At 66.9% G+C, this 56,951-nt stretch carries 54 protein-coding genes and 1 pseudogene (1 of these 55 running past the window's edge); 22 read left to right on the forward strand and 33 right to left on the reverse strand.

All coding sequences use genetic code 11. From position 1 onward, the window contains the following. The 3 genes and pseudogenes from QO207_RS20285 to QO207_RS20295 form a co-directional block, all read left to right on the forward strand. Positions 1-307 (forward strand): type VI secretion system baseplate subunit TssG (locus QO207_RS20285; RefSeq protein WP_301534115.1); only part of this gene is annotated, 307 nt, incomplete at its 5' end. Next, positions 300-2,991, forward strand: a pseudogene (gene tssH / locus QO207_RS20290) (type VI secretion system ATPase TssH). The gene QO207_RS20285 and the pseudogene tssH, both read left to right, overlap by 8 nt. 65 nt (positions 2,992-3,056) lie before the next feature. Continuing rightward, positions 3,057-5,003 (forward strand): type VI secretion system Vgr family protein, encoded by a 1,947-nt coding sequence (locus QO207_RS20295; RefSeq protein ID WP_301534116.1) that lies wholly within the window; start codon positions 3,057-3,059, stop codon positions 5,001-5,003. A gap of 94 nt (positions 5,004-5,097) precedes the next feature. On the opposite strand, the gene QO207_RS20300 is transcribed toward QO207_RS20295, so the two are convergent. From QO207_RS20300 to QO207_RS20355, 12 genes are all read right to left on the reverse strand, one after another. Further along, positions 5,098-5,361 (reverse strand): hypothetical protein, encoded by a 264-nt coding sequence (locus QO207_RS20300; protein ID WP_301534117.1) that lies wholly within the window; start codon positions 5,359-5,361, stop codon positions 5,098-5,100. A 20-nt stretch (positions 5,362-5,381) separates the two neighbouring features. Then, positions 5,382-5,906, reverse strand: coding sequence for a hypothetical protein (locus tag QO207_RS20305; RefSeq protein WP_301534118.1), 525 nt, complete (start codon positions 5,904-5,906; stop codon positions 5,382-5,384). Then, on the reverse strand, positions 5,903-7,207 hold the full coding sequence (locus tag QO207_RS20310; RefSeq protein WP_301534119.1) for a PAAR domain-containing protein: 1,305 nt from the start codon (positions 7,205-7,207) through the stop codon (positions 5,903-5,905). Before QO207_RS20310 ends, QO207_RS20305 begins: the two co-directional genes overlap by 4 nt. A gap of 41 nt (positions 7,208-7,248) precedes the next feature. Then, positions 7,249-7,533, reverse strand: coding sequence for an immunity protein Tsi6 family protein (locus QO207_RS20315; RefSeq protein WP_301534120.1), 285 nt, complete (start codon positions 7,531-7,533; stop codon positions 7,249-7,251). Then, complete coding sequence (locus QO207_RS20320) at positions 7,530-8,849, reverse strand: polymorphic toxin type 46 domain-containing protein (RefSeq protein WP_301534121.1); 1,320 nt, start codon at positions 8,847-8,849, stop codon at positions 7,530-7,532. The genes QO207_RS20315 and QO207_RS20320 overlap by 4 nt, the downstream gene beginning before the upstream one ends. A gap of 17 nt (positions 8,850-8,866) precedes the next feature. Then, entirely contained in the window at positions 8,867-9,301 is a 435-nt protein-coding gene (locus tag QO207_RS20325) for a DUF1795 domain-containing protein (protein WP_301534122.1), read from the reverse strand. A gap of 154 nt (positions 9,302-9,455) precedes the next feature. Continuing rightward, positions 9,456-10,544 (reverse strand): LacI family DNA-binding transcriptional regulator, encoded by a 1,089-nt coding sequence (locus QO207_RS20330; protein ID WP_301534123.1) that lies wholly within the window; start codon positions 10,542-10,544, stop codon positions 9,456-9,458. 164 nt (positions 10,545-10,708) lie between these two features. Further along, positions 10,709-11,809 carry an ABC transporter ATP-binding protein gene (locus QO207_RS20335; RefSeq protein ID WP_301534124.1) on the reverse strand — a complete coding sequence of 367 codons (1,101 nt, stop codon included), beginning with the start codon at positions 11,807-11,809 and terminating at the stop codon, positions 10,709-10,711. 6 nt (positions 11,810-11,815) lie between these two features. Next, positions 11,816-12,691 (reverse strand): carbohydrate ABC transporter permease, encoded by an 876-nt coding sequence (locus QO207_RS20340; RefSeq protein ID WP_301534125.1) that lies wholly within the window; start codon positions 12,689-12,691, stop codon positions 11,816-11,818. Further along, complete coding sequence (locus QO207_RS20345; RefSeq protein ID WP_301534126.1) at positions 12,681-13,643, reverse strand: carbohydrate ABC transporter permease; 963 nt, start codon at positions 13,641-13,643, stop codon at positions 12,681-12,683. Before QO207_RS20345 ends, QO207_RS20340 begins: the two co-directional genes overlap by 11 nt. Positions 13,644-13,648: 5 nt before the next feature. Next, a complete protein-coding gene (locus QO207_RS20350; RefSeq protein WP_301534127.1) occupies positions 13,649-14,941 on the reverse strand; it encodes an ABC transporter substrate-binding protein in 1,293 nt (430 codons plus the stop codon). A 136-nt stretch (positions 14,942-15,077) separates the two neighbouring features. After that, positions 15,078-15,230 carry a hypothetical protein gene (locus QO207_RS20355; RefSeq protein WP_253446422.1) on the reverse strand — a complete coding sequence of 51 codons (153 nt, stop codon included), beginning with the start codon at positions 15,228-15,230 and terminating at the stop codon, positions 15,078-15,080. A gap of 805 nt (positions 15,231-16,035) precedes the next feature. Here QO207_RS20355 and QO207_RS20360 point away from each other — a divergent pair. The 5 genes from QO207_RS20360 to QO207_RS20380 are packed head-to-tail and all read left to right on the forward strand — an operon-like array spanning position 16,036 to position 22,754. After that, a complete protein-coding gene (locus tag QO207_RS20360) occupies positions 16,036-16,701 on the forward strand; it encodes a ThuA domain-containing protein (RefSeq protein ID WP_253446425.1) in 666 nt (221 codons plus the stop codon). A 31-nt stretch (positions 16,702-16,732) separates the two neighbouring features. After that, on the forward strand, positions 16,733-18,520 hold the full coding sequence (locus QO207_RS20365) for a thiamine pyrophosphate-binding protein (protein WP_301534128.1): 1,788 nt from the start codon (positions 16,733-16,735) through the stop codon (positions 18,518-18,520). An 18-nt stretch (positions 18,521-18,538) separates the two neighbouring features. Continuing rightward, on the forward strand, positions 18,539-20,161 hold the full coding sequence (locus tag QO207_RS20370) for an FAD-dependent oxidoreductase (RefSeq protein ID WP_301534129.1): 1,623 nt from the start codon (positions 18,539-18,541) through the stop codon (positions 20,159-20,161). 29 nt (positions 20,162-20,190) lie between these two features. Beyond that, entirely contained in the window at positions 20,191-21,075 is an 885-nt protein-coding gene (locus QO207_RS20375; protein ID WP_301534130.1) for a sugar phosphate isomerase/epimerase, read from the forward strand. Positions 21,076-21,113: 38 nt separating this feature from the next. Beyond that, complete coding sequence (locus QO207_RS20380; RefSeq protein WP_301534131.1) at positions 21,114-22,754, forward strand: GMC family oxidoreductase; 1,641 nt, start codon at positions 21,114-21,116, stop codon at positions 22,752-22,754. Between the two features lie 58 nt (positions 22,755-22,812). On the opposite strand, the gene QO207_RS20385 is transcribed toward QO207_RS20380, so the two are convergent. Beyond that, complete coding sequence (locus QO207_RS20385) at positions 22,813-23,832, reverse strand: glycoside hydrolase family 3 N-terminal domain-containing protein (RefSeq protein ID WP_301534132.1); 1,020 nt, start codon at positions 23,830-23,832, stop codon at positions 22,813-22,815. Between the two features lie 184 nt (positions 23,833-24,016). Between QO207_RS20385 and QO207_RS20390 the strand changes: the two genes are divergently transcribed. Then, positions 24,017-25,099, forward strand: a complete 1,083-nt coding sequence (locus tag QO207_RS20390; RefSeq protein WP_301534133.1) for a LacI family DNA-binding transcriptional regulator — start codon at positions 24,017-24,019, stop codon at positions 25,097-25,099. Positions 25,100-25,105: 6 nt separating this feature from the next. Here QO207_RS20390 and QO207_RS20395 read toward each other — a convergent pair whose 3' ends face one another. From QO207_RS20395 to QO207_RS20435, 9 genes are all read right to left on the reverse strand, one after another. Next, entirely contained in the window at positions 25,106-26,371 is a 1,266-nt protein-coding gene (locus QO207_RS20395) for an MFS transporter (RefSeq protein WP_301534134.1), read from the reverse strand. Between the two features lie 129 nt (positions 26,372-26,500). Next, positions 26,501-27,679: a Gfo/Idh/MocA family protein gene (locus QO207_RS20400; protein ID WP_301534135.1), complete on the reverse strand. Its 1,179-nt coding sequence runs from the start codon at positions 27,677-27,679 to the stop codon at positions 26,501-26,503. A gap of 186 nt (positions 27,680-27,865) precedes the next feature. Then, positions 27,866-29,173: a histidinol dehydrogenase gene (gene hisD / locus QO207_RS20405; RefSeq protein WP_301534136.1), complete on the reverse strand. Its 1,308-nt coding sequence runs from the start codon at positions 29,171-29,173 to the stop codon at positions 27,866-27,868. Positions 29,174-29,503: 330 nt separating this feature from the next. Next, on the reverse strand, positions 29,504-30,310 hold the full coding sequence (locus QO207_RS20410) for a helix-turn-helix transcriptional regulator (RefSeq protein WP_301534137.1): 807 nt from the start codon (positions 30,308-30,310) through the stop codon (positions 29,504-29,506). An 89-nt stretch (positions 30,311-30,399) separates the two neighbouring features. Continuing rightward, a complete protein-coding gene (locus QO207_RS20415) occupies positions 30,400-31,554 on the reverse strand; it encodes an MFS transporter (protein ID WP_301534138.1) in 1,155 nt (384 codons plus the stop codon). Between the two features lie 216 nt (positions 31,555-31,770). Further along, entirely contained in the window at positions 31,771-32,697 is a 927-nt protein-coding gene (locus QO207_RS20420) for a cation diffusion facilitator family transporter (RefSeq protein WP_301534139.1), read from the reverse strand. 246 nt (positions 32,698-32,943) lie between these two features. Beyond that, a complete protein-coding gene (locus QO207_RS20425) occupies positions 32,944-34,038 on the reverse strand; it encodes an NAD(P)-dependent alcohol dehydrogenase (protein ID WP_301534140.1) in 1,095 nt (364 codons plus the stop codon). Between the two features lie 174 nt (positions 34,039-34,212). Continuing rightward, positions 34,213-35,739, reverse strand: a complete 1,527-nt coding sequence (locus tag QO207_RS20430) for an MDR family MFS transporter (protein ID WP_301534141.1) — start codon at positions 35,737-35,739, stop codon at positions 34,213-34,215. A gap of 44 nt (positions 35,740-35,783) precedes the next feature. Then, entirely contained in the window at positions 35,784-36,443 is a 660-nt protein-coding gene (locus QO207_RS20435) for a TetR/AcrR family transcriptional regulator (RefSeq protein ID WP_301534142.1), read from the reverse strand. A gap of 227 nt (positions 36,444-36,670) precedes the next feature. On the opposite strand from QO207_RS20435, the gene QO207_RS20440 reads away from it, so the two are divergent. Genes QO207_RS20440 through QO207_RS20465 form a run of 6 tightly spaced genes read left to right on the forward strand, consistent with a single transcriptional unit; the run spans position 36,671 to position 41,660 of the window. Continuing rightward, entirely contained in the window at positions 36,671-37,093 is a 423-nt protein-coding gene (locus tag QO207_RS20440; RefSeq protein WP_301534143.1) for a nuclear transport factor 2 family protein, read from the forward strand. Further along, entirely contained in the window at positions 37,090-37,845 is a 756-nt protein-coding gene (locus tag QO207_RS20445; RefSeq protein WP_301534144.1) for an SDR family oxidoreductase, read from the forward strand. The genes QO207_RS20440 and QO207_RS20445 overlap by 4 nt, the downstream gene beginning before the upstream one ends. A gap of 3 nt (positions 37,846-37,848) precedes the next feature. Beyond that, a complete protein-coding gene (locus tag QO207_RS20450; RefSeq protein WP_301534145.1) occupies positions 37,849-39,096 on the forward strand; it encodes an NAD(P)/FAD-dependent oxidoreductase in 1,248 nt (415 codons plus the stop codon). Beyond that, positions 39,093-39,908: a DUF1365 domain-containing protein gene (locus tag QO207_RS20455; RefSeq protein ID WP_301534146.1), complete on the forward strand. Its 816-nt coding sequence runs from the start codon at positions 39,093-39,095 to the stop codon at positions 39,906-39,908. Before QO207_RS20450 ends, QO207_RS20455 begins: the two co-directional genes overlap by 4 nt. Continuing rightward, positions 39,880-41,154 (forward strand): cyclopropane-fatty-acyl-phospholipid synthase family protein, encoded by a 1,275-nt coding sequence (locus QO207_RS20460; protein WP_301534147.1) that lies wholly within the window; start codon positions 39,880-39,882, stop codon positions 41,152-41,154. The genes QO207_RS20455 and QO207_RS20460 overlap by 29 nt, the downstream gene beginning before the upstream one ends. Next, complete coding sequence (locus tag QO207_RS20465; protein ID WP_301534148.1) at positions 41,151-41,660, forward strand: DUF2878 domain-containing protein; 510 nt, start codon at positions 41,151-41,153, stop codon at positions 41,658-41,660. The genes QO207_RS20460 and QO207_RS20465 overlap by 4 nt, the downstream gene beginning before the upstream one ends. 2 nt (positions 41,661-41,662) lie before the next feature. Here QO207_RS20465 and QO207_RS20470 read toward each other — a convergent pair whose 3' ends face one another. From QO207_RS20470 to QO207_RS20480, 3 genes are all read right to left on the reverse strand, one after another. Beyond that, positions 41,663-42,193, reverse strand: coding sequence for a DUF3833 domain-containing protein (locus QO207_RS20470; protein ID WP_301534149.1), 531 nt, complete (start codon positions 42,191-42,193; stop codon positions 41,663-41,665). A gap of 3 nt (positions 42,194-42,196) precedes the next feature. Beyond that, complete coding sequence (locus tag QO207_RS20475; protein ID WP_301534150.1) at positions 42,197-42,736, reverse strand: chalcone isomerase family protein; 540 nt, start codon at positions 42,734-42,736, stop codon at positions 42,197-42,199. Positions 42,737-42,867: 131 nt separating this feature from the next. Next, positions 42,868-43,308: a GNAT family N-acetyltransferase gene (locus tag QO207_RS20480; RefSeq protein ID WP_301534151.1), complete on the reverse strand. Its 441-nt coding sequence runs from the start codon at positions 43,306-43,308 to the stop codon at positions 42,868-42,870. 405 nt (positions 43,309-43,713) lie between these two features. Here QO207_RS20480 and mug point away from each other — a divergent pair, with 405 nt between their 5' ends. Further along, a complete protein-coding gene (gene mug, locus QO207_RS20485; RefSeq protein WP_301534152.1) occupies positions 43,714-44,241 on the forward strand; it encodes a G/U mismatch-specific DNA glycosylase in 528 nt (175 codons plus the stop codon). A 17-nt stretch (positions 44,242-44,258) separates the two neighbouring features. On the opposite strand, the gene QO207_RS20490 is transcribed toward mug, so the two are convergent. Continuing rightward, positions 44,259-44,528 carry a hypothetical protein gene (locus QO207_RS20490; protein WP_301534153.1) on the reverse strand — a complete coding sequence of 90 codons (270 nt, stop codon included), beginning with the start codon at positions 44,526-44,528 and terminating at the stop codon, positions 44,259-44,261. A 488-nt stretch (positions 44,529-45,016) separates the two neighbouring features. Between QO207_RS20490 and QO207_RS20495 the strand changes: the two genes are divergently transcribed. Continuing rightward, positions 45,017-46,462, forward strand: coding sequence for an NAD-dependent succinate-semialdehyde dehydrogenase (locus QO207_RS20495; protein ID WP_301534154.1), 1,446 nt, complete (start codon positions 45,017-45,019; stop codon positions 46,460-46,462). Positions 46,463-46,677: 215 nt separating this feature from the next. Then, positions 46,678-46,875: a hypothetical protein gene (locus tag QO207_RS20500; protein WP_301534155.1), complete on the forward strand. Its 198-nt coding sequence runs from the start codon at positions 46,678-46,680 to the stop codon at positions 46,873-46,875. A 4-nt stretch (positions 46,876-46,879) separates the two neighbouring features. Here QO207_RS20500 and QO207_RS20505 read toward each other — a convergent pair whose 3' ends face one another. Together QO207_RS20505 and QO207_RS20510 are read right to left on the reverse strand one after the other, a co-directional pair. After that, the gene (locus tag QO207_RS20505; RefSeq protein ID WP_301534156.1) at positions 46,880-48,202 is read right to left on the reverse strand and encodes an ATP-binding protein; all 1,323 of its coding nucleotides are present in this window, start codon (positions 48,200-48,202) and stop codon (positions 46,880-46,882) included. Then, positions 48,199-48,882 (reverse strand): response regulator, encoded by a 684-nt coding sequence (locus tag QO207_RS20510; protein WP_301534157.1) that lies wholly within the window; start codon positions 48,880-48,882, stop codon positions 48,199-48,201. Before QO207_RS20510 ends, QO207_RS20505 begins: the two co-directional genes overlap by 4 nt. 158 nt (positions 48,883-49,040) lie before the next feature. On the opposite strand from QO207_RS20510, the gene dsbD reads away from it, so the two are divergent. Together dsbD and dsbG are read left to right on the forward strand one after the other, a co-directional pair. Continuing rightward, positions 49,041-50,789 carry a protein-disulfide reductase DsbD gene (dsbD, locus tag QO207_RS20515; protein WP_301534158.1) on the forward strand — a complete coding sequence of 583 codons (1,749 nt, stop codon included), beginning with the start codon at positions 49,041-49,043 and terminating at the stop codon, positions 50,787-50,789. A gap of 104 nt (positions 50,790-50,893) precedes the next feature. Beyond that, positions 50,894-51,658, forward strand: a complete 765-nt coding sequence (gene dsbG / locus QO207_RS20520) for a thiol:disulfide interchange protein DsbG (protein WP_301534159.1) — start codon at positions 50,894-50,896, stop codon at positions 51,656-51,658. Here dsbG and QO207_RS20525 read toward each other — a convergent pair whose 3' ends face one another. The 5 genes from QO207_RS20525 to QO207_RS20545 form a co-directional block, all read right to left on the reverse strand. Then, positions 51,659-52,294: a DUF998 domain-containing protein gene (locus QO207_RS20525; RefSeq protein WP_301534160.1), complete on the reverse strand. Its 636-nt coding sequence runs from the start codon at positions 52,292-52,294 to the stop codon at positions 51,659-51,661. Positions 52,295-52,371: 77 nt separating this feature from the next. Beyond that, on the reverse strand, positions 52,372-53,319 hold the full coding sequence (locus QO207_RS20530) for a Dyp-type peroxidase (protein WP_301534161.1): 948 nt from the start codon (positions 53,317-53,319) through the stop codon (positions 52,372-52,374). Between the two features lie 96 nt (positions 53,320-53,415). Then, entirely contained in the window at positions 53,416-54,801 is a 1,386-nt protein-coding gene (locus QO207_RS20535; protein WP_301534162.1) for an APC family permease, read from the reverse strand. Between the two features lie 362 nt (positions 54,802-55,163). Then, on the reverse strand, positions 55,164-55,583 hold the full coding sequence (locus QO207_RS20540; RefSeq protein ID WP_301534163.1) for a type II toxin-antitoxin system HicB family antitoxin: 420 nt from the start codon (positions 55,581-55,583) through the stop codon (positions 55,164-55,166). A 26-nt stretch (positions 55,584-55,609) separates the two neighbouring features. Then, positions 55,610-55,789 carry a type II toxin-antitoxin system HicA family toxin gene (locus tag QO207_RS20545; protein ID WP_301534164.1) on the reverse strand — a complete coding sequence of 60 codons (180 nt, stop codon included), beginning with the start codon at positions 55,787-55,789 and terminating at the stop codon, positions 55,610-55,612. 230 nt (positions 55,790-56,019) lie between these two features. Here QO207_RS20545 and QO207_RS20550 point away from each other — a divergent pair, with 230 nt between their 5' ends. Then, positions 56,020-56,793: an SDR family oxidoreductase gene (locus QO207_RS20550; protein WP_301534165.1), complete on the forward strand. Its 774-nt coding sequence runs from the start codon at positions 56,020-56,022 to the stop codon at positions 56,791-56,793. Positions 56,794-56,859: 66 nt separating this feature from the next. Continuing rightward, positions 56,860-56,951, forward strand: the start of a protein-coding gene (locus QO207_RS20555; RefSeq protein WP_301534166.1) for a LysR family transcriptional regulator. It continues 814 nt past the right edge of the window; 92 of the gene's 906 nt are visible here — the first part of the coding sequence; the start codon lies at positions 56,860-56,862; its stop codon lies off the right edge, out of view.

Consider the following 56,951-nt stretch of genomic DNA (forward strand, 5'->3'; position numbering starts at 1 on the left):
CTGCTTCGGCATCTGCCTCGGCCCGCTGAGCCTTGAGCAGTACCAGGCAATGCTGCCCGACGGCCAGGCGTTCGCCGAACTGGTGGCCTGGGTCGGCGAGTACCTGGGCGAGGAACTGGACTGGCAGCTGAACCTGCAACTGCGCCGCGAGGAAACCCCCGCGCTGCGCCTGGATCATGGGCTGCGCCTGGGCTACACGACCTGGCTGGGCCGCCCCGAACACGACCCGAAGGACCTGGTGCTGTCCCGGCACCACGCCGCGCCGAGCGCGCCGGCACCACAGACAAGGAGCACATCCCATGGGTGAAATCAGTCGCGCCGCGCTGTTCGGCAAACTCAACCCCACCGCCTACAAGGCCATCGAAGCTGCCACCGTATTCTGCAAGCTGCGCGGCAACCCCTACGTGGAACTGGTGCACTGGCTGCACCAGTTGCTGCAGTTGCCCGACTCCGACCTGCACCGCGTGGTGCGCCAGTTCAGCCTGGAGCCGGCACGCCTGGCCCGCGACCTGACCGAGGCGCTGGACCGCCTGCCGCGCGGCTCGACCTCGATCACCGACCTCTCCGCCCACGTCGAGGAAGCCGTGGAGCGCGGCTGGGTCTACGGCAGCCTGATGTTCGGCCAGAGCCAGGTGCGCAGCGGTTTCCTGGTCATCGGCATCCTCAAGACACCGAGCCTGCGGCATGCCCTGCTGGCGCTGTCGAAGGAGTTCGAGAAGGTCAAGGTGGAGACCCTCACCGAGCGCTTCGACGAGTACATGGGCGACTCGCCGGAAAACGGCCAGGCCGCCAGCGACGGCTTCAATGCCTGCGCTACGCCAGGCGAAGCCAGCGGCGCCATGGCGCCCAGCGCGATGGGCAAGCTGGAGGCGCTCAAGCGCTTCACTGTCGACCTCACCGAGCAGGCGCGCAAGGGCGAGATGGACCCCATCGTCGGCCGTGACGAAGAGATTCGCCAGCTGGTGGACATCCTCATGCGCCGCCGGCAGAACAACCCGATCCTCACCGGCGAGGCCGGCGTCGGCAAGACCGCGGTGGTCGAAGGCTTCGCCCTGCGCATCGTCGCCGGCGACGTGCCGCCGGCGCTGAAGGACGTCGAGCTGCGCGCGCTGGACGTTGGCCTGCTGCAGGCCGGCGCGAGCATGAAGGGCGAGTTCGAGCAGCGCCTGCGCCAGGTGATCGAGGACGTCCAGGCGTCGCCCAAGCCGATCATCCTGTTCATCGACGAAGCCCACACCCTGGTCGGCGCCGGTGGCGCGGCCGGCACCGGCGATGCCGCCAACCTGCTCAAGCCGGCCCTGGCGCGCGGCGCCCTGCGCACCGTGGCGGCGACCACCTGGGCCGAGTACAAGAAGCATATCGAGAAGGACCCGGCACTGACCCGCCGCTTCCAGGTGGTGCAGGTGCCCGAGCCGTCCGAGGACAAGGCGCTGCTGATGATGCGCGGCGTCGCCTCGACCATGGAGCGCCACCACCAGGTGCAGATTCTCGACGAGGCGCTGGAAGCCTCGGTGAAGCTGTCGCACCGCTACATCCCGGCACGCCAGCTGCCGGACAAATCGGTGAGCCTGCTGGACACCGCCTGCGCCCGCGTCGCCATCAGCCTGCACGCGGTGCCGGCGGAAGTGGACGACAGCCGTCGACGCATCCAGGCGCTGGAAACCGAACTGGAAATCATCGCCCGCGAACACGCCATCGGCATCGAGGTCGGTGCCCGCCGTGCCAACAGCGAAGCCCTGCTGGCCGCCGAGCGCGAGCGCCTGACCAGCCTGGAAGCCCGCTGGAGCGAAGAGAAGGCGCTGGTCGACGAACTGCTCGCCACCCGCGCCCAGCTGCGCGAACAGGCCGGCGCGGTGGACAGCGAAAGCGCCGGTGCCGACAACCACGCCCTGCGCGCCCAGTTGCTCGACCTGCAACAGCGCCTCGGCGACCTGCAGGGCGAAACACCGCTGATCCTGCCGACCGTGGACTACCAGGCGGTGGCCTCGGTGGTCGCCGACTGGACCGGCATCCCGGTCGGNCCCGGTCGGGCGCATGGCGCGCAACGAGATCGAGACCGTGCTCAACCTCGACAGCCACCTGGCCAAGCGCATCATCGGCCAGGACCACGCGCTGGGGATGATCGCCAAGCGCATCCAGACCTCCCGCGCCGGGCTCGACAACCCGAGCAAGCCGATCGGCGTGTTCATGCTCGCCGGTACCTCCGGGGTGGGCAAGACCGAGACCGCCCTGGCCCTGGCCGAGGCGCTGTACGGCGGCGAGCAGAACCTCATCACCATCAACATGAGCGAGTTCCAGGAAGCCCACACCGTCTCCACCCTCAAGGGCGCCCCGCCCGGCTACGTCGGCTATGGCGAGGGCGGCGTGCTGACCGAGGCGGTGCGTCGCCGGCCGTACAGCGTGGTGCTGCTGGACGAGGTGGAGAAAGCCCACCCGGACGTCCATGAAATCTTCTTCCAGGTATTCGACAAGGGCGTGATGGAGGACGGCGAAGGCCGCCTGATCGACTTCAAGAACACCCTGATCCTGCTCACCACCAACGCCGGCACCGAGCTGATCGCCCGCCAGTGCGCCAACCCCGCCGCGCTGCCAGCGCCGGACGACATCGCCCGCGACCTGCGCCAGCCGCTGCTGGAAATCTTCCCGCCGGCGCTGCTCGGCCGGCTGGTGACCATCCCCTACTACCCGCTCAGCGACAGCATGCTCAAGGCCATCACCCGCCTGCAGATGGAGCGCATCCGCAAGCGCGTGGAAGGCACCCACAAGGTGGCGTTCGAGTACGACGACGCGGTGATCGACCTGGTGGTCTCGCGCTGCACCCAGACCGAGAGCGGCGGCCGCATGATCGACGCCATCCTCACCAACAGCCTGCTGCCGGACATGAGCCGCGAGTTCCTCACCCGCCTGCTCGAAGGCAAGGCGCTGGCCTCGGTGCGCATCGGCGTGGAAAACAACGAGCTGGCCTACCACTTCGCCGACGCGGCGGCGTGACCCAGCGCTGACGCCGGGGCCGTGCGCCCCGGCGATCCTAGGAACAGGACACACCGGACCCCGCCATGCAGTTCACCCAGTTCACCCAGCTTTCCCGTTTCGCCCAGGTCACCAGCCCGCTGGGCCCGGATGCGCTGCTGCTACGCGACTTCTCCGGCAGCGATGAGCTGGGCCGGCTGTTCGAGTACGACCTGCAGCTGGTCTCCAGCGACGCCAACCTCGATTTCAACCAGTTGCTGGGCAAGCCGCTGAGCCTTTCGCTGCAGTTGCCCGAAGGCGGCCAGCGGCACTTCCACGGGCTGGTGGCGCGTTGCGGGCAGAGTATCGACGTCGGCCAGTTCGCCGCCTACCAGGTGACGTTGCGGCCCTGGCTGTGGCTGCTCAGCCGCACCTCCGACTGCCGCATCTTCCAGCACCAGAGCGTGCCGCAGATCATCAAGCAGGTGTTCCGCGACCTCGGCTTCTCCGACTTCGAGGACGCCCTGAGCCGCAGCTACCGCGAGTGGGAATACTGCGTGCAGTACCGCGAGAGCAGCCTGGACTTCGTCAGCCGGCTGATGGAGAAGGAAGGCATCTACTACTACTTCCGCCACGAGAAGGACCGCCACGTGCTGGTGCTGGCCGACGCCTACGGCGCGCACCGTACCCCGCCCGGCTATGCCCAGGTGCCCTACTACCCGCCGGACGGCCAGCACCGCGAGCGCGACCACCTCAACGACTGGCGCCTGGCGCACCAGGTGCAGCCTGGCTCGCTGGAGCTCAACGACTACGACTTCCAGCGCCCCTCCGCGCGCATCGACGTGCGCTCGGCACAGCCGCGCCCGCACAGCGCCGGCGACTACCCGCTGTACGACTACCCCGGCGCCTACGTGCAGAGCGAGCATGGCGAGCAGTACGCGCGCAACCGCATCGACGCCCTGCAGAGCCTGCACGAGCGCATCGAGTTCAGCGGCAATGCGCGCGGCCTGTCCAGCGGTGACCTGTTCAGCCTCACCGGCTTCGCCCGCGCCGACCAGAACCGCGAATACCTGATCGTCGGCGCCAGCTACCGGGTCACCCAGGAATCACTGGAAACCGGCGGCGGCGGTGGCGGCCAGTACCTGTGCAGCCTCACCTGCACCGACGCGCAGCAGACCTTCCGCCCGCTTGAAGCGACCCGCAAGCCCAGCGTGCAGGGCCCGCAGACCGCCCGCGTGGTCGGCCCCAGCGGCGAGGAAATCTTCACCGACCAGTTCGGCCGGGTGAAGGTGCACTTCCACTGGGACCGCCACGACCAGTCCAACGAGAACAGCTCCTGCTGGATTCGCGTGTCCCAGGCCTGGGCCGGCAAGAACTGGGGCAGCATGCAGATTCCGCGCATCGGCCAGGAGGTGATCGTCAGCTTCCTCGAAGGCGACCCGGACCAGCCGATCATCACCGGGCGCGTCTACAACGCCGAGCAGGCGGTGCCCTACGACCTGCCCGCCAACGCCACCCAGAGCGGCATGAAGAGCCGTTCGAGCAAGGGCGGCACCCCGGCCAACTTCAACGAAATCCGCATGGAGGACAAGAAAGGCGCCGAGCAGCTGTACATCCACGCCGAGCGCAACCAGGACATAGTCGTCGAGGTGGACGAGAGCCACAGCGTCGGCCACGACCGCACCAAGAGCATCGGCAACAATGAGAACGTGCGCATCGGCCAGCACCGTTCGCGGGCGGTCAAGCAGAACGACAGCCTGCTGGTGGGCGGCATGAAGAGCGACAAGGTGAGCATCCAGTACCTGATCGAGGCCGGCGCGCAGATTCGCCTGGTCTGCGGCCTCAGCGTGCTGGAGTTCAACGCCGACGGGCGCATCAACATATCCGGCAGCGCCTTCAACATCTACGCCAGCGGCAACGGCAACATCGACACCGGCGGCCGCCTCGACCTCAACTCCGGCGGCGCCAGCGCGGTGGACGGCAAGGGCCAGGGCAACCAGGGCAGCATCAACGGCGAAGTGCAGAGCGCCTTCCCGCCGCCGCCCAAGGCCTGATCCGTTGCTGCAAAGCTGGCGCGCGCCCTGCCCCGGGCGCGCGCCGGCTTGGCAGGGGTAGATCAGGGCGCGGGGAAGCCGCCCGGCGTGCGGATCAGAGCGCCGTGCCTCGGTCAGGCCCCGGTGCCATGAGCAGCAGATGGTCCATCTCACGCCGCCGACAGCGTTCGACGAAGCCCAGCGCGAGACTCATGTCCTGCTGCCAGGCGTCGAAATCGGCTCGCTCGATCGCGTAGTACTCCTCGTTGTCCACCCGCCGGTTGCTCACCGGGATGGACAGGTAGCAGCGCCCGCTGACTTCTTCACGGCCGATGCTGAAGCGATGCTCGCGGCTCCAGCACCGGTCGTTGAATTTCATCGTCGCAGCCCCGTGGCGGCTCAGGGGTTGTCCGGCACGAAGTCCGGGCCGCCGAGCCGGTCACGCAGGTGGATCGAGGTGCGCAGCAGCGGTCCCCACAGGCCGTTGTCACTGTTCCAGCTGGCACCGGCCCAGCGCGTGTCGGCCAGCAGATCGGCCTTGCGCTCCTGGGTCAGCTGCTTGAGCTGCGCGGCCACGCCGCCGAGGTCGACCTCGAACAGCCCGGCATAGCGCCCCGTGGGTTCCGCGTGCTGCTTCGAAAGGCAGTAGCGGTAGTACCAGACCCAGCGATGGGCGAGGTAGATTGCGCGGTTGCGGTCGGGATAGCTGGCCAGCAGTTTCATCAGCGCAGCGACGAAACGCGGCGCGAAGCCGGGGTCCTGCTGCCACTGCGGCACCACCAGTTCGTCGAACGCCTGGGCGACGTTCTGCGGCTCGGGGTTGTCGGTCTGCGCCTCGACGAAATAGAACGGTTCGCCGGCCAGGAAGCGGTCCAGTTCGTCGTTGGCCAGCGCCAGGGACAGGACGTCGTCGGGTGTCGTCATGGAATTCTCGTCACATCTTGGGTGGAGGACAGTATGCCGAGGTCGTTACCGTGGGCAATCGGTACGTTGTCCAGCACGGCTTCGCGGTTGCCGCCGGGATAGGTCACGCCGCCGGGGCGCCACAGCGAGTTGGCGCCGCCCTCGTTGCCGCTGGGCATGATCACCTTGGGGTTGTCGACGTTGACCCGGTAGATGTCCTTGCCGACCAGGTCGCCCTTCTTGTAGCCCAGCGCATCCTCCAGCACCGCCACGTCGCCGGTCTCGCGGTACTTGGCGACCACCGCGTCCATGTCGGAACGGGCCATGACGAACTTCTTCGGGTTGAAGGTGGTGTACATCGGGTCGGCGATATCGCCGGGGGTGAACAGGAAGGAACCGCCCTCCTTCTCGAACACCTTGAGGTGCTGCTTGACGTAGGAGTCCTTCAGGTAGTCCGTGGCCGGCGGCCGCTTGCCGTGGGGCAACGCCAGGATGTCGTTCTCCGTGACGCCGGGCTTGAAGGCGTTCTGGCGCATTTCCCAGGCCGTCGGTTTACGGCCCAGGCGCGCCATCTTCGGGCTGAAGCCGAGCAACGCCATGCCGGCCACGCCCTGCAGCAGGTCGCGGTAGCCGGGGCCAAGGCGATCGCCGAGCTGGCCGAGCAGCTCCATGCCACCCATGATCAGTCCGCCGACCACCACGAAGGTGCCCAGCGCTGCCAGTCCAGCCATGGCGGCCAGCACCAGGCCGCCGAGCGCGGCGACTATGCCCAGCGCCTCCAACCCGGTGTGCAGCCATTCCTCCAGGTCGAGCACGAAGGCGACGCGCTCGGTGGGGCCCCCGATGAAAGTGTCCTGGCTGCCGGTCTTGATGTGCGCGCCGCAGACCATCTTGCTGTGCAGCCGCGCAGCGGGCTTGCCGTTGATGTAGACGGTGGCGCTGCCCTCGGCGATCAGCACCGGGAACGGCCACCAGGGATGGTTCAGCGGCAGGCCGGTGCAATCCTCGGAAACATCGTCGCCCGCGCGCATGGCGTTGCGGTCGTTCACGTAGACATTGAAGCTGCCGCGTATGAGCACCCCCGTGGTGGGCTCGGGCAACTCGAAGATGGTGGTCAGGCCCTTGACGATCTGGAACATCGACAGGCCGCCGGCGGCGATGGAACCGGCGATGATCACCGCCGCCAGGCCACCCGTTGCAGCGGTTGCAGCGACCACCGCAGCACCGATCAGCGCACCGGCCACCGCGCCGGCAACCATCGCGGCAACGCCGAAGCCGTGGGCGATCTCATCGCCCAGGCGGGCGGCAGCTTGTGCATCCATGCAAGCTTTCCTTCCGGTGGATCAGGTGGCCGGCTGGCGACTCATGGCAGGTCGACCTTCAAGCCACGCGCGGTGCGTATGGCCACGTAAAAAGCATCCTTGAGCGCGCGGGCCAGCGGCGGATCGGTCTCGTCGAATTCCTTGACGGCAATGGCGCCCAGGGTCAGCCGATGCAGTGGCGCACGGTCCAGGCTGCGGTCCAGCAGCACGGCGCGCACGTATTCCAGTTGCTCCTGTGCCGAGAGCAGCACGTCGAAACCGGGGAAGCGCTGCAGGCGGTCGGCCACCAGGGCCAGGGCATGGTCGATGTATTGGATTGGCGTCATGGTGGTGTCAGCCCGAACGAGCCCTTTTCATTGGAGAACAGTTGGGTGGCGCCGCCCTTGGCCGGGAAGTTCTGGCCCTTGACCGACCAGAAGTCCGTCGTCGGCGCCGCTGTGCTGCGCAGCACCTCGACCTTCTGGGTGGTCTTGTAGGCATTGAGCACCTTGGGTTCGATGGTGTTCGCCGCTCGGTTGGTGCCCATCGGGTTGATCCCGAGTTCAGTGGGTTGCACGCGCGGCGTGAGTGTATACCAGTTGCCCTGCGGGGCTCCGGGGGACTGGTACTGCCAGAGGTTCTTGCTCGACGACACCGTTTCGACCGTTACCGGGTGATTGAAGTCCAGGCCGTTCATGTACGACTCGGCATCGCTTTGTGAGATGCCCTTGGACTTGAAGAAGTTCATCGCGGTTTCCTGGTTGCCGCGGTAGTTGATGTCGCGGTTGAGGTCGCCGCTGCGGCCGAACTTGTCGTTCAGGTAAGCACGCCGCTCAGCCTGAGCGGCACGCCGCGCCGCGGCGGCCTCGGCAGCTTCGGCGGCGGCCTTCTCTGCCGCGCTCATGCGCGCCATCTTCGGCCCTATGCCCAGCAGCGCCATGCCGGCCACGCCCTGCAGCAGGTCGCGGTAGCCGGGGCCGAGGCGGTCGCCGAGCTGGCCGAGCAGCTCCATGCCGCCCATGATCATGCCGCCGACAGCGAGGAAGGTCCCCAGCGCCGCCCCGCCCGCCAGCGCCGCCAGCACCAGGCCGCCCAGCGCGGCTGCGATGCCGAGGGCTTCCAGGCCGGTGTGCAGCCACTCTTCCAGGTCGAGGACGAAGGCCACGCGCTCGGTGGGGCCACCGATGAAGGTGTCCTTGCTGCCGGTCTTGATATGCGCGCCGCAGACCATCTTGCTGTGCAGCCGCGCAGCGGGCTTGCCGTTGATGTAGACGGTGGCGCTGCCCTCCGCGATCAGCACCGGGAACGGCCACCAGGGATGGTTCAGCGGCAGGCCGCTGCAATCCTCGGAGACATCGTCACCGGCACGCATGGCGTTGCGGTCATTCACGTAGACGTTGAGGCTGCCCCTTATGAGCACCCCGGTCGTGGGCTCGGGCAATTCGAAGATGGTGGTCAGGCCCTTGACGATCTGGAACATCGACAGGCCGCCGGCGGCAATCGCGCCGGCCATGATCACCAGCGCCACGCCACCGGTAGCGGCGGTCGCGGCGATGACCGCGGCGCCGATCAGGGCACCGGCCACCGCGCCGGCAACCATTGCGGCGACACCAAAGCCGTGGGCGATCTCGTCACCCAGGCGAGCTGCAGCTTGCGCATCCATGCGTCTTGCCTCGGGGGTCAGGCCTTGGCGGGTACCGGCACCAGGCTCTGCATCGCCTGCTTCCAGCCCGCCTCGTGGTGCGGCAGGTCGGAGGGCGTGGTGGTCAGGGTGGTGATCAGCACCGCCGGACGGCGCTCGATGAACACCTGGCGCAGCATCAGGTCACGGCCTTCGCGCTGCCACTGGTAGTCCAGCATCACCGCCGCGTGGCCGTGGATGTTGAAGTCCCAGCGCTTGTGCAGCTTGAAGCCGGGCAACTGCTTCTCGGCGTTCTGCAACTGCGTGTCAACATAGGCGGAGAACGGCGCATCGCCCTGGCTGCCATCGCGGCTGACGACGAAACTGGCTTCGCGGGCCGGGCCGTTGGCGGGGAGCTTGAAGATGTTGATGCTCTGGTCCTGCCAGGCATCTGGGATATCGAGGTCGGCTTCGTTGAGTCGATAGAGCGACAAGGTGTAACCCCTTCCGTAGGATTCTGCTTAGGCACTTGAAGAAAAATCTTCAAGGAATGAACCCGAACAATCAAGGATTGCATTGTGCCAGCGTGGACGCGCGCACAACCTTCGGGGTGCTTTCCACTCCCCTGGGACGCTCAAGCCAGGCCTCTCAGCCGATTTCCTTCGGCGCAGCCGTCGAGCTGCGGACGATCAGCTTGGTCGGGTATATCTTCACCTTCGGTGGCAGCGCGCGGGACTCCGGCGACTGCAGCATGTCGGTGAGGAAGCGCGCCGCGCACTCGCCCTTCTCCAGCAGCGACTGGCGGATGGTGGTCAGGCCCTTCTCCGCAGCCTCGGGGATATCGTCGAAACCCACCAGCGAAACATCGCCGGGCACGGCAACGTCCAGGGTCTGCGCCGCCGCCAGGCAGGACAGCGCCATGACGTCCGAGCAGGCGATCACCGCGGTCACTTCCTGCTTGCGCAGCAGGGTCTCGGCGGCAGCCTTGCCGACCACCGTATCGAAGCCGCCGGCCTCGATCACGTGCAGGTCCTCGAAGCGCAGCCCGACAGTGGCCGCCTCTTCCAGGTAGCCGGTCAGGCGCTCGCGGACGATCATCTCGGTGGAGCGGTTGTAGCGGCGCTCGTCGACCATGCCGCGGTAGCCGTCGGGCTTGAGGCGCTCCAGCAGGATGCCGATGCGCCGGTGGCCCAGGCCGAGCACGTGGCGCATCTGCTCACGTGCGGCGCCACGGTCGTCGATGCCGACATAGGGCACGCCCTCGATGCGCGGCGAGTCGACCACCACGAAGGGAATCTTGCGCTTGAGCAGGAACTGGATGGTCGGGTGGTCGTCCGGCAGGGTCGAGATGATCAGTCCGTCCACCAGCCCGCGCACCGCCATGTGCACGTCGCCGCCCTGGCCGTCCTCCTCCAGGCGCCGGCTGTTCATCGGGAACAGCGTCAGGGCGACGTTGGACAGTTCGTTGATGTTGCTGATGCCGCGCAGCAGCGCGGTGGCCCAGGGGTCATCTATGGCATAGGACAGCTGGTCCATGACGATCAGCCCGATGGCGCCGATGCGCCCCGAGCGCAGGCTGCGCGCGCGCAGGTTGGGGCCCGGATAGCCCAGCTCCTCGGCGACCGCGAAGATGTGCTCGCGCTGCGCCGCCGAGACCTTCGGCGAGCCGCTGTAGGCGTAGGAAACCGCAGGCTGGGAAACGCCCGCGGCGCGCGCCACGTCCTTCATGGAAATCATCGGAAGCACCTCTGCAGATGACGCGGGCGAGCGTGCCCGAGGCAGGAAAAAGGGCCTGGTCCGGCGCCGACAAAATTGCCGGACCGAGGCCCCGCCCGCGCACCGTTGCCGGCGCCCGGACGTAACGACGGACGTCTCGATGAGGCGCCCTGCTCGCGCGCGCCCTACTGGATGCGCTTCTCGCTGTCGCGATCGAACAGCACCACCTTCTCCATGTTCACGCTCAGGCAGGCGCTACGACCGGACTGCACGCTGCGCGGCTCCAGGCGGGCGATCACCTCGGTGCCACCAAGGGTAAAGAAGGCCAGGGTGTCCGGCCCGGTCGGCTCGATTACCTCGACGTCCACGTCGAAAGCGCCGGGCTGCCCCGCGGTCACGCTGCGGAAGGTTTCCGGACGGATGCCCACCAGCACATCGCGGCCGGAATACTGGCGCGCGGTCTCGTCGGAGATGCGCACGTCACCCAGGCTCACCGAGCTGCCGTCCGGCTTGCGGAACAGCAACTGCGGGCCACGGTCGGTCAGGCGAAAGCTGGCCGGGATGATGTTCATCGCCGGCGAGCCGACGAAGCGCGCCACGTACACCGAGGCCGGCGTGTCGTAGATGGTCTCTGGGTCGGCCAGTTGTTGCACGTAGCCGTCCTTCATCACCGCGACCTTGGTGGCCATGGTCATGGCTTCGATCTGGTCGTGGGTCACGTAGACGATGGTGGTGCCCAGGCGCTGGTGCAGCTTCTTGATCTCGGTGCGCATGTCCACCCGCAACTTGGCGTCGAGGTTGGACAGCGGCTCGTCGAACAGGAACAGCTTGGGGTTGCGCACCAGGGCGCGGCCCATGGCCACGCGCTGGCGCTGGCCGCCGGAGAGCTGCGAGGGCTTGCGCTCCAGCAGCGGCTCGATCTGCAGCAGCGCCGCGACCCGCTTGACCGCCTCGGCGCGCTCGGCGGCCGGGACCTTGCGGATCTTCATGCCGAACTCGATGTTCTCGCGCACGCTCATGGTCGGGTACAGCGCATAGGACTGGAACACCATGGCGATGTCGCGATCCCTGGGCGACAGCTCGTTGACCCGCTGGCCGGCGATACGGATTTCCCCGGCGCTGATGTCGTCGAGCCCGGCGATCAGGTTGAGCAGCGTGGACTTGCCGCAGCCCGAGGGGCCGAGCAGCACCAGGAAGTCGCCTGGTTCGATGGCGATGTCCACCCGTTTGAGGATATCGAGGTCGCCGTAGCTCTTGCTTACGCCGTCGATCTGAAGAGTTGCCATAGTTCTTTACCCCTTGACTGCGCCAGCGGTCAGGCCACGCACGAAGTAGCGACCCGCCAGGATGTAGACGACCAGAGTTGGAATGCCGGCGACCATGGCGGCGGCCATGTCGACGTTGTACTGCTTGCGGCCGGCAGTGACGTTGACGATGTTGTTCAGCGCCACCGTGATCGGTGTGTTGGAGCCGGAGGTGAAGGAGACGCCGAAGAGGAAGTCGTTCCAGATCTGGGTGAACTGCCAGATGCAGGAGACCACGATGATCGGGATCGAGGCCGGCAGCATGATGCTCCAGAAGATGCGGAAGAACCCCGCCCCGTCCACCAGTGCGGCGCGCGTCAGATCGCCCGGCAGGCCGACGAAGTAGTTGCGGAAGAACAGCGTGGTGAAGCTGATGCCGTAGACCGTGTGGACCAGGATCAGGCCCTTGATCGAGCCGGCCAGGCCGAGGTAGCCCAGCGACTGCGCAATTGGCAGCAGCACCGCCTGGAACGGCAGGAAGCAGCCGAACAGCAGCAGGCCGAAGAGCACGTTGGCGCCCTTGAACTCCCACTTGGTCAGGGTATAGCCGTTCAACGCGCCGATCAGCGTCGACAGCGCCACCGCCGGCACCACCATGAGGATCGAGTTGAGGAAGTAGCCACGCAGCCCGACGCACTCGGTACCGATGCACGCGCTGGACCACGCCTTGTCCCAGGCCTCGAAGGTGATGTGCTGCGGCAGGCCGATGAAGGAGCCATTGTAGATCTCGTCGAGGTCCTTCACCGAGGTGACGATCATCACCCACAGCGGCATCAGGTAGACCAGCGCCACCAGCACCAGCGCCAGGTAGATGAACAGGCGACCGCCCAGGTAACGGGAGAAGCCTTGCAGGTCAGTGTTCATCGCGGCGGCCTCGCAGTTCCGAATAGAGGTAGGGCACGATGATCGCGGCGACGGTCATCAGCATCATCATCGCGCTCGCCGCGCCCACGCCCAGCTGGTTGCGGCGGAAGCTGGCGGCGAACATGAAGGTCGAGGGCAGTTCGGTGGAGCCGCCGGGGCCGGCATTGGTCAGCGCCAGGACCAGGTCGAAGCTCTTGATCGCGATGTGGCTGAGCAGCACCACGACGCTGAGGAAGGCCGGACGCAGCATCGGCACGATGATCCGCCAGTAGATCTGCGGCAGGCTCGCGCCCTCGATCTGCGCGGCCTTGATGATCGAGTTGTCGATACCCCGCAGCCCCGCCAGGAACACCGCCATGGCGAACCCCGAGGACTGCCAGATACCGGCGATCACCACCGTGTAGATGGCGTAGTGCGGGTCGACGATCCAGTTGAAGACGAAGCTGTCCCAGCCCAGGTCGTTGACCACCTTCTGGATGCCCAGTCCCGGATTGAGAATCCATTTCCAGGCAGTACCGGTGACGATGAACGACAGCGCCATCGGGTACAGGTAGATCGCCCGCAAGGCACCCTCCGCCCTCACCCGCTGGTCCAGCAGGATAGCCAGCAGCAGGCCGATCAGCACCGCGCCGATCAGGAACAGGCTGCTGAAGACGAACAGGTTGACCACCGCGGTGTGCCAGCGCTCGGTCGCCCAGAGGCGCACGTACTGCTCCAGGCCGACGAAGTCGTAGATGGGCACCACCTTGGACGAGGACAGGGAAATCCACGCCGTCCAGGCGATGAAGACGTAGACCGCGATCAGTACCACGAAGGTACTGGGGGCCAGGACCAGCTTCGGCAGGTGCCGGGCCAGCCAGCGCCGTGCGCCGGAGGGCGGAGTGGAGCGGCCGACTTCGGCCACTCCCGCTTCGACCAGGGCGCCAGGCGACTTCAGGGAAGTATCTTGCATGACGATCACCGCGCGTTATCGATGCCCTGGACCAGCATGTTCACCGCATCCTGCGAACTCATGTCGGTCACGAAGAACTTGCTCGCCACATCCTGGAACACGTTGGCGAACTCGGCCTGGCTGGCAAACCCGTGGGTCATGGCGCCGACCAGTGCGCCCGACTTCAGGGCAGTGGCGCGATCCTCGGCAGCCTTGATGCCGCAGCTGTCGTAGTCGGAGATATCGACATCGGTGCGCGCCGGGATCGAGCCCTTGATCAGGCTGAAGTCGTGCTGGGTCTTCTTGTCCATGGTCACATCGGCCAGCATCACCTGGGCCTTCTGCACACCCGGATCCTTGACCTTGAACATGCCGAAGGTGTCCATCACGAACTGGAAGGAAATCTCCTTGCCAGGCGTCTCCAGGCAGAGGAAGTCGCTACCCGGCTTCATGCCCTTGGCGAGGAACTCGCCCTTGGCCCAGTCGCCCATGAACTGCATGGCCGCCTTGCCGTTGATCACCATGCCGGTGGCCACCGCCCAGTCGCGGCCAGGGAAGTTGTTGTCGGCCAGGCCACGCACCTGGCGCAGGGTGTCGAACACCTTGACCATCTGCGGGCTGCCGAGGGCGTCCTTGTCCAGGTCAATGGCGGTCTTCTTGTAGAAGTCGGCGCCGTAGAGGTCGATCAGGATCGCGTCGAAGACGATGCCGATCTGCCACGGCTCATCGCTGATCGCCAGCGGCACGTAGCCGGCGGCGCGCAGCTTGTCGCCCATGCCGATCAGCTCGTCCCAGGTGTGCGGCGGCTTCACGCCGGCCTTCTCGAAGGCTTTGGCGTTGGCCCACAGCCAGTTCTGCCGGTGGGTGTTGACCGGCACCGCCTTCCACTCGCCGCCCTGCTTGAGGAACGGTTTGAGCGGATCGGGTACCGCGGCATCCCACTGGTTGGCCTTGGCCTCCTGATCGAGGCTGGCGAGCATGCCCTGCTCGGCCCAGATCATCCCTTCATGCCCGAGGGACTGCATGGCGGCCGGCGGATCGCCCGCAGTCACCCGCGCCCGCAGCGCCTGCTGGGCATTGCTGCCGCTCATGCCGCCAACCGCCGAATCGACCCAGGTCACGCCCTTGGCGGCGAGGTTCTGCTTGATCACCGTGACCGCCTTCACTTCGCTGTCGGACACCCAGGAGTGCAGTACCTCCAGACGCTGTTCGGCCATCGCGGCAGAAGCGCCCAGCGCCGCGCCGAGCACGGCGATGCAGGCGCAGAGCCTGCCGGGATTGACGGGGCCACGCCCCTTCTCTGGCTTGTGTGTTTTCACCTGTGTTGCTCCTGTCTTGTAGGTTTTGGATGAAGCGATGAAACGACCAGGTACGGGCTCGCCGGGGCCCTGGATGGCCCTGTCGAGCGTCGATTCGGCCGGCTGACCGGCAGTGTTGGAGTGCGAAACGGAAGGGCTAGAGCCGCAGCCGCAGGTTGCAGCTGGACGAGGCCGGCGCCACGGCGCTGGCCTGCGTGATGGCCCGCACGATGACAAGAACGGCCCGCAGGCCGCTGGACGCCCTTCCCTCGATGATCGAGCCCGCCAGCGGGCCAGAATTCGTGTTCATGGGTGGGGTACCTCGCTCGTGTCTTGTTTTCGAGTTATTCGTATAACTCATTTCTTTCGAAGCTATCACCACCGCCTGGCTTGTCAATGGGCTTCTTTCACAGGGTCGTTTTTAGGAAATCGGCGCGATGACCAAATGGTCAGAATTTCCGTAGAGCATCGGCACCGTCTCTCAGATATCACCCACAAGCCGCATTATCAGTGGCTCTAGCGACATATCCAAAAGCGACAGAATGCGCTTCGAGCGCGTCGAAGACTCATCTTTCAGCCACCGAATGCGGCCTGGAAGCCGCGCCGCAGACTTGGCGTCGCCCTGGTCGACGCCTGGTATTGACAAGACTTCTGCCGGTGGTAATGTGAAATTAAGGTTATACGTATAACCCCTAGCCGATTACGCCACGCCAAAAACAAGATCGAGGTGAAACCATGGCCAGCTCCCTTCATGACCCGTGCGGCTCTACCCCGCATGCCGGCCAGTCCAGCTCGCAACCCGCGGCCTCCCGGCACGCCCTTGCGGGTCACTTCTTCGTCTTCCTGCCCGATGCCGCTGCGCTCTCCGCTTGTCCGGAGGTGATCGCGCCGATGCACAACGCCGCGCTCTGCGCGGTCAGGGCGCAGGCGGGCATCTCGATATCAGGCCAAGGCGGCTCCCGCGTTGCGGCGGCCTGAGCACAGCCCCAGAACCCTCACGACAGCCCCAACCAGAACAACCCACCAGCGCGAGACCGCCTGCGCTCCGGGCACTCCCCTGCCCGGAACCCGTCGCCGGCTTCCCGCAAAAACAGCAACACCGGAGGTAACCAACCGTGACCCGTGTCCTTTACCTGTATGGCGGCTGGCCCGGCCATTTCCCCTACGAGATCGCCGCCTGGGCCCGCGAGCTGTTCGCCGAGCTCGACTTCCAGGTCGAGGAATCGACCGACATCTTCACCCTCGACCGCGACCTCACCGGCTACGACCTGATCGTCATCGGCTGGAACAACGCGGTGACCACCGAGACCCTCACCGCCGCCCAGGAAAACCGCCTGCTCGAAGCCATCGAGAGCGGCACCGGCCTGGCCGCCTGGCACGGCGCCGGGGCGGCCTTCCGCGCCAGCCTGAAGTACCACTTCGTGCTCGGCGGCTCGTTCCTCGAGCACCCCGCCGGCGAGGGCTACCCGCATCCGTACATGGTCAATTTCATCGACCGCGAGCACGAGGTGACCCAGGGCGTGGAGGACTTCGAGGTGCGCTCCGAGCAGTACTACATGCAGGTCGACCCGAACCTCCACGTGCTGGCGGAAACCACCTTCGACGGCAACCCCATGCCCTGGCTCAAGGGCCATCGCAGCCCGGTCGCCTGGGTCCGCAACTGGGGCGAGGGGCGCGTCTTCTACCACTCCATCGGCCACGACACGAGCAACCTCGCCGACCCGAACATTCGCCGCCTGACCAAGCAGGGCCTGGCCTGGGCCGCGCGCAAGCCCGCCTGAGCCGCCACCAACCACCCGAAGGAGCATCGACATGCCCAAACTGACCGGCAGCCAAGTGGTTGCCCAAACCCTGAAGAACTACGGCGTCGAGTACGTCGCCGGGATTCCCGGCCACGGCATCTGGACCCTCACCGACGCCTTCCTCGAAGAAGAGTCGAAGCTGAAGTTCATCCAGGTCTTCCACGAACAGAGCGCCGTGCACCTGGCCGACGGTTACTACCGCGTCAGCGGCAAGCCCATGGCCGCGGTGACTTCCATCGGCGCCGGCGCCAGCAACACCGTGATCGGCATGGCCACCGCCTTCACCGACTCCACCAGCCTGATGCTGATCACCGGCGGCCCGCCCACCCACATGCGCGGCCATGGCCTGCTGCAGGAGCTGGAGCGCTACACCGACAACGACTTCCCGAAGATCGCCGAGGCCGTCTCCAAGCGTCACTGGGTCGCCACCCGCGTTGAAGAGATGCCCTTCATCATGCACCGCGCCTGGAGCTCGATGATGACCGGCCGCCCGGGCCCGGTGCACATCGAGATCCCGATGGACGTGCAGGCCGAAGCCGCCGAGGTGAACCTGCATGCCATCGAGGAGCGCACCCCGGTCGGCAAGGTGTTCCCCGACCCGGCGGCGGTGGCCAAGGCCGCCGACGTTCTGCGCGAGGCCAAGCGCCCGGTCATGGTGATCGGTGGCGGCGTGATCACCGGCGAGGCCTGGAACGAAGTCCTGGCCCTGGCCGAGCTGTGGCAGATCCCGGTGGTGACCACCTGGAACGGCAAGAGCGGCTTCCCCGAGGACCACCCGCTGTTCGCCGGCAGCGTCGGCCAGACCGGCACCCTGTGCGGCAACGCCATGGCCTCCAGCGCCGACGTGATCCTCGCCGTGGGCTGCCGCTTCACCGACTGGTCGTCCTCCAGCTACGCCAAGGGCGTCACCTTCTCGATCCCGCCGGGCAAGCTGATCCACATCGACATCGACCCGCACGAGATTGGCAAGAACTACCCGGTGACCGTGGGCATCGTCTCCGACGCCAAGTACGCGCTGGCGCACCTGGCCGACGCCCTCAAGGGCCAGAGCGTGGACCGCAGCGACTACATGAAGGACCTGCTCGCCCGGCAGACCGAGTGGGAAGAGAAGCTGGCTACCCGCCGCGACTCCGACCGCTTCCCGTTCACCTCGCAGCGCCCGCTGGGTGCCCTGCGCAAGGTGTTCCCGCGCGACACCATCGTGGTGGTCGGCTCGGGCAACACCCAGGGCGCGGTCAAGCAGACCTTCCCGGTCTACCAGCCGCGCACCCACCTGACCTCGGGCGGCTTCTCGTCCATGGGCTGGGCGGTGCCGGCGGCAATCGGCGCCAAGCTCGCGGCACCGAACCAGCCGGTGGTGTGCATCCTCGGCGACGGCGACTTCCTGATGACCAACCAGGAAATCGCCATCTGCAAGACCAACGGCATCCCCGTGGTGTTCATCATCCAGAACAACGCCGGCTACATGTCGATCCGCGGCGGCCAGCGCAAGCAGACCAGCCGCCACATCGGCACCGAGTTCAACACCCCGGACGGCGAGCCCTACTCCCCGGACTACAAGGCCATGGGCGAATCCTTCGGCCTGCGCTCCTGGCGCGTGGAGCGCCCCGAGGACCTGGAACCCATCCTCAGGCAGGCGCTGGAGTGCAACGAGCCAGTGCTCATCGAAGTACCCACCGACCGCGACGCGGCCGGGCCCTGGGTACCGGGCTGGTGGGACTTCCCGATCCCCGAGTACATCACTGACGAACGTCAGGACGAGTACTGGGAACTGCGCAACTCCGAACAACACCTGTAAGAGGTGAGGAAGGCTCTGATGAGCGATCTGCTGTTTTCGACTCATTCAGCGCAGCAACCGGAACAGGGGGCGCCGGCCAGCCGGCGCTCCCTGTCGCTGGTCGAGCCTGATGAAAGCGGGCTGGTGACGTGCGATGTGGCGATCATCGGCTCGGGCATGGGCGGCTCCACCTTCGCCTATGCGCTGCGCAACCAGGGACTCTCGGTGGTGGTGATCGAGCGTGGCGACTTCCTGCCGCGCGAGATCCACAACTGGAGCGCCCAGGCGGTGTTCGGCGAAGGCCGCTACCGCAATGCCGAGCAATGGCTGGATGCCGACAATAAGCCCTTTGCCCCCGGCGTTTTCTATTACGTCGGCGGCAATACCAAATTCTACGGCGCCATGCTGCCGCGCTTCCGCGAGGCCGACTTCGGCGAAATCCGCCATGCCGAAGGCGTCTCGCCAGCCTGGCCGGTGAGCTATGCGGAAATGGAGCCGTACTACTGCGAGGCCGAGGCGCTGTACAAAGTGCACGGCAATGCCGGCGCCGACCCGACCGAGCCCTGGCGCTCGCAACCCTACCCGTGGCCGGCGCTGCAGCACGATCCGGCGCTCAGCGCCCTGGAAAGCGCCATGCGCCGCGCGGGCCTGCAGCCCTTCGCCATGCCGGCGGCGGTCGACTTCGGCGAAGAGCGCCCCTGCGTGCTCTGCTCCACCTGCGACGGCTACCCGTGCCTGGTGGACGCCAAGGGCGACGCCGAACTCTCCGCCCTGCGCCCTGCCCTGCAGCGCGACAACATGCGCCTGCTCAACCGGACCAAGGTCGAGCGCCTGCTGACCAGCGAAGATGGCAGCCAGGTCACCGAGGCCGTGGCCAGCCGCGATGGCAAGCCGGTGCGCATCCAGGCCGGGCGCTTCGTCCTCGCCTGTGGTGCGGTGAACACCGCCGCCCTGCTGCTCCGCTCCGCCAGCGAGCGGCACCCCGGCGGGCTGGGCAACAGCTCGGGGCAGCTCGGGCGCAACTACATGGTGCACAACAGCACCTTCCTGGTGGCGGTCGATCCGCGTCGGCGCAACGAGGTGATGTTCCAGAAGACCCTGGCGCTGAACGACTGGTACCTGCCGACCCGACACAACATGTTCCCCCTGGGCAACGTGCAGATGCTCGGCAAGATTCGCGAGCCGATGATCTCCGGCATGCGCCCCTGGGTGCCGAAGACGGTCTCGCGCTACCTCACCGACCACAGCGTCGACCTCTACCTGACCTCGGAAGACCTGCCCACCGCGCAGAACCGCATCGAATACGACGCCGAGCGCGATGCGATCAAGGTGTTCTGGACGCCCAACAACCTCCAGGCCCACGAACAGCTGGTGGAGAAGACCACCGCGCTGATGCGCTCGGCGGGCTATCCGCTGGTGCTCACCGAGCGCATGGGCATCGGCACCAACTCCCACCAGTGCGGCACGGCGGTGATGGGCGAGGACAGCAGCCGCAGCGTGCTGAACCGCGACTGCCGCATGCATGACCTGAGCAATGTGTGGGTCGTCGACAGCTCCTCGTTCCCCTCCTCCGCTGCGGTCAATCCCGCGCTCACCATCGCGGCGAACGCGCTGCGCGTGGCGCACGGCTTCCTGCATTCGGCAACCCGCGGCGATCACTGACCGCCCCAAGAAGAACAAGAGGAATCGCGATGAACATTTCCGGGCAAACGATGGCGCTGCATTCGACTGTTTCGCGCCACGGCACCCTGGCCACCGATGTCGACATCACCCGCCGTCTCGGCCTGCCGGCGCTGGAGGCCTCGGGCCTGAAGATCGCCAGCTACCTGGACGCCGGCTTCACCCACGCCGAGCTGAAGAACCTGCTGGGCRATCTGGACATCCCCGGTGTCGGCTACCTGGCGAACATCGAACGCCAGGGCGCCGAGGAACACGCGCTGTTCGCCGAGGCCGAAGCGCTGTTCACCCTGGCCCAGGCCGCTGGCGCCAAGGGCGTGCAGGTGCTCACCGGGCCGATCAACGTCGAGGCGGTGCGCGACTTCGAGCGCCAGGGCCGCTCGCAGCACTACGCCGGCCTGCTGGGTATCGATCTGCGCGAGCAGATGCTGCTGACGGCCAACAACCTGCGCCGCCTGGCCGACCTGGCGCAGGGCTTCGGCCTGACCCTGTACCTGGAAGCGCTGTCCTGGACCCCGCTGCGCGGCATCGACCACCAGGTGGAGCTGCTCGAACGCAGCGAGCGCGACAACCTGAAGATGGTCATCGACTTCTGGCACTGCCACACCTCCGGCGATACCCCGGACGACGTGGCGAAGATGGACAAGCGCCACCTCTACGGCGTGCACGTCTGCGACTCGCTGGCCTTCGCCGGCGGCATTCCCGACGAGGTGGTGCTGCGCGACGTTCCCACCGGCCAGGGCACCCTGGACCTGCAGGCCTGGACCGACGCCGTACTCGCTACCGGCTACCAGGGCTGGTGGAGCTGCGAGCTGTTCTGCCGCAGGCAACAGCAGCAGGACAGCTACGCGGTCGCCAGCGAGCTCAAGGCGCTGCTCGAACGCCTGCTGAGCCGATGATCCCCACCCCATTCCGTCACCAGGCTGAGAGAACTTTCATGGTTGACTACATCGTTATCGGCGGCGGCTCCACCGGCTGCACCGTCGCTTCGCGGCTGAGCGAGGACCCTTCCGCCTCCGTCGTGCTGTTCGAGGAAGGCCCGCGCGACCGCAGCCCCTACATCCACATCCCCGGCGCCTACTACAAGACCGCCCAGGGCCCGCTGCTCAAGCGCTACGAGTGGGAACCCCGCGACGACCAGGCGCGCACGGAAAAGCCGACCATGGTCCAGGCCAGCGTGCTCGGTGGCGGCAGCTCGGTGAACGCGATGATCTACATCCGCGGCGTGCCCCAGGACTATGACGGCTGGGCCGCCCAGGGCGCCGCCGGCTGGGGCTACCAGGACGTGCTGCCGTACTTCCGCAAGGCCGAGGACAACGAGCGTTTCAGCAACCCGGTGCACGGTACCGGCGGCCCGCTGGGCGTCTCCGACGTGCCCTACATCCACCCGCTGACCAAGGTCTGGCTCAAGGCCTGCCAGGAGTTCGGCCTGCCCTACAACGCCGATTTCAACAGCGGCGACCCGGCTGGCTGCGGGCTCTACCAGATCACCGCGAAGAACGGCCTGCGCAGCAGCGCCGCCAGCGCCTACCTGGCCCCTGCGAAACGTCGCGCCAACCTGTCGGTACGCACCGGCTGCCGCGTCGAGCGCATCCTCATGCAGGGCAACCGCGCCAAGGGCGTCGAGTTCATCGAGAACGGCCACCGCCAGCAGATCTTCGCCAACCGGGAAATCATCCTCAGCGCCGGCGCCATCAGCTCGCCGCGCCTGCTGATGCTCTCCGGCATCGGCCCGGCCGAGCACCTGCGCGAGCACGGCATCGAGGTCGTCAGCGACCTGCCCGGTGTCGGCCAGAACCTGCAGGACCACATCGAGATCTCGCTGGTCTACGAACTCACCGGCCCGCACAGCTACGACAAATACAAGAAGTCGTTCTGGAAGGCCATGGCCGGCCTGCAGTACGCGCTGTTCCGCAACGGCCCGGCGGCCTCCAACCTCATCGAGGGCGGCGCCTTCTGGTGGGGCGACAAGACCCAGGAAACCCCGGACGTGCAGTACTTCATGGTGGTCGGCGCGGGTATCGAGGAAGGCGTCGATTCGGTGCCCGGCGGCAATGGCTGCACCCTCAATCTGGGGCAGATTCGCCCGCGTTCGCGCGGCTACGTCGAACTGCGCGGGGCCGACACCAGCCTGCCGCCACGCATCGTGCCGAACTACTTCTCCGACCCTTACGACATCGAGGCGCTCACCGATGGCTGCATGGTCGGCGAGCAGATCATGTGCCAGGCGGCGTTCAAACCCTTCATCGCCCGCCGCCACGTGCCGGGCAACGAAGTGCGCAACCGCGAGGAGATGCGCAAGTTCTGCCTGGAGCAGGCCCATGCCGCGCTGCACCCAGCCGGTACCTGCCGCATGGGCAGCGACGCGGATTCGGTGGTCGGGCCTGACCTGCGGGTACACGGTGTCGAGGGCCTACGCGTGGCCGATGCCTCGATCATGCCGACATTGGTCTCGGGCAACCCGAACGCGGTGTGCATCATGATCGGCGAGAAGGCCGCGGACATGATCCAGAAAGGCCTGGCACTCAAGACCGACGCCGGCGCCCTGCGCCAGACCCTGCCTGCCGAATCGGCCTGACCGAGCATCCTTTCTGCGTTGCACTGCCACAGCCACCGGCAGTGCAACGCAGCTTTTTTCAGCCCCTGGCCGATGCCAGTTGCGCTGCCAGCGCCCTCACCCGCCGCGCCGCATCCAGCAGGCGTGCCTCGGTCATCTCGCCCTTCTCTACCGCTTCGGCCAGCGCCCTCGCTACCGAGTCCAGACCCGCCTCGCTGGAAAGCAGCAGCAGGTCGGCGCCCGCCCTGATCGACGCCACGGCGGTCGCCTCGATGGAGCGGCCACGGTGGATGCCCGGTGCGTCCAGGTCATCGGAGACGATCAGCCCGGTGAAGCCCATTTCATCGCGCAGCAGGGCAATGGTCGCCGCCGAGGTGCTGGAAGGTTCCTGCGCGTCCAGCGCCGGCACCAGCGCCGGGCCGACCATGATGGCCTGCACGCCGCCCGCGATCAGTTCGGCGAACACGCCCAGGGTGGGCTGCAGCTCGTCCCAGGAGCATTCGACGACTGCCTCGGCCACCGCCGGGTCCAGCGGCGTCACCGGGTGTCCGGGAAAGTGCTTGGCGACGGCGGCAACACCGGCCTGCTGCACTCCGCTGACGTAGGCAGCGCTGACACGGCTGACATCTTCCGCGCGGGTTCCCAGGGTGCGCTTCTGCAACCAGGGATTTTCGCCGGTGACCACATCGACGATGGGCGCGAGGAACAGGTTGACGCCCATGGCTCGGGCCGACTCGGCGACCGCCGCCGCCTGTTGCGTCAGCTGCGACGAACTCAGCTCGCGTGCCTCAGCAGCGCTGGGCAGCGCGGGGACCAGCCGGTGCAGGCGCTGGATGCCGCCCAGTTCCTGGTCCACGGCGATCAGCAGGTCCTGCCCGGCGAGCTCGCGGGCCTGAGCGACCAGTTGGCTGAACTGCTCACGGCTCTCGCTGCCCTGGCGCTCGGCCGACATCGCCCGCGCCAGGTATTCCGCGCGGGTCTCGCCCAGCAGCAGCGAACAGCCGCCACTGGCGAGGAAATCGCGGACGGCGCCATCCAGCTCCAGCCCGGCAAAGGCCGGCAGCAGGGTTGCGTAGGCGCTTTCCAGTAGTGTGCTCACGGTTTCACTCCTTTTCTCAGGTGACGACTTGGATGACGGATTCGGCAGGCCGGCGCCGCTTTGCGGCCGATACCCGGCCCTCAGGTGCGCTATGATCGCGCCGGGACTTCGCGGCCCGGGCAAGGCAGAAGCCGCCGGGGCCGAACAGGAATAAGCGCCACGCAAGTGGCTGAAGAGTGTGACGATGGTTTCGATGAAGGACGTGGCATTGGCCGCCGGGGTTTCCCAGCCGGCGGTTTCCTATGCCTACAACAAGCCCGGCAAGCTGTCGGTGGCGCAGCGCGAGCACATCCTCGCGGTGGCGGAGCAGCTCGGCTATCCAGGGCCCAACATCATGGGGCGCAGCCTGCGCTCGGGTAAGGTCGGCGCCATCGGCCTGATGGTGATGGACAAGCTCTCCTACGCCTTCGCCGACCCTTCGATGATCGCCCTGCTGCGCGGCATCGGCGAGATCGGCGAACTCTCCAACGTCGCCCTGACACTGTTCCCGCTGAACAACCAGCGCATCCGCAAGGAGGACGGCAAGCCCGGCAACACCAGCCTGGCGGTGCGCGGGCTGGTGGACGGTCTGATCATCCCGACCATGCCCGACGACCATCCGATGGTGCGGGCAGTGATCCAGCAGCGCATTCCCTACGTGGTGGTCGATTCGCCGATGATCGACGGCGCCCATTACGTCGGCATCGACGACCGCGGCGCGGCGCGGCAGCAGATGCGTCACCTGCTGGAGCTGGGACACCGGCGCATCGGCGTCATCGTCGACCGTCTCAACCCCGACAATCACCGTGGCGAGGTGGACTTCAAGCGCTTCAGGTCGTCCACCGAGATGATCGTGCGCGAGCGGCTCACCGGCTACGTCGAGGAAGCCGCAGAAGCCGGCCTGGCATTCAGCGATCTTCATGTCTTCGAGGCCGGCGGCTTCGACTCGACGGTGGGCCAGGCGGCCGCCACCAGCCTGCTCAACCAGTACGCTCCCACCGCCATCGTGGCCTGCTCGGATGTCATGGCGCTCGCCTCTATCAGTGCCGCGCAGGCCTTGCAGATGAAGGTGCCGGACGATCTGTCGGTGATCGGCTTCGACGATATCGCCGAGGCCGGCAATGCCGGCCTGACCACCATTCGCCAGCCGCTGGTGGAGAAAGGCGTCTACGCCGCGCGCTTCCTGGTGGACATCCTCAACACGCCGCCCGCCAAGGGCGACGAGCCCAAGCGCAAGATCTTCCAGACCCAACTGGTGGTGCGCACCTCCACCCGCAAGGTCGACTAGCCACCGCTAGTGCGCCGGCAGTGAGGTTGACGCCCCGCTGCCAGCCGGCGATGACACGTGGGCGCGCATCAGGATCGGGCTGAAGATCGCCAGCAGGCCGAGCAGGATCAGCGGCGCATAGAGCAGGTACCCGAGGCCGAAGTAGTTGACCACCGCGGCGATCCCCGCCGGCCCCACCAGCATCCCGGAGTAGCCGATGCTATTGACGATGCCGATGTTGCGCCCGGCATGGGCCGGGTCCTTGCGCCCCGCGCTGGAAAGCATCAGCGGGGCGATGCAGGCCAGCCCCAGGCCGTAGAGAGCGAAACCGATCAGCCCCGCCAGCGGCGTGCCGCCAACGATGGTCACGAGCAGGCCGGCTACCGCCACCAGGCCGCTGCAGAAGACCATCTGCGCCGCGCCGATGCGCTCGGCGATACGGTCGCCGACGACGCGGCTGAAGCACTGCGCACCGATGAACACCGAGATCGCCAGCCCGGCCTCGGAGGCGCTGGTGCCCAGCTGGCGGCGTACATACTCCTGGCCCCAGTCCGAGACCGCGCCTTCACCGATGATGCTGCCCAGCAGCAGGACGCCGAAACCGACCATGATCAGGATGATCTGCCAGTTCCGCGCGGAACTGGCCGGGCTAGCCGCATCGCTGGCTGCGGCGGCCACGTCCAGGGCCGGCGCCTCGCCCTTGTCGAGCAGGAAGTGCCCGGTGACCAGGCCGATCAGTAGCATCGCCAGGCCCAGCACGGTGAAGGGCACCGCGGCGCTGCTGGTGTAGTGGCTGGCGAAGTAGCTGCCGACTATGCCGATGAGGAAGCCACCGAAGGAATAGAAGGCGTGGAAGGCCGACATGATCGGCCGCTGGTAGAAGCGCTCGACCTGCACCCCGTGGGAATTCAGCGCGGTATCGATGGCCCCGCGGAACAGCCCGAGCACGCCACCAAAGGTGACAGCGAACCAGAAGTGGCTGACGTAGCCCATGGGGATGATCGACAGCGGATAGGCGATGGCGGTGGCATAGATGACCTTGCGCGCGCCGAACGCATCGACGAAGCGCCCCACGGCGATGCAGCCGATGGCAGCGCCGACGCCGATACTCAGCGCGATCATGCCGAAGTCCACGTCACCGAGGCTGCCCGACAGGCCCATCTGCTCGCGGAAGGCCGTCACGCCGGTGGACCAGATGTACATCATGGCGCCAATCATCATGAAACCCGCGAAGGTGGCGATGCGCGCCTTGCGGATGCGTGGAGTGACCAGGTTGTTGTTTCTCTTGTTCATCTTGTTTTCAACAATTCCGTAGCACAGCTGAAGACTAGTTGGCCCTTGGGCCACAAGCCGTTGGTTGGTACCTGCGGACTCGCTCCTGGGTCCTGCAGGCACTCATCTTGGTAAAGGGCGGCCGGCCGCTCACTCCGCGTCGACCGTGGGCAGCTCCACCCACGAGCGCTCCTGGCTCGATTGCAGGCAGGCATGGCAGAACTGCACGCCCCGCGCTCCTTCGGCAATCCCCGGAAGTGGTGCACTTCCGATGCCAGGTCGCAGCTCGTCCGTCGCCATGGCCTCGGCGAAATCCGCGTAGAGCACTGCCAGCGCTTCGAGATAGCCTTCGCTGCAGCCGGCGGGAAGACTGCTGCTGGCCCTGGCATGGGGGTGGTTGTCCGCCTGGCCACGCCGGTAGATACGCTCGGCGCCGTCCACCGGCCGCACATGCAGCGTCTCCGGTGTTTCCTGGCGCCACTCCAGCGACGCCTTGCTGCCGATCACTCGCAGGCTCAGCCCATTGCGATGGCCGGGCGCGGCAAAGCTCAGCCACATCAGGCCGTCGGCGCCGCCGTCGAACTCCAGCTGGGCGACGCAATGGTCATCCATCGGCCAGCCGGGCACCCGTGTCGAGAGGTTCGCATTGAGCCGGCGGCAGCGCTGGCCGGTGACTAACTCCATGAGGCTGAAGGCATGGGTGCCAATGTCGCCGACCACGCTGGTCGGCCCCGCCTTGGCCGGGTCGCCGCGCCAGGCCAGGCTGTCGCTCAAACCCTCGGAGCCCTGGCAGAGCCATTCCAGCAGGTACTCGGCCTGCACGAAGCGGATCTCTCCCAGCTCGCCGGCGAGGATGCGGCTGCGCGCCTCGCGGACCATCGGGTAGCCCAGGTACGTGTAGGTGACGCCGAAGAAGGTCGGTTGCCGACGGACCAGCTCCAGCAGTGCGTCTACCTCGCCCAGGCGGTTGACCAGCGGCTTGTCGCAGATCACCGGAATCCCGGCGGCGAGGAACGCCTGGCACGCCTCGAAGTGCAGGTGGTTGGGCGTCACCACCACGACCACATCGATCGTGTCGCGACGGCCACGCTCGGCAGCGGCCATGGCCTGCACCGATGGGTAGATACGCTCGTCATCGATGCCCAGCGCCCTGCCCGCCTCCCGAGATTTTGCCGGCGACGAGGAGAACACCCCGGCGGCCAGTTCGAAGCGGTTGCACAGGCGCATGGCGGCGCGGTGGTAGCTGGCGAAATAGGCGCCTTCACCGCCGCCGATCATCCCTGCGCGCAAGCGCGGCTTCGCCGGTATGTCGGCGGTCAGGTTGGGCATGACTGGTTCTCCAGGCTGGGTGGCTGGATGTTGCGGAAAACCGCAGAGCGCCGAAGCGCCCCGCGGGTAGCGTGAGTCGGCGCAGGCCCCGGCCCCGGAACACCCCGGCTCACACGTACTCTTCCCAAGTACTCTTCACGCGCGCTCTTCACACGTGCGCTTGCGTTGCTCCGCAGGCGGCCGTGCTCAGAGCGCCGGCTCGCCGAAGGGCACGTCCTTGTGGCCGTAGCGGCGCACGCGCAGGTTGGCCTGCTCGGCATGGCCGACGAAGCCTTCCATCAGGCACAGCCGCGAGCAGTACTCGCCGATCAGCGCCGAGGCCTCGTCGGTCAGTACGCGCTGGTAGGTGCAGGTCTTGATGTACTTGCCGACCCAGAGCCCGCCGGTATAGCGCGCGGCCTTGTTGGTGGGCAGCGTGTGGTTGGTGCCGATCACCTTGTCGCCATAGGAGACGTTGGTGCGCGGGCCGACGAACAGCGCGCCGTAGTTGCTCAGGTTCTTCACGAAGAAGTCGTCATCGCGCGTCATGATCTGCACATGCTCCGAGGCGTATTCGTCGGAGTAGCGCACCATCTCCTCGAAGGACTCGCAGAGGATGATCTCGCCGAAGTTCTCCCAGGCCTCGCCGGCGATGGCCGCAGTGGGCAGCAGCTCCAGCAGGCGGGCGATTTCCTTCAAGGTGTCTTCGGCCAGTTCGCGCGAGGTGGTGAGCATCACCGCCGGGGAATCCTTGCCGTGCTCGGCCTGGCCCAGCAGGTCGGTGGCGCAGAGTTCGCCGTCGACGCTGTCATCGGTGATCAGCAGGGTTTCGGTGGGGCCGGCGAACAGGTCGATGCCGACGCGGCCGAACAGCTGGCGTTTGGCTTCGGCGACATAGGCGTTACCGGGGCCGACGATGATGTCCACCGGGTCAATGCTGTCGGTGCCGATGGCCATTGCCGCCACTGCCTGGATGCCGCCCAGGCAGTAGATGGCATCCGCGCCGGCCAGGTGCTGGGCAGCGACGATGTAGGGCGCGGGTTGGCCCTGGAACGGCGGCGCAGCCGTGACGATGTTGCGTACTCCGGCGGACTTGGCGGTGACGATGGACATGTGCGCCGAGGCCAGCAGCGGGTACTTGCCGCCGGGCACGTAGCAGCCCGCGGCGTTGACCGGGATGTGCTTGTGGCCGAGCACCACGCCAGGAATGGTCTCGATCTCGCAATCGAGCATCGACGCACGCTGGGCGTCGGCGAAGCGGCGCACCTGGGCCTGGGCGAAGAGGATGTCATCGCGCTCACGGTCGGTCAGCCGGGCCATGCACTGCTCGATCTCGCTATCGCTCAGGCGGTAGTCGCTGCGGTCCCAGCCGTCGAATTTCACTGACAGCTCGCGCACCGCTGCATCACCGCGCTTCTCGATGTCCAGCAGGATGTTCGATACGTCTGCCTTCAGCTTGTCGTTGGCCGCGACCCGTTGCTCGGTCGGCTTCGCCTTCTTGATCCACTCAGCCATCACATTCACCTTTTCTTGTTGGCGCAGCCTGGCCCTGGCGCGAAGCCAGAAAGCACCATCTGCGATCTGCCTGATCGAGGAGGCTGCAGCCTGGCTGGCGGCAGCCGCTGGATGCGCACGCTCAGTCGTCCTGCCGGGCGCCCCTGCTGGCGTGGCGCAGGACGCATGGAGCCGGCACAAACAACGGACGGGCCGTGTCATCGGCAGGGCGAGAAACTCGCCCCGTGGAAGAAAAGTACGATGGCGATGTGCGTCGCTCAATTTCTCAAAGTCGCTAAATTTGACGCACTTTGACGCACTACTTTAACCGCGTGCGAGTGACTGCCCTGTTCAGGCCGAATCGATGGAGGTGTTACCCGAATTCAGGTAGTTCAGCACCTCGCGAGGGATCGAGGGATCGCTGGGCGCCAGCACCGTGGCGCGCTGCATGTGCTCCTTCCTGATCAGCCCCTTGGCGACGAAGCACATGGCGACCTTCGCCGCTACCGGCTGGCGCATCATGGTCGCGGCGATACCGCTGGTGACGCCGAAGATGTACTTGCGCGAACTGCGGTTCACCGCGGCGAGGTTGCTGAAGGTCATCTCGTTCTTCTGGATGGTCTCGAAGTCCACCGAGAAGATCCGCCCCGCCAGCAGGAAGCTCAGGCCGTGGTACTTGAAGCGGTAATCCACCTTGCCGGTGCCGTCCAGGCTGGGGAAGCGCTCCACGTAGTAGTGCATGAGCACGCCGTCGCGCTCGTAGAGGCAGAAGATCGAACGCAGGATCTGCCCCGGATAGATCGACGAATAGTGGTAGCGCTCGTAGATGCCGGCGAACTCCCCGCCACCACCGGCACGCAGCATTTCGCCGATGAACAGTTGCATGGCGGGCGACTGCACCAGGCCGCGGAACAGGTGGAAGTGCCCGCCATCCATCATCGAGCGGAAATCGTTCGGCGCGCTGAACAGCACCTCCTCGTTGAGCCCGAAGAAGCTGGCGATGGCCCGCAGGTTGGCCCTGGATGGCGCATGGGTGCCGGCCAGGTACTTGTTGAACTGCTGGCGATTGATGCCGATCCGCCGGCACATGTCGGTGACCGTGCCGGCCCTTTCGCTGAGGATGCGAAGGTTCTCGGGGAGGAATTCCTGCTTGTCCATTGGCGGCGCCTGTTGCGGCGCCGTCCGACAGTGGCCGGCGCAGTGTGTCTCAGTCTAGTGCGTCGCTCTGAGTGAGGAAACTACCAGCCTCAGGCCGCGCGCTCGCGGGTCATCCAGGGCGCACAGACGACCACGATCAGCAGCAGGCCGGCGCTGCCGGCGAGGGCCAGGCTCAGGTTCGCCAGGTGGGCGACGCCACCAATCAGTGCAGGGCCCAGTAGAATCCCCAGGTAGCCAATGCCGGTCATCGCGGCAATCGCCATGCCTGCCGGCATGCGCCGCTGGCGGCCGGCCAGGGTGCAGAACACCGGCACCATGTTGGAAATTCCCGCCCCCACCAGCACGAAGCCCAGCAGGGCGAAGTACCAGTGCGGAAACACTACCGCGACGGCCATCCCGGCGATGGCCAGCAGGCTGCCGGCGACCAGCACCGCGCGCTCCCCCAGGCGATTGACGATACGATCCCCGCACAACCGCCCCGCCGCCATGGTCAGCGAGAAGAAGGCATAGCCGAGGCCGGCCTGGGCCTTGTCGACGTCCCTGGCGGTGGCGAGGAACACCGCGCTCCAGTCCAGCAGCGCGCCCTCCACCAGGAAGGCGATGAAGCACAGCCCACCGAGCAGCAGGACCTCCGCGGAGGGTCGAATGAACGGCGAACTCGCGCCGCCCTCGCCGTAGGGCAGCAGCGCATTGCCATGGATCGCCAGTACCAGTGCGCCGCTCAGCAGCAATCCGCAGACAGCCTGCAGCGGCGACGCGCCAAGCCACAGCAGCGCGCTGAGGCTGGCGGCGCTGAGAATGCAGCCCAGGCTGAACAGCCCGTGGAAACCGGACATCATCGAACGCCCGCAGGCCCGTTCGACTATCACCCCCTGGATGTTCATGGTGACATCGGCGGTGCCGACCGCAGCGCCGAACAGCAGCAGGAACGCCACCAGCGCCGCGAAGGACGACACCGAGGCAAGGAACACCAGGCTCACTGCCACCGCGCTGGCGGCCAGGAAGATCGTGCGCCGGCAGCCGATCCGCGACACCACCCAACCGGCCAGCGGCATCATCACCATCGAGCCGCAACCGAGGCAGAGCAGCAACAGGCCAAGCTGGGCATCCTCGATACCGGCCCGTTCGCGGGCATAGGGCACCAGGGGCGCCCAGGCTCCCATGGCGGCGCCGGAAAGCAGGAAAGTCAGACGGCAGGCCAGCAGATTGCGGGCCGAAATGGCGGAGGTATCGAAGCTGGACATGGAAAGACTCTGGCTGGCATTGCGAAGGGCCGCTCAGGCGGCCCGGAACCCGGCTTGCAGCGCCGGGCCGCGAGCACCGGCCAAGTTAATTGACGCAGCCAATGTGCTCAATTTCGCAATGCCGGCCCCACTGACGCAGGCAGACGCACAGGGCCAGCCATGCGGCGACCGGCAGCTTGTGGCGCACGTATTACGGAGAAAAGCGAAGGCTCGCCGTCAGCGAGTCCACAGCGGATCTGTGGTGAAGGCGATGGTCAGCCAGCGGTTGGGGCCTTCGCCGCCGATGGCTTCGCCGATCTCGTCGCGCAGGTGGTCCCATTCGTCCAGGGTCTGCGCCGGCCAGCCCGGCGGGACGATGAAGTACAGCTCGATCTGCTGCGCGCGGCCGACCTTGGCGACGTAGGCCTGGAAGGCGGTGAAGCCGTGTTGCGCGACCACCTTGGCGGCGACTTCGTCGACGTGCTGTTTCAGCGCCGGCGGGGTGACCAGCAGGATGTCCTTGAGCGCCTGGCGAATGGTCAGTAGCGGGATCGGCAGGATCACCAGGCAGATCAGCGCCAGCACCGCCGGGTCGACGTAGGGGCCGAAGTGCGCGTAGCCGCTCACCGTGGCCAGGTCGCCGACGAGGAAGGCAATCAGCAGGGCCAGGGAAATGCTCCCGGACATCACCCAGGACTTGGCGTCGAGCGCCACGAAGTCCGAGCCGATGCGCCGATTGGCGCGGAACTGCACGGCTGCCAGGGCGAAACAGACCAGCGTGGCGACCGCGGCGTAGAAGATCGCGAAGCCGAACTCCAGCGCATGGCCGCCGCTGAGCAGGCGACCGATGGCGTTGATCAGCGCGTAGAGAGTCACGCCGCAGAGCAGCGTGCCGTTGAGCGCCAGCACCATCGGTTCCAGGTGCCAGAAGCCCATGTTGAAGCGCTCGGCCAGGCGCCGGCTGGCGTCGCCTTCGGTGGTGTGGCGGCGGATCAGGGTCGCCACCATCAGCGCCAGGCCGCTCATGCTGGCGTCTGCCAGCGAGTAGACACCGTCGAAGACGATGGAGAAGGATCCCGACAGCAGGCCGACGATGATCCCGAAACCGGCCAGCAGCACGGTGACGATGATGGAAAGCCGCAGGATGCCCTGTTCTGTTTTCATGGCTGGCGTGCTCCTCGCGCCGCGGTGGTAGCGCCGCCTGGGGCAGGCCTGGCCTGCAGCGGCGGTATCGCTGGGGGCGCGACTATAAGCCAGGGGCCGGGCCAGGGAAACGGGCGCCCGGGCAATGTCGCTTTGCGCGCTCGCAAGGACATCGGCGCTATGAGTGAGCAGCGAGGAGTGAGCCGCGAGGACCTGCTCCGCTGCGCGGAGGCCAGGGGGCACTCCCCCTGGCGTCAGGCCAGCCGGTCAGGGCTTGATGGCGATCTTCAGCACGCCGTCGCGCTGGTGCGAGAACAGGTCATAGGCCGCAACGATGTCATCCAGCGCGTAATGGTGGGTGACCAGCGAGCCGAAGTCTGCGCGGTTGGACTCGATGACGCTCATCAGCCGGCGCATGCGCTCCTTGCCGCCGGGGCACAGCGCGGTGTTGATGCGGTGGTCGCCCAGGCCGGCGGCGAAGGCCGAGAGCGGGATGTGCACGTCCTTGGAGTACACGCCCAGGCTGGACAGCGTGCCACCCGGCTTGAGCACCTTCATGGCCTGCTCGAAGGTGCTCGGCAGCCCCAGGCATTCGATGGAGGAATCCGCGCCACGGCCGCCGGTGATCTTCATCACCTCTTCCACCACGTCGCAGCGATTGAAGTCCAGGGTGATGTCGGCGCCCATGTTGCGCGAGATGCCCAGGCGGTGCTCGTTCCCATCCACCGCGATGATGGTCGAGGCGCCGAGCAGCCGCGCGCCAGCGGTGGCGCAGAGGCCGATGGGGCCCTGGGCGAAGATCACCACGGTGTCGCCGATGCGGATGTTGGCGTTCTCGGCACCCTTGAAGCCGGTGGACATGATGTCCGGGCACATCAGCACCTGTTCGTCGGTGAGGCTGTCGGGGATCGGCGCGAGGTTGCCCTCGGCGTCAGGCACCAGCACGTATTCGGCCTGGGTGCCGTCGATCAGGTTGCCGAAACGCCAGCCGGCGGTGGCCTTGTAGCCGTGGCAGGAGCAGCGGCCCTCGGCGTTCAGGTAGCTGCCATCCTGGGACGGCACGCCATCCTGGGCGGCATAGGAATTGAAGTTCGGGCAGATGGCTCCGGCGATCACCCGCTGGCCCTCGCGGTAACCCTTCACCGCGCTGCCGAGCTTCTCGATGATGCCCACCGGCTCGTGGCCGATGGTCAGCCCCTTGGCCACCGGGTATTCGCCCTTGAGGATGTGCACGTCGGTGCCGCAGATGGTGGTAGTGGTGATGCGGATCAACGCGTCATTGGGGCCGATCTCCGGGATCGGTTTGTCCGCCAGTTCGATTCGCCCCGGCTCCACGAAGATCGCCGCTTTCATCATTGCCATCGTTCTTTCTCCTTGCAGGAATTGCGCTTGGATGCAGCCTGACCGAGGGCTGTATAAAGCCTCGGCCGAGCCGGTCCAGTGTGCTTGGCGACGGAGAAATACGGTTGATGCATATCAACGGACGGGGAAAGCAGGTGCATCGCGCCGGCGTCCACCAGGCCTTGAGCAGCCCGTTCAGGCCTTGCGCAGCGGCACTTCCCTGAGCAGCCAGGACAGCGCGAAGGCCACGCTGCTGACCAGGCAGGCCACCAGGAACACCCAGTGCATCGACCCGGAGAAAGCCTCCAGGTAGGCCTGCTGCAACGCCGCCGGCAAGGCATGCACGGCGGCCGGCGACAGGTTGGCCGGCGAGCCGGCGCTAGCCGGGAAGCTGCTGGCGAGGCGGCTGACCAGCTCATGGGAGAACAGCGCGCCGAACGCCGAGACGCCAATGGAACCGCCGATGGAGCGGAACAGGGTCGCCCCGGAGGTGGCCACACCCATGTGACGGAACTCGACGCTGTTCTGCACAGCCAGCACCAGCACCTGCATCACCATGCCCAGGCCGACGCCGAGCAGGGCCATGCACAGGTTCATCTGCAGCATCGACGAGTGCAGGTCGAGACGGCTGAGCAACCCCAGCGCGACCGCCTGCAGCAGGGTGCCGAGGATCGGGAAGACCCGGTAGCGGCCGAAGCGGCTGATCAGCCGGCCGGTGATCGCCGAGACCACCAGCATGGCGCCCATCAGCGGCAGCATCTGCAGGCCGGCGCTGGTCGGCGTGGCGTCCTTGACCACCTGCAGGTACAGCGGCAGGAAGGTCACCGAGCCGAACAGCGACACGCCAACGGTGAAGCCGATCAGCCCGGCGAGCACGAAGGTGCGATGGCGGAACAGGTGCAGCGGCATGATCGGCTCGGCGGCGATGCGCTGCTCGGCAACGAAGCCGATCAACCCGACGACGGCAAACAGCGCCAGGCAGAAGATGTCCACGGACAGCCATTTCAGGGTCGTGCCGCCCAGGCTGGTGATGAGTACCAGCGAGGCCAGCGCCAGGGTCAGGAAGAAGGCACCGAAGTAGTCGATGACATGCTTCACCCGCGCGACATGAGGTCGGAATGCGCTGCCGATCACCAGCAGCGCGAGGATGCCCAGCGGCAGGTTGATGTAGAAGATCCAGCGCCACGACAGCTGCTCGACCAGGAAGCCGCCCACCAGCGGGCCGACCACTGTAGCGAGGCCGAATACGCCGCCGAACAGCCCCTGGTAGCGACCGCGCTCGGCCGGCGGAATCACATCGCCGATGGCCGCCATCGCCACCACCATCAGGCCGCCACCGCCCAGCCCCTGCAACGCGCGCAGGAGGATCAGCTGGGTCATGTTCTGCGCCAGCCCGCACAGCGCCGAACCCAGCAGGAACAGCACGATGGCGGTCTGCAGCACACGCTTGCGGCCGTACAGGTCGCCGAACTTGCCATACAGCGGCACCACCACGGTGGACGCCAGCAGGTAGGCGGTCACCACCCAGGACAGCAGGTGCAGCCCGCCCAGCTCGCCAACGATGGTGGGCAGCGCGGTGGAGACGATGGTCTGGTCCAGCGCGGCGAGGAACATCACCAGCAGCAGCGCCGCCAGCAGCAGTGGAATGGAGGGACTTTTATCGGTGGCGTCGAGCGCGGGAGTCGCGCTCGGCGCCAGGGTCTGTTCGGAGGCCGAATGCATGGGGTCTGACCTGCTGCGAGGGGAACGTCGTTAAGGGGACGAACTCAGGCGCCAGCGCTGCGCTGACGATATTGCCGGCCGACTTCGGTTAGCCCGGCCAGGGTGAAGCTGTAGAGCTGCGCGGTGACGGCCTCGGCAGGCATGTCGAGGATCTCGCGCAGGGCGCCCTGCCCTCCACGCGGGCCGATCAGCAGCATTGCCCAGGGCGCGGTCACGCTGAGGATGCAGGGCACCAGCGTGGGGTCGTCGGCGGGTATCCCGGTGATCTCGCTGAACAGCTGCTTGAGCAGCGTCAGCTTCAGCGCCTTCTGCGGATGCAGCACTTCCTGGCCGTGGCTGCTCGGCGCCAGCGCCTCGGCGGCGAGCACGCGCAGGTGCCAGCTCTCCCGTCCGCGTGACGCCTTGCGCACCACCAGTTCGGTCAGCGCCAGCAGCTTGTCCGGCGCCGCTTGCTCGCTCTGGATGATCCGTTGCAGGTCGGCGATATCCAGGAAGCGCCGCCGCGCCTCACCCAGTACCGCCTGGTAGAGCCCGTTGCGGCTGCCGAAGTGGTAGTTGATCGAGGCCAGGTCGACCTCCGCCCTGGCCGCCACCGCCTTGTTGCTGGTCTCGCCGAAGCCCAGCGTCGAGATCAGCTCGCCAGCGGCTTCGAGGATGCGGATGCGGGTTGCTTCACCGTCTTTTCGGGATTCGCGGGAGGCCATGGAGTTTCCTGGAGGTACTGGCAGTGGTCGTCAGCCTGACGCAGGTTAAATCTAAATTCAATTTAAATTTAGATATGGCGACGAGCGTCTTCCCCTGCCATCAGCCTGCCCCGGCCAGGGTTTGCAACGAAAACTTGTACATTGATTTTGACTTGTACAAGTTTTGAATTAACCTGCAAAAGGTTGTACGAAAAATAGTCGTTGTACAACTTTCAGGAGGTGCCTGGATGTCCGCGTTCCTGCAAACCTTCGCTCAGGCGTTCGCCCAACTGGATCGGGGCACGCTCGACCGGCTCGAACAGCTCTACAGCCCCGACATCGAATTCATCGACCCCCTGCATGCGCTGCACGGCCTGCCCAGGGTGCGCGCCTACTTCGCCCAGCTGTTCGCCAACGCCCACGACATCCGCTACGACTTCCACGGTTTCGATGAAATCGCGCCGGGCCAGGGCTACCTGCGCTGGACCCTGACCTTCACTCACCCGCGGCTCAACGGCGGCGCACCGGTGCGCACCGACGGCTGCTCGCACCTGCTCTGGCACGACCGCGTGTACCGCCACCGCGACTACTACGACGCCGGCGCCCTGCTCTACGAGCACCTGCCCGTCATGGGCGGCGTGATTGCCTGGCTGAAGCGGAGGCTGGCATGAGGCGCATCTGGCTGACCGGCGCCAGCAGTGGCATCGGCGCGGCGCTGGTGCGGCGGCTGCTCGCCGATGGCCATCAACTGGCGCTGACGGCGCGGCGCAGTGCGCCCATGGCGGCGCTGGCGGAGGAGTTTCCCGGCCGGGTGCTGCTGGTGCCCGGCGATATCGAGGATGCCGGCGCGCTGGCCGCCATCGCCGAGCGCATCCGCCGGGAGTGGGGAGCACTCGACCTGCTGGTGCTCAATGCGGGCACCTGCGAATACCTGGAACCCGGCGCCTTTGATGCCGATCTGGTGGAACGGGTGATCCGCACCAACCTGCTGGGGACCAGCAGCTGCCTGCAAGCGGCGCTGCCCTTGTTGCGCGCGGGCGAGCAGGCCCAGGTCGCCGTCATGTGCAGCGCGGTGACCGCCCTGGCCTTGCCACGCGCCGGCGCCTATGGCGCATCCAAGGCGGCGCTGCGCTACCTGTTCGAATCGCTGCGTATCGACCTGGCAGCGGAGAACATCGCCGTCACGCTGATCAGCCCCGGCTTCGTCGACACCCCACTGACCCGCCGCAACGACTTCCCGATGCCGCAGCGCTGGCCGGCCGCGCGTGCCGCTGCGTATATCGCCGAGCGCCTGCCGAAGCGGCCGCTGGAAATCGCCTTCCCGCTCGCCTTCAGCCTGGCGATCCGCACCCTGGGCCACCTTCCCGCGGCCTGGCGCCTGGCGCTGGGCAAGCGCCTGGCGCGCCCGCCACAGGAGCACTGAGCCATGCGCATCGCCATCGTGGGCAGCGGCATTGCCGGCCTGGTGACGGCCTACCTGTTGGCCCGTCGCCACGAGGTCACGGTGTTCGAATCCGCGGACTGGATCGGCGGCCACACCCACACGGTCGACGTCAGCTGGCAGGGCCGCAGCTACGCCATCGACACCGGTTTCATCGTCTTCAACGACTGGACCTACCCCCACTTCATCCAGCTGCTGGATCAGTTGGGCGTGGCGAGCCAGGCCACCAGCATGAGTTTCTCCCTGCATGATCCCGCCAGCGGGCTGGAGTACAACGGCAACACCCTCGACAGCCTCTTCGCCCAGCGGCGCAACCTGCTCTCGCCGGGGTTCTGGGGCATGCTGCGGGACATCCTGCGCTTCAACCGCGAAGCCCGTGACGACCTCGCCCACGCCCGTCTCGACCCGCAGCAGAGCCTGGGTGATTACCTGCGCGAGCGCGGCTACGGGCAGCGCTTCATCGAGCACTACATCGTGCCGATGGGGGCGGCGATCTGGTCGATGCCCCGGGGTCGGCTGCTGGAATTCCCGCTGCAGTTCTTTGTCCGCTTCTTCGACAACCATGGCCTGCTGTCGATCAACCGGCGGCCGCAATGGCGGGTCCTGCAAGGCGGCTCGCGCGCCTACATCGAGCCGTTGTGCCGCAGCTTTCGCGACCGCATCCGCCTGAGTTGCCCGGTACAGCGCGTGGAGCGCGACAGCGACGGCGTGACGCTGACCAGCTCGCAGGGCAGCGAGCGTTTCGACAAGGTGGTGTTCGCCTGCCACAGCGACCAGACGCTGGCCCTGCTGGCCAGCCCGGATGCCGCCGAGCGCGAGGTGCTGGGCGCCCTGCGCTACGCCGAAAGCGACGTCGTCCTGCATACCGATACGCGCCTGCTACCGCAGCGCCGCAAGGCCTGGGCCGCCTGGAATTTCCGCCTGAACGATGCCCGCCACCTGCCGCCCACGGTGACCTACAACATGAACCTGCTGCAGGGCATCGACGCGCCCGCGACCTTCTGCGTCAGCCTGAATCAAGGCGACGCAGTGGACCCTTCGCAAGTGCTCGCCCGGTTCCGCTATGCCCATCCGCAGTACGACCTCGCCGGCGTTGCCGCGCAGGCCAGGCAAGCAAGCCTGCAGGGCCAGCAGCACAGCTATTTCTGCGGCGCGTACTGGGGCATCGGCTTCCATGAGGACGGCGTGGTCAGTGCGCTGGCGGTCGCCGAATGCTTCGGGGAGCGACTGTGAACAGCCGTCTCTGCCGCGGCTGGGTCCGCCATCGGCGCCTGCTGGCACCGGCGCGGGAGTTCCGCTACCCGATGGGCATGCTCTACCTGGACCTCGCCGAGCTGCCCGCCGTGCTGGCGCTTTCGCGCTGCCTGTCGACCTCGCCGCTGGCTCCGCTGTGCTGGCGCGAGCGCGATTACCTGCCGCGCTGGACCGGGCAAGGCATGGGGCTTGCCGAGGCCATTCGGGCACTGCTGCGCGAGTCGCTGGAGGATCCTCCTGACGGCCCCGTCCACCTGCTCACCCAGCCGCGCAGCTGGGGCATCAGTTTCAACCCGGTGAGTGTCTACCTCTGCCATGACCGGCAGGGGCAACTACGCGCCCTGGTCTGCGAGGTGCGCAATACCCCCTGGCGCGAGCGCTTCCACTACGTGCTGCCGGTGGAACCCGGCGCAACGGCCGAGCTGGAGGTCGACAAGGCCTTCCACGTCTCGCCCTTCCTGCCCCGCGACCTGCAGTACCGCATGCGCCTGCGTCGCGACGAACGCAGCCTGCACCTGCACATGGAGAACTGGCGCGGCAGCGCCAAGGTCTTCGAGGCCGATCTCGCCCTGCGCTGTCAGCCGCTGGATGGCCAGGGCCTGCGCCGCCACGTGCTGGCGTTTCCCTGGCTGAGCCTGCGCACCCTCGGCGCCATCTACTGGCAGGCACTGCGCCTGCTGCTAAGGCGCGCACCGATCCATGACCACCACGCCAGCACGGAACACTTTTCGGTTGGCCATACCCGGCAGGAGGAAGTCGCGCATGCCGCAGAACGTTCTGAGCATCACTAAGCCCGGCAGCCGCGGGCTGTTCGCCAGCGTGCCGCTGAAGCAGGCCGTGCTGGCGCAACTGCGCCGGCTGCGCCACGGGCAGCTGAGCCTGTGGGTCAACGGTGAGGAAATGCGTTTCGGCGACGCCGAAAGCCCGCTCAAGGCGCACATCGAAGTGCTCGACCCGGCGGCCTGGGCGCTGGTGGCCGGCAACGGCTCCATCGGTGCCGGCGAGGCCTACATTCACGGATTCTGGCGCAGCCAGGACCTGACTGCGGTGACCCGGCTGTTCGTCGCCAACCTCGACGTGCTCGATGCCATGGAAGGCGGCCTGGCCCGCCTCGGCCGCCCGGCGCTGCGCCTGCTGCACTGGCTCAACCGCAACAGCCGCGCCGGCTCGCGGCGCAACATCGTCGCCCACTACGACCTGGGCAACGCGCTGTTCGAATGCCTGCTCGACCCGACCATGATGTACTCCGCCGCCACCTTCGCCACGCCCGAGCATTCGCTGGAACAGGCGCAGCTGGCCAAGCTCGCGCTGATCTGCCACAAGCTCGACCTTCAGCCGGGCGACCACCTGCTGGAAATCGGCAGCGGCTGGGGTAGCCTGGCGCTGTACGCGGCCAGCCACTATGGCTGCCGCGTCACCACCACCACGCTCTCGGACGAGCAATACGCCTACACCCGCGAGCGCGTCGCGCAACAGGGGCTGGCAGGCCGCATCACAGTGCTCTGCGAGGACTACCGCAACCTCCAGGGACGCTACGACAAGCTGGTCTCCATCGAGATGATCGAAGCCGTCGGCCACCGCTACCTGCCCGAGTATTTCCGCCGCTGCGCCGCCCTGCTCAATGACGACGGCCTGATGCTGCTACAGGCCATCACCATCCGCGACCAGCGCTACCAGCGGGCGTGCCGTTCGGTGGACTTCATCCAGCGCTACATCTTCCCCGGCGGCGCCCTGCCCTCGCTGACCGCGCTGCTGCAGACCGCCAGCCGCGAGACCCAGCTGAACCTGCTGCACATGGAGGATTTCGGCCCGCACTACGCACGCACCCTGCGCCACTGGCTGCACAACCTGCATGGCGCGCACCAGACGCTGCTCGAACGCGGCTACGACGACAGCTTCCAGCGCCTCTGGGAGTTCTACCTGTGCTACTGCGAAGGCGGCTTCCAGGAGCGCGCCATCGGCGTCGCCCAGCTGCTCTGGGCCGGCCCCGCCGCACGGCCGCCCAGCCTGGTCGAACGGCCAGTCCTCCCGGCATGAGCCGCGCCTGGCAGCTGGGCAATGCGCTGTGGCTGCAACTGGGCTGGTGGGGCTGCGTGCTCGGCGCCGAACGGGGCTGGCTTTTGCCGCTGGTGGGCGTCGGCCTGTGCGTTCATCTCGCGTGCTGCGCGGACTCCGCAGCGGAGTTCCGCGCCCTGGTACGGGTCGCGCTGTGCGGCTGGCTGCTGGACACCGGGCTGGGCCTGGCCGGGGTTTTCCGCTTCCCCGGTGCCCTGCCGCCGCCCTGGCTGTTGCTGTTGTGGCCGGTGTTTGCCAGCAGCCTGCGGCACAGCCTGGCCTGGGCTGCCCGGCCGCTCTGGCGCGGTGCGGTGCTGGGCGCGCTCGGCGGTCCGCTGGCCTATCTGTCGGGCGCACGCCTGGCAAATGTCGACCTGCCGCTCGGCGAGCTGGCCAGCGGCCTACTCCTCGCGGCGATCTGGGCGCTCTGGTTGCCGCTGATGCTGCGCCTGGCGAATGCTCGTCAGGCCAATCCCCACCAGACTTGAACTCAGCGTGGCGACACGCGGCGGAAGAACAGCGTGACCTGCCCCACCTCGACACCCAGCTTGCTCATGCTTGACCGGTTGATCAGGGTGTCGGCGTCCATCAGGTACATCCAGTCGTCGAGGCTCACCTCGTAGGTCGAACCGTCCACCGGCAGCAGCAGGCTGTAGCGCCAGCGCAACGCGTTGCCCGCCACCTGGCCGTGCGCTTCCCCCACCACGTCAGCCGCACGCCCCGTCCAGCGCCCGCCGCCCTGCGGCGTCAGGGTCCATACTCGCTGCTGCCGCGTCCCGTCGCTGTAGAGGAAATGCTCGTCGAGTATCAGCCGCTCGCCGTCGCGGCGGCTGCTGACCTGCACGTGGAAGCACTTGACCACCTCGCCGGAGCGCTTCTGGAACATGCCCCAGGCCTCCACCGGTGATTCGAAGAAGCGCACCAGGTCGAGTTGCGGCTGCTGGCCGGCATAGTCCTCGACCCCGACGTTGCCGCAGCTGCCCAGCAACAGGCAGAGCGCGAGCAGACAGAATCTGTGCATGGTTCACCTCCGGGTATCGCCGAGCAGCTCGCGCCGCAGCTCCGGTGCCTGAGTCCTGGGGTCGAGCCAGATGGCGAAGAAGGCCGCCGCGAAGCGCGGGTCGGCTATTTCATGGCGCAGTTGGTCATTGAGGTAGAAACGGCAGCCCTGGCCGGGAACGCTGACGCCCACCAGGCGATCCCCCGCCGACACATCGGCGAAGGCGCGGCCCATTTCCGCGCTCCAGCGCGCCAGCGTTACCTCATCCACCGCGTCACCCTGCAGGCGGCGAATCTCCTCGATGCTCGCCTGCACCAGGGTGTCGCGCCCCAGGCTGCGGTGGTAGGTCAGCTCCAGCGCGAACGGCTGGTCCGGCCAGGGCCGCTCGCTGTCACTCCAGAGCGTCGCCGAGTACAGGCGCAGCCCATACCAGCGGTACTCCCCGCTGCCGAGCGGCGCGGCGGAAGGCAGCGTTGCGCGCCAGTCCGCGGCGACCGAGCTGGCGGCGAGGCACAGCAGCAATCCGAACAGAACAGTCTCCCGACGATATCGACCCGCGTGCATGACACACCCCGCTGGCACGGCGAACGGAGAAAACTTGTACAAGAATAAAAGATGTACAAGATTTTGCCCGGACTGACCGACGAATCACGCGGCGGAAATCCTCCACTGGGCAGGAAGATTCCGGAGGGAGATCAGCAGCGAAGCTTCACGAAAATCAGCTCGGGATCACCCTCGTCCAGGTTCTCGACCTGGCCACTGCCGATAAAGCCGAGCTTCCCGAGCAACCTGCGCATCGGCTCATTCGACGCATTCGTCGAGGTGAACAGTTTCGCCGCCCCGCTCCGCGATTCCAGCGCCCGGAGAATCGCCGAGCCGACGCCACGACGCCGCGCCGAATCACCCACCACGACGAGCGGGATGAACGCCTGTTCGAAGAACGAATAGTCGAGGACGCCATATCCCAGCAGCACCGAGGAGTCGCCTGCTTCCACGGCGACCCAGCACTGGCCGGCGGTGATTGCCTGCTCGATGAACCTGCGGCGCCTCGGCTCGCATCGCGCGATCGCGTCCAGGGCAATCAGCCCGTCGAGATCAGTGCTCAAGGCGAGCCGCACATTGGATGGAGAAGTCATTGCTGCACCGCGCCGTGGCTTGGGAGTGGCCAGTGTAATCGCGTTATCGAGGCGAATGCGGACATCGGTTGACGGCTGCAATTAGCCACACCCTCCAAATTTCCCCAGATCGGCGCGCCAAGCTGGGGTCGATCATTCTGGATACCTGCGGCCACATCCTAACAGTGAGCCAGGACGAAGTCGGCGCGGGCGGAAACTGTTATGGGTCGGTAGCAGACACCCGGCACTATGATTTCCTGCCGCCAGTATCCAATTGCTGAATCCAACCTACCTAGCCGCACTGCTGGCCCATGCACTGCCGGGGAGCGGCGCGGGCGAAGCCTACTTCCATTAACGGTGTGCAATGCTTTGCCCGCACACCGCGTCGCTGGATAATCTCCGCCCTGTTCCCCGCCACGGTGATGCATGAGCGAACAAGCGATCCTTCCCGACCTCCTGGCGCCAGGCCTCGACGTGGTGTTCTGCGGCCTCAATCCGGGGCTGGGCTCGGCACAGCGGCGCCAGCACTTCGTCAACCCGAGCAATCGTTTCTGGCGGGTGCTGCATCTGGCCGGTTTCAGCGCCGAACTGCTCGACGCAGAGCACGATGCGCGTCTACTCGACTACGGTTGCGGGCTGACCACCGCGGTGGCGCGGCCGACCGTTTCGGCGCAGTCGATCAGCGCGCAGGAATACCGGCTGGCGGCGCAGTCTCTGGAGCAGCGCATCGCCCACTATGCGCCGCGCTGCCTGGCCTTTCTCGGCAAGGCTGCGTACTCCGCCATCAGTGGCCAGGGCCAGCTGGATTGGGGCGAGCAGGCCGCGCACCTGGGCGGTGCGCGGGTATGGCTGCTACCCAACCCGAGCGGGCTTAACCGTGCATTTTCTCTGGAGCGCCTGGTCCAGCACTACGCCGCACTGCGCGAGGCGTTGGCGGGCAGCGCGGTCAGCTGAACGCTATCAGTGCCCGGTCAACGCTTGCGGACTCGCCGGAGCGCCACGGAGGTGGCCATCATCGGCGGCTTCGGGCTGCCCTGATAACTGGCTATCCAGCGTCGTGTGAAGTCGATGTCCATCAGCAGACCGTCCTCGAACAAACGGATGGCCCCTTGTGAAACCCGGTACACCCCGCACAGGGGGCACTCCATCTGCAGGTGATTGCCCAGCGCGGCGGACAGACCTTCCGCCTGGCAGACAAAGCAATCCCGGCGCTCTCGGTCAACCTGTTGCATGGCGCTCATTGGGGGCGCTTCGCCAGCGAAGACAGTGTCATGACGCCCAGCACCACCTGGCAGTCCCGCCTGACGCACAGCACCTGTTGCACCAGCCCGAAGGTCCTCGGGTCACGTCGAATCTGCGCATTGATGAACTCTTGGCCAGAGCAACGCGGGCAGGCTGGCTGCCGCTCCGACCCTGCATCCTTTCCCATCGGCTGATCTCCCTGTAAACGGACAAACAGTACGCCAGCGGGCAGCCCGCAACTATGACATCAGGCTGATATCAACCTTCGGCAACTGGCCCGATTTGCCAGTGCCGTGGGCCAGGCGAGAGCCGTTCGAGCGTCTTCGCGCCGGCGGCTGGCCCGAGCTCTCCGCCGGGTCGCAATCGACGTACTGCCAAAAAGCTCCTGCTATGCTGGCGGGCCCGCGCCGCTCTAATACTCGACTGGCAGCCCAGCGTGCCTGCCCAGTCGATTCGCGGCCTGCCCCGACCGGATGGAGATGATCCCATGACTGCCTTCCCCTACCCCGATACCCAACTGCTCATCGATAACGTCTGGAGGGCGGGCGGCGACGGCCGCTGGATCGATGTGGCCAATCCCGCCAGCGGCAAGACCATCGGCCGCGTCGCCCACGCCACGGTGGATGACCTGAACCTGGCCCTGGCCGCCGCGCAGAAAGGCTTCGAAACCTGGCGTGCGACGCCCGCCTACGAGCGCGCTACCCTGATGCGCCGCGCGGCTGGTCTGCTGCGCGAGCGCATCGAGCAGATCGCCACGCTGATCACCCTGGAGCAAGGCAAGCCGCTGCAGGAAGCCCGCGCCGAAATCGCCGCGGCGGTGCCGATCATCGAGTGGTTCGCCGACGAAGGCCTGCGCGTCTACGGCCGCATCGTGCCCTCGCGCTCGCCGGACGTGCAGCAACTGGTGCTCAAGGAGCCGGTCGGCCCGGTCGCGGCGTTCACCCCGTGGAACTTCCCGGTCAACCAGATCGTGCGCAAGCTGAGCGCCGCGCTTACCACCGGCTGCTCCTTCCTGGTCAAGGCGCCGGAAGAAACCCCGGCCTCGCCGGCCGCACTGATCCAGGCATTCCTCGATGCCGGCCTGCCGCCGGGCGTGCTCGGCCTGGTGTATGGCGACCCGCAGCAGATTTCCTCGCACCTGATCGCCCACCCGATCATCCGCAAGGTCACCTTCACCGGCTCCACGCCCGTGGGCAAGCAACTGGCCGCGCTGGCCGGTGCGCACATGAAGCGGGTGACCATGGAACTGGGCGGCCACGCGCCGGTGATAGTCGCCGAGGATGCCGACGTCGAACTGGCGGTCAGCACCGCTGGCCTGTCGGCGTTCCGCAACGCCGGCCAGGTATGCATTTCGCCCACGCGTTTCCTGGTGCACAACAGCCGCAAGGCCGAGTTCAACCAGGCACTGGTGCGCCACGCCGAGGCGCTGCGCATCGGCGACGGCCTGGACGAGAACACGACCCTCGGCCCACTGGCCAACACGCGCCGGATAACCGCCATGAGCGCCTGTGTGGAAGACGCCCAGGCCAAGGGCGCCGTGCTGCTCACCGGCGGTAATCGCGTGGGTGACAGCGGCAACTTCTACGCGCCGACCATCCTCGACGACGTGCCGCTGGATGCCTCGCTGTTCAACGACGAACCCTTCGGGCCGATTGCCGGCGTGCGCGGTTTCGACGACCTGGATGAAGCCATCGCCGAGGCCAATCGCCTGGCTTATGGTCTGGCCGCCTACGCCTACACCCGCTCGATCAAGACCGCGCAGGCGCTGAGCAACCGCCTGGAAGTCGGCATGGTCTGGATCAACCAGCGCGCCACGCCCTATGCCGAGCTGCCCTTCGGCGGCGTGAAGGACTCCGGCTACGGCACCGAGGGCGGCAGCGAAGCGCTGGAGGCCTACCTCAACACCAAGACCGCCTCGATCACCGGGGTCTAGCACCAGGGGCTGGCACCGCCGCTGGCAAGCCCGCAAAAACACCAACGCCCCGCGCCCCGGCCGGGGCGTTGGTGTTTTCCGGCAAGCAGGAGACACGCGCTTAATACCCAGCTAATCGGGGCCTCACAGCATCTCAGGTCGACGCGGCACCGCCGCGAACATCCCCCGTCGGCGCCTGAGCCAACGGGGTGAAATCCTCCCGACCCGAGGTCTCGATGCGACGCTTACGACTGCTACTCCTGGTTCTCCCCCTCGGTCTGCTGCAGGCCTGCACCACGCTGCAAGCCGCCGCCAAGCGCGCAGAGGCCGACCCGGCTGCGTACCGGGCGCTGGACCTGAATGCGCACTACCACTTCAACGATCCGCAGGCCAAACTCGGCCAGCAGGAGATGGAGCGGATCATCGGCAACTGAAGCCTCAGCGCCGCAGCGGCAGCTCCAGGATGGCGCAGAGGCCATCCGCCGAGCTGTCGAATGCCAGCCGGCCATGGCAGCGCTCGACGATGGCCTGGACGATGGCCAGCCCGAGGCCGCTGCCGCCCTTGCCGTCCATGCGCCAGAAGCGCTCGGTCAGGCGCGGCAGCAACTCGGCGCTGACGCCCGGCCCCTGGTCCACCACGCGGGCAACCAGGCAGTCAGCCACCGTACGCAGTTCCAGCACGACCTCGGTACCGGCGCGGGTATGGCGCATGGCATTCTCCAGCAGGTTGCGCAGCGCTAGGATGGCGAGCACTGCGGGGGCTTCGAGCTGCTGGTCGGCAGCGACGCCGTCGTTACACACCTCGATCCGGCCAGGCTGCGCATGCAGCGCGTCCTCCACCGCATGCCGAACCACCTCCAGCACCGTGCTCGCGCCGCCATCGTCGAAGCCCAGGCTGCCCTCGACCTTGGCCAACACCAGCAGCTGTTCCAGTGTGCGGTGCAGGCGGTCGGCGCCCTGCTCGGCATAGGCCAGGGCCTGCTCCGAGTCCTTGCCGGTGGTCAGGCGGGCGACCTGCAGGTGGGTCTTGATCGCGGTGAGCGGGCTGCGCAATTCATGGGCGGCATCGCCGGCGAAACGGCGCTCACGCTCGATGGCGCTGGCGATGCGCACGAACAGCTGGTTCTGCGATTCCACCAGTGGCCGCAGCTCCGCCGGCAGGCGCTTCAGCGACAACGGCTCCAGCGAATCGGCGCCACGCCGGGCGATGGCCTCGCGGATGCGCAGCAGCGGGCTGAGCCCCTGGGTGACGCCGAGCCACAGCAACGCCAGGCTACCCAGCAACGCGAGCACCACCGGCACCGCCGCCGAGATCAGGATCGAGCGATTGAGCAACTCGCGCTCCTCGATGCGGTCAGCGGTACTGATCCACATGTCCCCCACCTGCAGCGTGAAGCTGCGCCATTGCGAGCCGTCGATGTCCTGGGTGTGGAAGCCCTTGCCGGCATTGCCCAGGGACCGGTCCGGCGTCGCATGGCTCTGCGCGAGCACCTCGCCGCGCAGCGACACCACCTGACAGGCCAGGCCGTCGGGAATCCCCAACTGCTCGGCGGTCAGCCGGTTCGCCTCGTTGTGGCCGGGTTGCGGCCTGGGCAGCTGCTGCAACAGGCCGGCAACCATTCGCGCGGAAGCAGCCAGGCGCTCATCCAGCGAATGCGTCACGCGCTCGCGCAGGTCGCAGAGCATCCACAGCGCCGCCAGCGACCAGAGCAGCAGGAAGGTCGTGCCGAGGATCAGGCTCAGCCGCGCGCGCAGGCTCATCGGTTCGCACCGTCATCGCTGCCCGCCGCGCCGAGTCGATAGCCCAGGCCACGGATGGTTTCGACGATGCCGCCGCCGAGCTTGCGCCGCAGATTGTGGATGTGAACGTTGAGGGCATTGCTCTCCACGTCGTCGGTCAGGCCGTAGATGCTGTCCTTGAGCTGGTCGGCGGTGAGGATGCGCCCGCGATGGTCCAGCAGCGCCATCAGCAGGGCCTGCTCGCGGCGCGACAGGTCGACCGGCTCGCCGTCCAGCAGCGTCTCCCGCGTACTGGGGTCGAAGCTCAGGCAGCCATGCTCGATGACATTGCTGCAGCGCCCCGCTGCCCGGCGCTGCAGGCTGTGCAGGCGGGCATGCAGTTCGAGCAGGTCGAACGGCTTGAGCAGGTAGTCGTCGGCCCCCGCCTGCAAGCCGGCGACCCGGTCGCTCACCGCATCGCGCGCGGTGAGGATCAGCACCGGCAGATCGTCGCCGCGCCGCCGCAGTCGACGCAGCAGCTGCAGGCCGTCCTGGTCGGGCAGGCCCAGGTCGAGCACCAGCACATCGAAACGGGCGACCTGCAGCAGCGAGTCGGTGTCGGCGGCATTGCCCACCCGGTCGACGGTCATGCCCTGGGCGCGCAGGCCGGAGACGATGCCGGCGGCGATGAGATCATCATCTTCGGTCAGAAGTACGTGCATGGAGGAATTCGCCTGGAAGATCGCGGCACGCTGCCATTCGGGGATTAACTGAACGTTATGCGATGCGGCGGCCAGCGTCGACCGCAGGGCGACCAGCTAATGCTGGGTTAATCGGAGCCGGCGAACCTCGCAGCTGACCGATTTGCCGCGAGGACCCGATGCGACGTTTCCTGTTACTGCTGCTTCTGCTGCTGCCCGGCCTGGCCCTGGCGCAACCTTCCGACCCGCTGTTCGGACCCCGCAAAGGCACCGAGGCGGATTTCCTGCCGGTGGAGCAGGCCTTCGCCTTCGATGAAAGCCGGCAGGAGGACGGCCGCATTCGCCTGCACTGGCGCATCGCGCCGGGTTACTACCTGTACCGCGACCGGCTGCGCGTCGACGGCGCAGCGGAGCTGCCGCCGATGCCCGCTGGCGAGGAGCATCACGACGATTTCTTCGGCGCCTCGACCATCTACCGTGATGACCTGGAAATCCTCCTGCAACCCGGCAGCGCCAGCACCTTGCAAGTCAGCTGGCAAGGCTGCGCCGATGCCGGCCTGTGCTATCCGCCGCAACACCAGGCGGTGGCGCCGACCTCGGGCGCTGCGCCGCAGCTGGCAGGTAGTGACGCAGTCGCTGTGGACGAAGGACTGGCGACGCGACTGCAACAGGCCGGGCTGGTTTCCAGCCTCGCGCTGTTCTTCTCCTTCGGCCTGCTGCTGGCCTTCACGCCCTGCTCGCTGCCGATGCTGCCGATCCTCGCTTCGGTGGTGGTCGGCAGCGGCGCGCGCAGCTGGCGTTCGGCACTGCTCGCCGGCAGCTTCGTGGTCAGCATGGCGCTGGTCTACGCCGCCATGGGCACCCTTGCCGCCGCGCTGGGCACCAACCTGCAGGCCTGGCTCCAGCAGCCCTGGCTGCTCGGCAGCTTCGCCGCGCTGTTCGTCATCCTGGCGCTGCCGATGTTCGGCTTGTTCGAGCTGCAACTGCCCTCCGCCCTGCGTCAGCGCCTGGATGCTGCGGGCCAGCAACGCAAGGGTGGCAGCCTGGGTGGCGCGGCGATCCTCGGCGTGCTCTCCGGCCTGCTGGTCGGCCCATGCATGACCGCGCCGCTGGCTGGCGCGCTGCTGTACATCGCCCAGTCCGGTGACCTGCTGCTGGGTGGTTCGGTTCTGTTCGCCCTCGGCCTGGGCATGGGCGTGCCAATGATCCTGGTGRTGACCTTCGGCCAGCGCTGGCTGCCCCGCCCCGGTGCCTGGATGGAGGCGGTGAAAGGGCTGTTCGGCTTCCTGCTGCTGGCCAGCGCCTGGCTGGTGATACGCCCGGTGCTCGACGCAACGCTCTGGGTCGCACTGGGCGGCGCGCTGCTGGTGGCCTTCGGCTGGGCCGCAGTGGAAACCGGGCGCAGCCTGCCGGGCCGGCGCGCGGTCACCGGCGCCGCCGGGTTGACTGCGATCCTCTGGGGCGCGGCCATGCTGCTGGGCGCCGCAGGTGGCGCACAGAGCCCGCTGCAACCACTGAAAATCTACGGCGCCGCACGCGCGGTCACACAGGCTGCCGCCAGCGAATTCGTCACCGTTCGCAGCACAGCCGAACTCGATGCCCAGTTGCAGGATGCGAAGGCGCAGCAGCAATGGGTGCTGCTGGATTACTCGGCAGAGTGGTGCGTGGCGTGCAAGGTCATCGAGCAACAGGTGTTCGAACAGCCGGACGTGCAGCAGGCATTGCACGGCGTGCGCCTGCTGCGGCTGGACGTCACCGCCGATGGCCCGGACAGCCGCGCCCTGCTCCAGCGCTACCGCGTGCCCGGCCCGCCCAGCGTGCTCTGGATCGGCCCTGACGGCAGCGAACGTCGCGGCCTGCGCATCACCGGCGAAATCAGTCGCGGCGAATTCCTCGCCCTGTGGCAACGCGCCAGGGGCAATGGCTGATGCTGCGGCTCTCCACCTTCCTGACTCCGCTGCCGCACGGGCGGTCACGCAACCCTGCAGAACCTGCTCACAACGACAACCGATACTCCCATCAGAGGCATTCCATGAAGCTTGCAAACCCGCTCCCCTTCGGCCTGCTCATCGCCCTCGGACTCGGCAGCGCCCAGGCCGCCGAAGACCTGCCGGCGCCGATCCGCATGGTCGAATCCAAGGGCGCCCGCGTCATCGGCCAGTTCGACGCGCCGGACGGCCTCAAGGGCTACGCCGCCGAGTACGAAGGCCAGGCCATGGCCCTCTACCTCACTGCGGATGGCAAGCACGTCCTCAGTGGCCGCCTGTTCGATGCGCAAGGCAACGACCTCAGCCGCGAACCGCTGGAGCGCCTGGTGTTCGCGCCCATGGCCAAGGAGATGTGGGCGAAGATGGCCAGCTCCACCTGGATCGCCGACGGCAAGGCCGATGCGCCACGCATCGTCTACGTCTTCACCGATCCCAATTGCCCCTACTGCACGATGTTCTGGCAGCAGGCTCGGCCCTGGGTCGAGAGCGGCAAGGTGCAGCTGCGCCACGTCATGGTCGGCATCATCAAGCCCGACAGCCTGGCCAAGGCCGCCACCCTGCTCGCCGACGCCGATCCGGCCAAGGCCCTGCACGACCACGAGCTGGCCGGCAAATCCAGCCCGCTCAAGGCCACCAGCCGGATTCCCGAAGCGCTCCAGCAGAAGCTCGATGCCAACATGACGCTGGCCGACCAGATGGGCGTCAACGCCACGCCGTCGATCTTCTACCTCAACGACAAGGGCCGCATGGAACAGGTGCAGGGCGCGCCCCGGCCGGAGCAGCTGGAACAGATTCTCGGCGGAAGCTGATCACTCCGTTGCCGCCGGCCCATCGCGCAGCGCCAGGCCGGCCAGCACGGCGACCCAGACCACGGCCACGCCGTAGTTCAGTCGCTGGTAGAGACCGAAGCCGTGCCCCGCGGCGAACGCCTTGCCCATCATCGCCACGCTCGCGATCGAGAGCAGCACACAAAGCGCGGAGAACAGCGCGAATCGCGGTGACGCCAGCAGCCGCTTGCCGAGGAAGACCCAGAGCGCGCTGGCCAGGGTCAGCGATAGGAACATCAGCAGGCCCGCCAGGTTGTGGACCTGCTGCGACAGCGACGGCTGCGCCGGGGCGCAGCCCTGGTCGCAGGAGAAGTGCCCGGTGGCAAAGCTGGCCAGGCCATGCAGCAGGATCAACCCGGCGCTGAGCACTGCCAGGCGCGAGCCGGCGAAACGCCGCGCCACGCCGATGGCGAAGGCAATGAACAGCACCCCCAGCGGGAAGTTGTTCACCCAGGCGGAGAAGCCGTGGGTCGGTGCGCCCTCGGCGCCCAGCTGGCTCATCGCCTGGTCGATGTGGCTGTAGCCGGGATAGGCCAGCGCCGTCAGCGCCACGCCGATCGCCAGCCAGAATGGAATCAGCAGCCCTGCTCCCAGCAGAACGCGATCAATGGTCTTCATGTCAGGTCACTCCCTTGCCTTGTTTCGAGTATTGCGTGAATGGCCCCGCCGTCCCGGCGAGGCTTGCGCGAACCGTATCAGGGCGCCTTGTCGGCCAGCTCCTCCAGCAGGTCCGCCGAGGGGACGAAGAACAGGCTGCCGGTGACGGCCTTGCTGAAGTCCAGCAGGCGGTCGTAGTTGCCGGCGGGGCGGCCGACGAACATGTTCTCCAGCATCTCTTCCACCGGCGCCGGCGAGCGCGCGTAGCCGATGAAGTAGGTGCCGAACTCGCCCGAGCCGGGGCGGCCGAAGGGCATGTTGTCGCGCAGGATCTTCACCTCCTCGCCGTCCTTCTCCAGGGTGGTCAGCGAGCTGTGCGAGCAGCTCGGCTTCACGTCGTCGGCCAGCTCGATATCGGCCAGTTTGGTACGGCCGATGATGCGTTCCTGGGCTTCGGTGGACAGCTGGTTCCAGCCGTTCATGTCGTGCAGGTACTTCTGCACCAGCACGTAGCTGCCGCCGGCGAACTCGCGGTCCTCGTCGCCGATCAGGGTGAAGCGCGCTGTCTCGTGCTGCTCCGGGTTCTCGGTGCCGTCGACGAAGCCGATAATGCTGCGCATGTCGAAGTAGCGGAAACCATGCACCTCGTCGACCACCGTCACCGCCTCGCCCATGCGCGCCACCAGTTGCGCCGCCAGCTCGAAGCAGAGGTCCATCTGGTCGGCGCGGATGTGCAGCAGCAGGTCGCCGGGCGTGGAGACCGCAATGCGTTTGCCGCTGCCGAATTCGCGGAAGGCGTGCAGCTCTGCCGGCCGCGGGGCGCCGAACAGGCTGTCCCAGGCACTGGCGCCGAAGCCCACCACGCAGGACAAGTTGCCGTTGGGCACTCGCTTGCCCACCGAGCGCACCAGCGCTGCCACGTCACCGCAAAGCGAACGCACGGCGCCCCAGGGCTGCTGGCCCGGCGCCAGGGTGGCCACGAGGAAGATCGCGCAACGGGTGATCGGGCTGTCGACCGACTGGGGGAACGGAGCGTCGCTGGGCATGATTGGGCCGCCATCGAATCAGGGGAGCCCGAGATTATCAAACTCCGCCCGGCAGCAGATGACGGGGCGCAAACTGCGGCCCGTCATCGCTGGCGATCACTCCGCCATCTGCAGGTCCGGCAGCTTCACCTGGAACATCCGCGTGGCGCTGAGCAGGCAGATGAAGCCCAGGCACATCCAGCCGAAGCCGATCATGAACGACAGCCCGGACAGACTCGACCACAGCCAGATGGTGCTGAGGAAGCCCAGCCCCGGCAGCGCGCCGTAGCGCAGGTAGTTGCGCTTGCCGGTGAGCTTCTGGTCGATCAGGTAGTGCTTGATCACCGCCAGGTTCACCGCCGAGAAGGCGAACAGCGCACCGAAGCTGATCATGTTCGCCACCGTATCCAGGGTGACGAACAGGGCGATCAGCGACAGCGCGCTGATCACCATGATCGCGGTAGCCGGCACGCGTTTCTTCGTCACCAGCTTGCCGAACACGCGAGGCAGCGCACCGTCGCGGCCCATGGCGAACAGCACCCGCGACACGCTGGCCTGGGACACCATCGCCGAGGCGAAGCAACCGGCCACGTAGGTGGCGGTGAAGAAGGTCACCAGCCACTCGCCGCCGATGCGCCGCAGCACGTCGAGGGACGCCGAGTCGGCATCGGTGAGCGCCTGCCACTCGGGGAACACCAGTTGGCCGAAGTAGGCCATGACGATGAACAGCACGCCGCCGATCAGGGTCACCAGCATGATCGCTGCGGGAATCTGCCGGCGCGGCTCGGGGGTCTCCTCGGCCATGGTCGACACCGCATCGAAGCCGAGGAACGACAGGCACAGCACCGCCGCGCCGGACATCACCAGCGGCAGGCTGAAGTGCTCGTCATAGAACGGCTGCGCCAACGCCACCGGCTCCGCCTGCTGGCCCAGGTGGCTCAGCGAGAGCGCGATGAACACCACCACGAAGACCATCTGCGCGACGATCAGCACCCAGTTGACGCGAGTGATCGACTCGATGCCGATGAGGTTGAGGAAAGTCACCAGCACGATGGAGCCGAGAATCCACACCGACAGCGGTACCGAGGGGAAATAGTCGACCATGTAGATGCCGATCAGCAGGTAGCTGAGCAGCGGCAGGAAGATGTAGTCGAGCAGCAGCGTCCAGCCGGCCATGAAGCCGAATGCGGCGCCGAAGGTCTTGCGCGTGTAGCTGTACACCGACCCCGAATACGGGTGCGCCTGCACCATGCGGCCATAGCTGTAGGCCGTCAGCAGCATCGCGGCGAGGGTGAACACGTAGGCCGAGGACAGGTGGCCCATGCTCATCCGCGTGACCAGGCCGTAGGTGGTGAAGACCGCCAGCGGCACCATGTAGGCCAGCCCGAAAAGGACCAGCGCGGGAATCCCCAGTGACTTGCGAAAGCCCCGTGACGACGGGGTGCTGTTCTGGGCTTGATGGGCAGGCGAGGAAGTATCGGAAGCGCTTGTTGTTTTTTTCATGGCTCACTCATGGCTCGAAAGGCGGGCGCATGGTGCGTGAGCTTGGGGCCGAGGAAAATTAGTAAAAATATGCTCGGACCTTAAGAAAAAAATGGCCGTCGGTGCGGGGACAAGGGCGAGGTTTGTGCGGTCATCCGTGTCTGTGGGCATGATCCAAAAGCTGCGCTCGCCCCGAGCGTAGAGGCATGCTTCTCGTAGGAGCGAGCTCGCTCGCGAACCCACCCAGCGCCTCCCCCCGTAGGGCGCATAACCCGGAACGGGTTATGCGCCGATACCACGACGGCGGATAACGCTGGCGCGTTATGCGCCCTACGTCCCTAGCTAAACGGAGAAGGACCGGCCGTCACGCCGGTTCATTCGCATCAGGCCGCGGCCAGCACGCTGACCGACAGGCGCAGGCCGAGAGCCGCCAACGCCGCTTCCAGCTGCTCCATCTTCGAGGTGTGCAGGAAGTCCACCTGCACCGGATTCACCTCCAGCAGCCGGCAAAGATCAGCCTTGCGCATGCCCCGCCGCACCATCTCGTTCCACAGCACGATCTTGGCGACGGTCACTGTCGGCAGGTGCACGACGTGCTCGCCGGCTTCAGCCGCGCTCGCCGGCGGAATCGCGCGGCGGTCGTCGACGTAAAGCGACAGGGTCGTATCGATGGCATCCAGAGTTTCCGTGATCGCATGGGCACGGTCATCGCCGAAGCTGTTGAGCTCCGGCAGATCGCGGCAATACACGGCGAGGCCAGCAGCGCTGGGGTCTTCCTCGAATCGTATGGCGTAGTCGTACATCGTTGCCTCCCTCTCTGGCGATGCATTCACAAGCCCAGTTGCCGGATGATGGCCTGGCGGGTTCCCTCGGGCATTTCCTTGGCTCCATGGTCGGCAAAGGTCGTCTTCCTGCCGTTGGGGGCGGTGATCTTGAAGTGGCTGCCCTTGCCCGCTTCGAAGGTCACCCCCTGGGCTTTCAGCCATCGCCTGAATTCGCTGAACTTCATCAGCTCGTCTCTTCCTGACCGGATGAGCCAAGCCTATGGCCGCACACGCAAATGACAACATTAGTGTTGCATTAGCGGAGCATTCCCACAAGCTTCTCCGCCATGGCGCAGCCTGCTGCTGCCCAGCGATTATCCAGCCCCGCTGGACAGTCCATCCCGCCCGACGGGAATTATCCATGTCGCATCCCGCTCTAGACTCAGCTTGCCTTCAACCAAGCAGGACAAGCGCCATGGCTGACCATTCGATCAAGGGGAAAGTGGTACTCATCGCCGGAGGAGCGAAGAATCTCGGGGGGCTGATCGCCCGCGACCTCGCCGGGAACGGCGCCGCCGCCGTGGCGGTGCATTACAACAGCGCCGCCAGCAAGGCCGATGCCGACAAGACCGTCGCCGCCCTGCAGCAACTGGGCGCCAAAGCGGTGGCGTTGCAGGCCGACCTGACCCGCGCCGGTGCGGTGGAGAAACTGTTCGCCGACACCATCGCCGCCATCGGCAGGCCGGACATCGCCATCAACACCGTCGGCAAGGTGCTGAAGAAGCCCATGGCCGAGATCAGCGAAGCCGAGTACGACGAGATGATGGCGGTGAACGCCAAGTCGGCGTTCTTCTTCATCAAGGAAGCCGGCCGGCACCTCAACGACAACGGCAAGATCTGCACCCTCGTCACCTCGCTGCTGGGCGCCTTCACGCCGTTCTATGCCGCCTACGCCGGCGGCAAGGCGCCGGTGGAGCACTTCACCCGCGCCGCCGCCAAGGAGCTCGGCGAGCGCGGTATCTCCGTCACCGCGGTGGGGCCGGGGCCGATGGATACGCCGTTCTTCTACCCCGCTGAGGGTCAGGACGCGGTGAACTACCACAAGACAGCCGCCGCCCTGTCGCCCTTCTCGAAGACCGGCCTGACCGACATCGAGGACGTGGTGCCCTTCATTCGCCACCTGGTCAGCGACGGCTGGTGGATCACCGGGCAGACGCTGCTGATCAATGGCGGCTATACCACCAAGTAACTCCCCACCGGGATCGCCGGTCCGGGTGCCTGCGCCCGACCGGCGCCGCTCTTCTGCCGAGGTTCAATGGAGCGCATCGAGCAATACCGCATCTTCATCCAGGTCGCCGAGCTGGGCAGCTTCATCCAGGCCTCGCGGGTACTCAAGCTGCCCCGCGC

Origin of the sequence: Pseudomonas sp. CAN1 (assembly GCF_030462585.1) — a bacterium.
In the GTDB taxonomy this organism is placed as follows: Bacteria; Pseudomonadota; Gammaproteobacteria; order Pseudomonadales; family Pseudomonadaceae; genus Pseudomonas.

Coding starts and splice junctions, on each gene's coding strand:
- QO207_RS20295 (WP_301534116.1), top strand. CDS start 3,057: ATGCAGTTCACCCAGTTCACCCAGCTTTCCCGTTTCGCCCAGGTCACC.
- QO207_RS20300 (WP_301534117.1), bottom strand. CDS start 5,361: ATGAAATTCAACGACCGGTGCTGGAGCCGCGAGCATCGCTTCAGCATC.
- QO207_RS20305 (WP_301534118.1), bottom strand. CDS start 5,906: ATGACGACACCCGACGACGTCCTGTCCCTGGCGCTGGCCAACGACGAA.
- QO207_RS20310 (WP_301534119.1), bottom strand. CDS start 7,207: ATGGATGCACAAGCTGCCGCCCGCCTGGGCGATGAGATCGCCCACGGC.
- QO207_RS20315 (WP_301534120.1), bottom strand. CDS start 7,533: ATGACGCCAATCCAATACATCGACCATGCCCTGGCCCTGGTGGCCGAC.
- QO207_RS20320 (WP_301534121.1), bottom strand. CDS start 8,849: ATGGATGCGCAAGCTGCAGCTCGCCTGGGTGACGAGATCGCCCACGGC.
- QO207_RS20330 (WP_301534123.1), bottom strand. CDS start 10,544: ATGATTTCCATGAAGGACGTGGCGCGCGCCGCGGGCGTTTCCCAGCCT.
- QO207_RS20335 (WP_301534124.1), bottom strand. CDS start 11,809: ATGGCAACTCTTCAGATCGACGGCGTAAGCAAGAGCTACGGCGACCTC.
- QO207_RS20340 (WP_301534125.1), bottom strand. CDS start 12,691: ATGAACACTGACCTGCAAGGCTTCTCCCGTTACCTGGGCGGTCGCCTG.
- QO207_RS20345 (WP_301534126.1), bottom strand. CDS start 13,643: ATGCAAGATACTTCCCTGAAGTCGCCTGGCGCCCTGGTCGAAGCGGGA.
- QO207_RS20355 (WP_253446422.1), bottom strand. CDS start 15,230: ATGAACACGAATTCTGGCCCGCTGGCGGGCTCGATCATCGAGGGAAGG.
- QO207_RS20365 (WP_301534128.1), top strand. CDS start 16,733: ATGCCCAAACTGACCGGCAGCCAAGTGGTTGCCCAAACCCTGAAGAAC.
- QO207_RS20370 (WP_301534129.1), top strand. CDS start 18,539: ATGAGCGATCTGCTGTTTTCGACTCATTCAGCGCAGCAACCGGAACAG.
- QO207_RS20380 (WP_301534131.1), top strand. CDS start 21,114: ATGGTTGACTACATCGTTATCGGCGGCGGCTCCACCGGCTGCACCGTC.
- QO207_RS20390 (WP_301534133.1), top strand. CDS start 24,017: ATGGTTTCGATGAAGGACGTGGCATTGGCCGCCGGGGTTTCCCAGCCG.
- QO207_RS20395 (WP_301534134.1), bottom strand. CDS start 26,371: ATGAACAAGAGAAACAACAACCTGGTCACTCCACGCATCCGCAAGGCG.
- QO207_RS20400 (WP_301534135.1), bottom strand. CDS start 27,679: ATGCCCAACCTGACCGCCGACATACCGGCGAAGCCGCGCTTGCGCGCA.
- hisD (WP_301534136.1), bottom strand. CDS start 29,173: ATGGCTGAGTGGATCAAGAAGGCGAAGCCGACCGAGCAACGGGTCGCG.
- QO207_RS20410 (WP_301534137.1), bottom strand. CDS start 30,310: ATGGACAAGCAGGAATTCCTCCCCGAGAACCTTCGCATCCTCAGCGAA.
- QO207_RS20415 (WP_301534138.1), bottom strand. CDS start 31,554: ATGTCCAGCTTCGATACCTCCGCCATTTCGGCCCGCAATCTGCTGGCC.
- QO207_RS20420 (WP_301534139.1), bottom strand. CDS start 32,697: ATGAAAACAGAACAGGGCATCCTGCGGCTTTCCATCATCGTCACCGTG.
- QO207_RS20425 (WP_301534140.1), bottom strand. CDS start 34,038: ATGGCAATGATGAAAGCGGCGATCTTCGTGGAGCCGGGGCGAATCGAA.
- QO207_RS20430 (WP_301534141.1), bottom strand. CDS start 35,739: ATGCATTCGGCCTCCGAACAGACCCTGGCGCCGAGCGCGACTCCCGCG.
- QO207_RS20435 (WP_301534142.1), bottom strand. CDS start 36,443: ATGGCCTCCCGCGAATCCCGAAAAGACGGTGAAGCAACCCGCATCCGC.
- QO207_RS20440 (WP_301534143.1), top strand. CDS start 36,671: ATGTCCGCGTTCCTGCAAACCTTCGCTCAGGCGTTCGCCCAACTGGAT.
- QO207_RS20445 (WP_301534144.1), top strand. CDS start 37,090: ATGAGGCGCATCTGGCTGACCGGCGCCAGCAGTGGCATCGGCGCGGCG.
- QO207_RS20450 (WP_301534145.1), top strand. CDS start 37,849: ATGCGCATCGCCATCGTGGGCAGCGGCATTGCCGGCCTGGTGACGGCC.
- QO207_RS20460 (WP_301534147.1), top strand. CDS start 39,880: ATGCCGCAGAACGTTCTGAGCATCACTAAGCCCGGCAGCCGCGGGCTG.
- QO207_RS20465 (WP_301534148.1), top strand. CDS start 41,151: ATGAGCCGCGCCTGGCAGCTGGGCAATGCGCTGTGGCTGCAACTGGGC.
- QO207_RS20470 (WP_301534149.1), bottom strand. CDS start 42,193: ATGCACAGATTCTGTCTGCTCGCGCTCTGCCTGTTGCTGGGCAGCTGC.
- QO207_RS20475 (WP_301534150.1), bottom strand. CDS start 42,736: ATGCACGCGGGTCGATATCGTCGGGAGACTGTTCTGTTCGGATTGCTG.
- QO207_RS20480 (WP_301534151.1), bottom strand. CDS start 43,308: ATGACTTCTCCATCCAATGTGCGGCTCGCCTTGAGCACTGATCTCGAC.
- mug (WP_301534152.1), top strand. CDS start 43,714: ATGAGCGAACAAGCGATCCTTCCCGACCTCCTGGCGCCAGGCCTCGAC.
- QO207_RS20490 (WP_301534153.1), bottom strand. CDS start 44,528: ATGAGCGCCATGCAACAGGTTGACCGAGAGCGCCGGGATTGCTTTGTC.
- QO207_RS20495 (WP_301534154.1), top strand. CDS start 45,017: ATGACTGCCTTCCCCTACCCCGATACCCAACTGCTCATCGATAACGTC.
- QO207_RS20500 (WP_301534155.1), top strand. CDS start 46,678: ATGCGACGCTTACGACTGCTACTCCTGGTTCTCCCCCTCGGTCTGCTG.
- QO207_RS20505 (WP_301534156.1), bottom strand. CDS start 48,202: ATGAGCCTGCGCGCGCGGCTGAGCCTGATCCTCGGCACGACCTTCCTG.
- QO207_RS20510 (WP_301534157.1), bottom strand. CDS start 48,882: ATGCACGTACTTCTGACCGAAGATGATGATCTCATCGCCGCCGGCATC.
- dsbG (WP_301534159.1), top strand. CDS start 50,894: ATGAAGCTTGCAAACCCGCTCCCCTTCGGCCTGCTCATCGCCCTCGGA.
- QO207_RS20525 (WP_301534160.1), bottom strand. CDS start 52,294: ATGAAGACCATTGATCGCGTTCTGCTGGGAGCAGGGCTGCTGATTCCA.
- QO207_RS20530 (WP_301534161.1), bottom strand. CDS start 53,319: ATGCCCAGCGACGCTCCGTTCCCCCAGTCGGTCGACAGCCCGATCACC.
- QO207_RS20535 (WP_301534162.1), bottom strand. CDS start 54,801: ATGAAAAAAACAACAAGCGCTTCCGATACTTCCTCGCCTGCCCATCAA.
- QO207_RS20540 (WP_301534163.1), bottom strand. CDS start 55,583: ATGTACGACTACGCCATACGATTCGAGGAAGACCCCAGCGCTGCTGGC.
- QO207_RS20545 (WP_301534164.1), bottom strand. CDS start 55,789: ATGAAGTTCAGCGAATTCAGGCGATGGCTGAAAGCCCAGGGGGTGACC.
- QO207_RS20550 (WP_301534165.1), top strand. CDS start 56,020: ATGGCTGACCATTCGATCAAGGGGAAAGTGGTACTCATCGCCGGAGGA.